Below are 57,007 nucleotides of genomic sequence, written 5' to 3'. Positions count from 1 at the left end.
GAGGGCGAAATCTTTGGCCAGTTCGGATTGATGATGAACAAGAAAGTCCGGTTCCCCGCCAAAGCCATCGAAGATTGCCTGATCTACAAGATTCCGGATACCACCTTTCAGCATCTGTGGGAAACCGACGAAAACTTTGCAGACTTTGTTGAGATTGAAGACCGCAGCCGACTGCGTTCGGCGGTTTCGCGTAGAGAGAAATCCAACGAACTGATGACCGCCAAGGTTACCCGCCTGATATCCCGGGAACCGGTTTCCGCTCCGACCACCGTTCGCCTGCAGGAAGCCGCCAGAATCATGACAGACAATGGCGTATCGGCGCTGCTGTTGATGGATGAAAGCGGCGAACGCCCGAAATTGCAGGGCATCATCACCGACCGGGATCTACGTACCCGTGCGGTTACCCATGCCCTGGCCTCGGAAACCCCGATCAGCGACATCATGTCGGAAGGGCTGATCACCATCAGCGCCCGCTCCTTCATCTTCGAAGCCATGCTCACCATGCTCCACAACAACGTGCACCACCTGCCGGTGATGGAAGGCGACGAAGTGCGCGGCGTGATCGCGCTGTCTGATATCGTCAAATACGAAAGCCAGAGCAGCCTGTACCTGGTGAGTAACATCTACCACCAGAACGACGTCAAAGGCCTGAAGAAAATCAGCCGTGAAGTGCGCGACAGCTTCGTGCGCATGGTCAACGAAGACGCCAACTCCCACATGATCGGCAGTGCCATGGCCGGAATCGGCCGGAGTTTCAGCCAGCGGTTACTCGAACTGGGCGAAGAAAAGCTCGGCCCGCCACCGGTGCCCTACTGCTTCATGGCGCTGGGCTCTATGGCCAGGGACGAGCAGCTGGTGGTCACAGACCAGGACAACGCCATGGTGCTGGACGACAGCTTCGTCCCGGAAGAGCACGACGAATACTTCCTGGCCCTGGCCAAGTTCGTCTCCGACGGCCTGGCCGAGTGCGGCTACACTTACTGCACCGGCGACATCATGGCCACCAACCCGAAATGGCGGCAACCGCTGAGGGTCTGGAAAGACTATTTCACCGACTGGATCGATAACCCCAAGGCCGAAGCCCTGCTCAACAGCAACATCTTCTTCGACCTGGACGGCATCTACGGCGAAACCGACTTTGCCGAGCAGCTGAAAACCCTGATTGTGGAAAAAGCGGGAGGAAGTCAGCGCTTCCTCACGTTCCTGGCCAGAAATGCCCTGAACCGCACGCCGCCCCTGGGTTTCTTCCGCACCTTTGTGCTGGAAGAAGACGGCAAGCACCAGAAAACCTTCAACCTGAAACGCCGGGGCACCGCGCCGCTGTCTGACCTTATCCGGGTGCACGCGCTGGCCAGTGGCAGCCGCTCCCAGAACTCCTTCGAGCGCCTGAAGGACGTGGCCAACACCAAGCTGTTGCTGGACGACGACGCAGGCAACCTGCGCGATGCCCTGGAGTTCATCTCGATTGTCCGCATCCGCCACCAGGCGCTGGCCATTGAAGAGGGCCGGGAACCGGACAACAACGTGCGCCCCGAAGACCTGTCGCCGTTCGAACGCAGCCACCTGAAAGACGCCTTCCAGGTGGTCAGCAATGCCCAGAAATTCCTGCGCTTCCGCTACAACGCCGGAGCCACGCGGAATGTCTAACGCCATCGAAAGCAGCAACAGTAACCGGAACTGGCCAGACACCTACCGCCAGGGGGCTGAACAGGCAAAGGACACGCGGATTCGCGACTTTTACGATGCCGGCTGCCCGGATGCCACCACCCCCGTGCGCGACGTTCCGCTGGTCGCCCTGGACTTCGAAACCACCGGCCTGGACGTCAACAAGCACTCCATTGTCAGCATCGGCCTGGTGCCCTTTACCCTGGGCGGCATACAGCTCGGCGAGGCCTGGCACCAGATCGTCCGCCCGCAGCTGCCGCTGGAGCAGGACACCGTAACCATTCACGGCATCACCCACAGCGAAATTGAACACGCCCCGGACCTTGCCGAGGTGCTCGACCCCCTGTTCCAGCACCTCAAGGGCCGCATACCCGTGGTGCACTACCGCAACATAGAGCGGCCGTTCCTGAACATGGCCCTGCAATGGCGCCTGAAAGAACAGCTGCTCTTCCCGGTCATCGACACCATGGCCATCGAAGCCTACCTGCACCCCAAACGAAACCCCGGCCGGTGGCAGCAACTGATGGGGAAAAAGCCCATCTCTATCCGCCTGCCCGACAGCCGGATCCGCTACGGTCTGCCCCACTACGCCGGCCACAATGCGCTGATCGACGCCATCGCCACCGCCGAACTGTTCCAGGCCCAGGTCCTTAATCACTTCGGCCCGGATACGGCCATTGGCGACCTGTGGGTATAAGGACCCATAGCCCCTGCAGGCGCCAATCGCTAGAATAAAGGGCAAATCAGCCAAAGAGACCACAGTGACCGACACCATCACCAAACCTACGCCTCTGGACGCCTTCAAACGCGCCCGAAGAATGTGGCTGAAAGGGGAAAAGATCAGCCTGGCCGCCCTGGCCGATGACCTGCACATAGGCCGCGCCACCCTGTTCCGCTGGGTGGGCAACCGGGACCTGCTGATTGGTGAGATTCTCTGGTCCCTGTACGAACCTCTCTACAAAGAAGCCCGTGCCATTACCCCCGGCCATGGCGTCGACTATGTAGTTGGCGTGTTTCGTCACATCAACATGACCATCCTGCACTTTTCGCCACTGCGGAAATTCCTGCACCAGGATCCGGAATACGCGCTCAAGATGCTCACGTCATCCCATTCCACCCTGCACGCCCGCACGGTGGAAGTGAATACCCGCTTACTCAAGGATGAAGTACGCGCCGGGCACCTGAGCCCGCCCATGAACATACAGAGCCTGTCCTACTTCATGGTGCGCATCGCCGAATCCTGCCTGTACAGCGACATCATCGGTGGCCGGGAACCCCGGGACGAAGAACTCGAAGATGCCTGTACAGCGGTACGTATCCTGCTGGGCGGCAAGGTGTAGGGCCCAATCAATCCCAGGCATAAAAAAACCGGCACTGTTTCCAGCGCCGGTTTTTTTATGGTGTGACAGCGGCCAGAACGGCCGCGCCGGATCAACCAATCAGGTTGTAGACAAACACAATCGCCACGGCTACCGGAGTCACGTAGCGCAGCAGGTTGTGCCACAGGGCAAAGGCACCACCGTCCATGGCCAGGTCGCTCTTCAGAGACTCTTTCGCCACGAACCAGCCTACAAACACGGCCGTCAGCATACCGGACAGCGGCAGCATGATATTGGCGGTGAAGTAGTCCAGCAGGTCGAAGATGGTCTTGTCTTCAAAGGCTGCGAACATACCCAGCGGGGTCACGCCGGACCACACGTTCAGTGACAGGATCGAGGCAATACCCAGTGCCCAGCAGGCACCGCCGGCGACAATGGCACTGCCGGTACGGCCCAGGCTGGTTTTCTCTTCAACCCACTCAACCACCGGCTCCAGCAGGGAAATACCGGAGGTCCAGGCGGCAAACAACAGCAGGATAAAGAACAGCGCGCCAAACAGGCTGCCCATGGGCATGTTGCCGAACGCCAGCGGCAGGGTCTGGAAGATCAGGCCGGGGCCGGCACCGGCTTCCAGGCCGTTGGCGAATACCACCGGGAAAATGGCCAGGCCCGCCAGCAAGGCAACCACGGTATCCAGGATGGCAACACTGACAGCCGTGCGGCCAATCTTCACATCGTTACCGAGATAGGAGCCGTAGGCCATCATGATGGCCATACCCAGGCTCAGGGTGAAGAACGCATGGCCCAGGGCAACCAGGACGCCGTCAATGGTCAGGGCGCTGAAATCCGGGGTAAACAGGAAGCTGACCGCTTCGCCGAAATGACCGGTGGTGGTGGCATAGCCCACCACTACCAGCAGCAACACCAGCAGTGCCGGCATCAGGATGGTCGCAGCACGCTCCAGGCCACCCTTCAGGCCACGGGCTACCACCAGGATAACCAGCGCCATAAAGACGGTGTGCCAGAACAGCAACAGGCCGGGGTTACTCAGCAAATCACCGAACAAGGCGCCTACCGAGTCAGCCGTACCACCGGTGAAGTCACCCATGGCCGCGTGGCCGATGTAGGAAGCCGCCCAGCCGCCGATGACGGAGTAGAACGACAGAATGATAAAGGCCGCGAACATACCGATGATAGCAGAAATACGCCAACCCGGAGACGCCAGGTTGCGCTCTGCCACCAGCCGGAAACTGGTGATCGGGTTGTGGCGACCATTCCGGCCGATAAACACCTCGGCCATCATGATGGGAATACCGATGATGAAGATACAGAGCAGGTACACGAGAACGAACGCGCCGCCGCCGTTTTCACCGGTTACGTAGGGAAACTTCCACACGTTACCAAGGCCGACAGCAGAACCGGTTGCTGCCAGAATAAACGCGAGTCTGGAAGACCAGAGTCCGCGAGCCCCGGTACCGCTGTCAGCTGCGGAGTTGGACTGAGTCATGAGTTTTCTTCCTGTGCTTTTGGCTTTAGGAAATTACGGATTGTGAGTGCGCCGAGCCTGAGTGCTGGGGCAGTTGGGGCCGGATTCTGCCAGCACTGGCCAAATGATGCCAGTGTTGAAATGTTGTTCAGTTGTTTACGGCCGGCCCCCGGCCGGGAGATCAGGCCAGGGCCTGCCGCCGAAACCGGTTGTTCACCCACAGCGAGAACGCAATCACCAGGCCGCCGAGCGCAAGCCGCCCGAGGTCCGCATCCCGGTTCCAGATCAACAGGTTAACCAGCAAGCCGGCCGGCACCAGGGCATTGTTCATGATCGCCAGGGTGCCGGCATCCACCTGGCAACCGCCCCGGTTCCACAAATACAGCCCCAGACCGGAAGCCGCCAGGCCAAGCCAGGCCAGAATGCCCCACTGCAAGCCGGTAGCCGGCAGCTTGTCCGGATTACCGAACACCAGGAACGACGGCAGGGCGATGACCAGCGCGCCAAAGAAGAAATAACCGAAAGTGCGATAGCCCGGCAGCTCCAGCGGGTAACGCTGCATCACGTGTTTGTAGCCCACCTGGCCGGCGGCAAAGGTGAAATTGGCCACCTGCAACAACAGGAAACCGGTGATGTAGTCTTCGCTCAGGCCGTCGTAGCGGATAATGCCGGCGCCCAGGGTGGCGATGGCCGCAGCCAGCAGGGCCACCGGGGAAAACCGGCGGTACATGGCATCGTCCAGCAGGGTGACATACAGCGGAGTGAAGATGGTGAACAACAGCACTTCCGGCACCGTCAGGTAACTGAACGAGCGGTACAGGCACAGGTAGGTGATACCGAACTGCAGCATACCGGTGGCCATGATGCCCAGCTTCATGCCTCCGGGAACACCGCGCCAGCGGGTCAGGGGCAGGAATACCAGAGCTGCCAGCAACACCCGGCTGAGCACCGCAAAGTCGCTGTCTACCCGGCCAGCCAGGAATTCACCAATCAGGCTGAACGAGAACGCCCAGAGAATCGTAACCAGAACCAACAGTTTCATCGCGCGCCACCTGCAAAAATCCGGGCTGCTACTTTACTGATTTCTTCCGGCAATTGCAGTTTCTGAAGGCGTGCTTGTCCCTATAAGAACCAACACCGGCGATAGGGTATGATCTTCAGCCGGCCCAAGGCCCCCTATACGCTCTGCACAGAAACCCGGAACACCATGGACGAAAACCACCAACCGTTACCAGAAACCCGGCAACCACTGGTCAGCCGCACCCTTACTGAATGGAAAACCCTGGCCATTCTGGGCGGCCCCATCCTAATTGCCCAGCTGGCCCAGATGGCCAATGGTGTCATCGATACCGTGATGGCCGGCCACGCCAGTGCCGAAGACCTGGCCGGTGTCGGCATCGGCAGCAGCCTGTGGATGCCGCTGTTCCTGTTTTTCATGGGCCTGCTCGGCGCGCTGCAACCGATCATTTCCGGCTACAACGGTGCCCGCACCACCGGCAAGATCATGCCGGCTACCTGGCAGGGACTGTACATCGCCCTGGCCGGCACCGTAGTGATGGTGCTCTTGCTGACCAACGTAAAACCGGTGCTGTCGATGCTGAAGATGGAGCCCACCACCGCCGGCATAACCCAGGGCTACCTGGATGCCTTCGCCTGGGGCATTCCCGCCATGCTGCTGATGAACGCTCTGCGAGGCCTGACGGACGGGCTCGGGCACACCCGGGTGATCATGGCATTTTCGGTGCTCAGCACCCTGATCAACCTGCCCCTGAACTACATTTTCATCTACGGAAAGCTCGGCCTGCCGGCCATGGGGGGCGTGGGTTGTGGCTGGGCCACCTCCTTGTCGAACGGAACGGCGGCCATCGCCCTGCTGGTATACCTGAATTACAGCAAGACCTTCCGGGCCTTCCATATACTGGCAGACTGGGTGAAACCGAACTGGCAGGGCATCCGTTACATTCTGCGCATTGGTGTGCCGATCGGCTTTACCATTTTCGTAGAAGCCAGCATGTTTTCGGTTATTGCGTTGTTCCTGGCTCCGCTGGGGCCGGTTGTGGTGGCAGGGCACCAGATTGCCCTGAACGTGGTGTCACTGTTGTTCATGCTGCCGCTGAGTATCGGAATGGCGCTGACCCTGCGAGTCAGTTTTCTGATCGGCGCCCGGGCCCCGGACACTGCCCGGCTGATTTCCCGAAGCTCGCTGATCCTGGCCTCGGCCATCGCCCTGATCTTCGCCAGCGCCCTGTATGTGTTTTCCGGGCCGATTGCAGCGCTGTATTCCAGTGATGCCGAGGTACAGGCGGTCACTGTCCGGTTGCTGACCTTTGCCGCCATGTTCCAGATTGCGGACGTCATCCAGGTCACCTGCATCAGCGCACTCAGGGGTTACAAGGACACCCGCATCCCCATGTTTATCATGCTGTTCTCGTTCTGGGGAATCGGCTTGCCGCTGGGTTACTTTCTGACCTTTACAGACGCATTGCTGCCGGCGCTGGGAGCGGCCGGATTCTGGGTGGGATTAACCGCGGGGCTGACCTCCGCCAGCTTGCTGCTGGGCTGGCGGCTGTTCCGGTACCGGCCGGCACCGGAACCGGCCTGGGCCAGCGCGTCTGCATAGACAATCCGGTCACGGCCGGATTCCTTGGCTTCATACAAGGCGTTGTCGGCACGCCGCAACCAGCTGGCCACACTTTCGCCATGGCCCAGCAGTGCCACACCGAAGGAAGCCGTAACCGCCCCGCCCGGGTGCTTCAGCCGCCGGCGCAACAATTGCTGCAGGTTGGTCATCACCGACTGCAGCCCCACGCCATCCACACCCGGCAGCAGCAGGACGAACTCCTCGCCGCCATAGCGGAACAACTGGTCTGACTTGCGGGTATTGTGTTCGATCAGCGCGACCAGCTCGGTCAGCACACTGTCACCAACACCGTGGCCATAGTCGTCATTGATGGTTTTGAAATGATCCAGGTCCAGCAGCACCAGCGCGTAGGACTGCCCGGTCTGCTCGGCGTTGGCGGCTGCCAGGTCCAGCGCTTCGTCCATCGAACGCCGGTTCTTCACCCCAGTGAGGGGATCAATGGTGGCCAGGTGTTCCAGGCGCACCCGCTGGTTCTTGTTCCGGTAAGCGAACACATAGGCACAGGCACTGACGACCACTGCCGTGGAGGCAAAGGACCACATCTGCACCTGGGAGCTGAAGGCCTCCCCGAACGACATCAGTACCAGCACCGAGGAAATGTTCAGCACAATGGCAATCTTCGGTGCCACCAGGAAGAAGGTGGTCACCAGGCAGGGATACAACCAGAACAGGCCCGGCTCGCCCACCACATAGCCAACCGATACCGCACCGCCGCAGGCCATAAGGGCCAGCACCATGCCGCCCACCCGGGTGTTGCCGGTCAGCCAGCTGTATATCACTCCGAAGGAAATACCCGCAAGGATCACCGTATCGAGCAGGCCGGCCATGGTGTTGCCCTGCAGGAACCGAAGCACGGCAAACGGCGTAATCCCCAGCACGGCACTGGCGCCGAGCAGGGTAATGATGGACAGGCGAAAATCGTTCTTCAAGCGATGCAGCATGCGGAACCGGATCCGACAAAAGTCTTATTTGGGAATCAAGAATAGCGCAAGCTAATTGAGCGGTCGCCGCGCGACAACGATTCTTAACAAATTTCTACCTGAACAACCACGTATCTCACGAAGAATTAATAACTTGGCGTGAACTCCGGAAACCAAACGTTACGCAAAAACCGGGGCAGTGAATCTATACTGGATGCAATCCAGATATTGTTTATCCAACCAACCCGCAGGCAGGCACCCAAATGACCGACAAGGAACCCACCGACACCGGCCAGGACGCACTCAATGCCCGACTGGAGCAGGCCAACAAACAACTGCTGCAATCGGAAAAGCTGGCGGCCATCGGCCAGCTGGCCGCGGGGGTTGCCCACGAGATCAACAACCCGGTGGGCTACGTCTATTCCAACCTGCAAACCCTGGAAAACTACCTGAACGACCTGTTCCGGCTGACCGATGCCATCGACACCGCGGCATCGCTGGAGGATCTGCGCCAGATTCGCCACAACATCGATTACAACTACCTGCGGGAAGACCTGAAAGACCTGCTGAGCGAATCCCGCGAGGGTATCGAACGGGTAAAAACCATCATCTCGGCGATGAAGGACTTCTCCCACATCGAGGAAGAAGAGTTCAAGCAGGCCGACCTGCACCGGGGTATTGAAACCACCCTGAACGTGGTGAACAACGAGCTCAAATACAAAGCCGAGGTTGTCCGGGATTTCGGAGAGCTGCCCCACGTGGAGTGCATTGCCTCCCAGATCAACCAGGTGATCATGAACCTGCTGGTTAACGCGGCCCACGCCATCGAGGATTTTGGCAAGATCACCATCTGTACCCGGCACCAGGGTGATAGCGTTACCCTGGAAGTGGAAGACACCGGAAAGGGTATTGCCAGCGAGCACCTGAACCGCATTTTCGAGCCGTTCTTCACCACCAAGGGCATCGGCAAGGGCACCGGGCTGGGGCTGTCTCTGTCCTTCAACATCATCAAGAAGCACAATGGCGAGATCGAGGTACACAGCGAGCCCGGGCAGGGCACCCGATTCCGGATTACACTACCGGTAACACAACCGGAGCCGCTCCGGCACACACAGCAGAACCAGGATACGGAGAACCCTGCATGATCAGAATCCAGCTGGTCGACGACGAGCCGAACGTCCTCAACAGCTTGCGCCGCTTGTTGCGCCGGCAGGACTGGCAGGTCGACGCCTTCAGCGATGTTGAAGAAGCCCTCGAAGCCCTTCTGCAACACGAGTACGCGGTCATCCTGTCAGACTACAAGATGCCCATGGCCGATGGTGTCACCTACCTGAAATTTGCCAAACAGAAGCAACCGGGCGCCATCCGCCTGGTACTCAGTGGCCATGGCGACAGCGAATCCATGGTCAAGGCCATCAACCAGGCGGAAGTCTTCCGATACCTGACCAAGCCCTGGGACGACCATGAAGTGGTCGCTGCGATCAGTTCCGCGGTAGAACTCTATCGTCTGCAAAAAGAAAACCAGCGCCTGCGCAAGGAAAACGATGCCCAGCGGGCCATGATCAAGGCCCGGGAAGAAGAGCTGCTGCGCCTGGAGGCCGACAACCCCGGCATTACCCGGGTGCGCCGGGATGCCGATGGTTCGGTACTGCTGGATGACGATGCGGGGTCTTCCGACTGAATGGCGGTTTCCTCCGGCTTCAGCCCCTGGCTGATTCTGCTCATTGTCAGCGCGTCGATACTGGTGGTGGCCCTGGCCATTGCCAGCTACCGGTTCTGGAACCAGGCCCGGCAGCGTTCGGCGTCGCTGGAAGAGCTCAATAACACCCTCAACTACCACCTGGAGCAGGAACGGGCGCTGCGCTACATCAACGAGCGCTTCCTGGAGTTCTCCCGGGATATTCTCTGCTCCATCAGTGCCGATGGCACCTTTTTGCAGATCAGCCCGGCCTGTCTCACCATTCTCGGCTACAGCCCCGAAGAGCTTCAGGGCCAGCCCTACCGCCAGCTACTGGTGCCGGAAGACCGGGCCAGTACCGAAGATGAAATGGCCAGGCTGATCTCCGGCGAACACGACAAAGCCATCGAGTTCCGGGCCCGGCTGAACCACCGCAACGGCCAGGTCATCACGATTGCCTGGATTGCCGAGTGGTCTCCGGAAGACCAGATCCTGTTCTGCGTAGGCCGGGACATCAGCAACGAACTGGTGGCAGAAATCCTCACCCAGGAACGGGAACAGTTCTTCTCACTGTCTCCCGACATGTTCTGCATCGTCGACCTGAACAGCTATTTCTTCGAACTGAACGCCCACTTTGTCGACACCCTGGGTTACACCCGGGATGAACTGCTAGGTACCTCCTACCTTGACCTGATCCACGAAGTTGACCGGGAAGCGGTCCAGGAAGCCATGTGGGCCCTGGGCGAAGGCGCGGAAATCAAAGACCTGGAGGTTCGTATCCTCAACCGGCAGGGCGGCATCCACTGGGTCGACATCAACGCCATTCTCAGTGCCGACGACCTGATCTACGTGGTGGCCCGTGACACCACGGCCCTGCGCAAGGCCATGGAACAGCTGGAAGAAACCATGAAGGAACTGGAGCGCAGCAACCGGGAGCTGCAGGACTTCGCCTTCGTGGCCTCCCACGACCTGCAGGAACCCCTGCGCAAGATACAGGCATTCTCGGACCGCCTGATTGCCCGTTCCGAAGACCTGGGCGAGCGGGAAAAAGACTATCTGCGGCGCATGCAGTCGGCTGCCGGGCGCATGCAGGCACTGATTGAAGACCTGCTGTCCTATTCGCGGGTAACCACCCGGGCCAAGCCCATGGTGGCCTGCAACACCAACGAAATCCTCAGCGAAGTGCTGGTGGACATGGAAACCAGCATCGGCCGGGCCCAGGGCAAGGTAGACGCCGAAACACTGCCGGCAACCTGGGGCGACGCCATGCAGTTGCGGCAGGTGTTGCAAAACCTGCTCAGTAACGCCATCAAGTTCCACGCACCGGGCCGACCTCCGGTGGTTCAGGTGCGGGCCGAGGACATCACGAACGATGCCTGGACCCTGGTGGTCAGCGACAACGGCATCGGCTTCGACGAACGCTATGCGGAAAAACTGTTCCACCCGTTCCAGCGGTTGCACCAGAAAGAAGGCTACCCGGGTACCGGAATCGGCATGGCGATTGTGAAGAAAATCCTGGATCGCCACGGAGCATCGGTCAGCCTGAACAGCCAGCCCGGCACCGGCACCACCTTCCGTATCCGCTTGCGCAGCGGTCAGGGAGCGGCCTGATATGACCAGTGACAACCGCCCCCCGGTAATCCTGATAGCCGAAGACGATCCGGACGACCAGCTGATGCTGCAGGATGCCTTCGAGGAAACCTGCGAGCACTGCCAGTTGCGGTTTGTCTCCGACGGCGTGGAGCTGATGGCGCTGTTGCTTGGTGAAGAAAACCCCGGGCCGCTGCCGGACCTGTTGCTGCTCGACCTGAACATGCCCCTGAAAGACGGCCGGCAATCGCTGGTGGAAATCCGCTCGGAACCCGCCCTGCAACAGCTGCCAACGGTCATCCTGACCACATCCAGAAACGATGAAGACCGGGCCTTCTGCCTGGCCCAGGGGGCCAACGACTATCTGGTTAAGCCGTCCAGTTACACCGAACTGATCGAAATCGTAAAAGCCCTGGAAACCTGGTGGGAATCACCATGACCGACCCGATGTTGCGCGTATTGCTGATCGAGGACGACGAAGACGACTACCTGATTACCGAAGACCTGCTGGCTGAAGCCAGCCCGGGCAAAACCCGGCTGACCTGGCACAACTGCCTGGACGATGGCCTGGCCGCCCTGCACCGGGAAAGCTTTGATGTGGCGCTGGTTGACCTGCGCCTTGGGCCGGATTCCGGCCTTGACCTGATCCAGCAGGCGAAGAACGAAGGCATCACCACCCCGTTTATCCTGCTGACCGGCCAGGGCGATGAAGAGCTGGATGCCCGGGCCGTTGAACTGGGGGCCGCCGATTACCTGGTCAAGGGCCGTATCGATGGCCATGCCCTGTTGCGCAGCATTCGCTATGCCATCGACCGTGCTGTCGCCACCGAAGATCTGGCCAGCAGCGAAGCCCAGTACCGGCTGCTGTTCGAGAATAACCCCACGCCCATGTGCCTGGCAGCGCCGGGCAGCGGCCGCATGAATGCCATGAACGAAGCTGCACGCACGCTCTATGGCGTGGTGCTAGAGGAAATCGCAGGCCTGAACATTGCCGACCTGGCCGATAAATCCCTCACCGGCGAGCCGGATGGCGACGGCATAGTGCTGCAAGCGGGGGCCGGGCTGGAACGCCACCGTACCAAGGATGGCCGGAAGCTGATTGTGGAAGTAGCCAGCCAGAACATCACCATTGGCCACCACGAACTGGCCCTGTTCACCCTGACCGACAAAACCGCCCAGATCCAAAACACCCGGCAGCTGAAACTGCTGCAACGCTGCATTGAAACCAGCTCCAACGGCATGGTGGTGGCCGATGCCCGTGCCGACGACATGCCACTGGTGTACGTAAACCCCACCTTCGAGCGCATCACCGGCTACACCGCCGCCGAAGTACTGGGCCGCAACTGCCGGTTCCTGCAGGGCGATCCACCCGATGACAGCAACATGCAGGCGCTGGAGACTATCCACCGGGGCCTGGCCGATGGCGAAGAAGTGTCGGTTATGCTGCGCAACTACCGCAAAGACGGCACTCCGTTCTGGAACGACCTGTACCTGTCGCCGATCCGCAATGAGCGCAATGAAATCACCCATTACGTAGGCGTACAGAACGACATTTCCGAGCGCAAATCCATCGAACACCAGCTGGCCTACAACTCCAGCCACGATGTGCTCACCCAGCTGCCCAACCGCACCCTGCTGGAAGACCGACTGACCCAGGCCTGCCAGTTTGCCCGGCGCTACAACCGCCATGTGGGGGTACTGTTCATTGACCTGGACGGCTTCAAGCTGATCAATGATTCCCTCGGCCACCGCACCGGCGACCAGATCCTGATCGAAGTGGCCCGCCGCCTGAAAGAACTGGTGCGCTCTGGCGACACCGTGGCGCGGGTCAGTGGCGACGAATTTGTGGTGGCGCTGTCGGGGCTGACCCACGGCAGCGATGCCCAGCTGGTGGTGGAACAGGTAATGAGCACCCTGGCCAACCCTTACCGGATTGGCGACGTTACCCTGCACCTGACCGCCAGCATCGGCATGACCGAAACCGACGGCAACATCAGCAGTTCCGCTGAACTGATCCAGCAGGCGGACCTGGCCATGTACCAGGCCAAGCAACTGGGTCGGAACACCTGGCAGTGGTTTGAAGAAGCCATGAACTCCCAGGCCAGCTACCGGGTCAAGCTGCGCAACCAGCTGCAGGACGCCATCGACAACCAGGCCCTGACGCTCTACTACCAACCGATGATCGACTCCCGCACCGGCCAGGCCCGCTCGGTGGAAGCGCTGGTGCGCTGGGAACACCCAGAGCTTGGCCTGGTATCGCCGGCAGACTTCGTACCGCTGGCGGAGGAAACCGGGCAAATTATTGCCCTGGGTGAATGGGTGCTGGACCAGGCTTGCCGGGATATGGTCAAACTCCATGCCGCCGGCTTCCGGGACTGTTCGGTGGGTGTGAATATCTCGCCGGTACAGATCCGGAAAACCGATTTTCTGGCGACGGTCAAACGGGCCCTGGGCGAATCCGGCCTGCCAGCCCAGGCGCTGGACCTGGAGATGGTGGAGTCTGCGGTCATCAATGACACCAGCCAGGTGGTCGACACACTCCACAAACTCCGGGAGCTGGGTGTACAGATCTCGATTGATGATTTCGGCACCGGTTTCTCGAGCCTGACCTACATCAAGCAGATGCCGGCCAACCGGATCAAGATCGACAACTCGTTCATCAAGGAAGTCATCAAGAACCGGAGTGATGCCGCCATCACCCGGGGCGTCATTTCCATGGCCCACCACCTGTCGCTGGAAGTGGTGGCCGAAGGGGTGGAAACCGAGGCCCAGGCCAACTTCCTGCGCCGCAACCAGTGTGACCTGCTGCAGGGCTATGCCTTCTCGCGGCCCATGCCGTTCGAGCAGCTGACCGAATATATGAACCTGCACGGACATCGCGGGGCCGGCGGCGGTGATAATGCAGAGGAAGAGCAGAAAACCGTCCTGCTGCTGGACGATGAGGTGAACATCATCAAGGCCCTGACCCGGACTCTGCGCCGGGATGGCTACCGGATTTTGTCATCCACCAACATCAGCGAAGCCTTCACCCTGCTGGCAGAAAACGAAGTACAGGTGATCATTTCAGACCAGCGCATGCCGGAAATGTCCGGCACCGAGTTTCTCAGCCAGGTGAAAGCCATTCATCCGCACACCGTGCGCATTGTGCTGTCCGGCTACACCGACCTGAAATCCGTGACCGAGGCCATCAACCAGGGCGCAATCTACAAGTTCCTGACCAAGCCCTGGGACGAAAAACAGCTGCGGGAGCATATCCGGCAGGCATTCAAATACCACGCCAATATGCAACCGCAGGCCTGATGCGTCAGGCCACCAGGCCCAATGCCCGGGCGTGGTGGTTCAGGTGGTCATCAATGAACGAGGCAATGAAGAAGTAGCTGTGGTCGTAGCCCCGGTGCATGCGCAGATTGATGTGGTGATGGTGCTTCTCGCAGGCATCCGCCAGCGCTTCCGGGTTCAGCTGCTGCTCCAGGAATTCATCGGCGGTGCCCTGGTCAATCAACAGGGGCAAGCGCTCCTCGGCCCCCGGAATCAACCGGGTGGCATCCCACTCTTCCCAGCGTCCCTGGTCTGACCCCAGGTAACCGGTAAAGGCTTTCTGACCCCAGGGGCAGGCCATCGGATTGGCGATGGGCGCGAACGCCGACACGGATTTGTAGAAACCCGGATTCTTCAGGGCGCAAATCAGCGCACCGTGGCCGCCCATGGAGTGCCCGCTGACAGCCCGCTCACCACTCAACGGCAGTTCGCTTTCCACCAGCTGCGGCAATTCCTTCACCACGTAATCGTACATGCGGTAATGGGGAGCCCAGGGCTGCTCGGTCGCGTTCACATAGAAGCCGGCACCGGAGCCGAAATCGTAGCTGTCGTCTTCACCCGGCAGGTTCAGGCCCCGTGGGCTGGTGTCCGGGCAGACAATCGCCAGGCCCAGCTTCGCCGCCAGCTTCTGGGCGCCGGCTTTCTGCATGAAGTTCTGGTCTGTGCAGGTCAGCCCCGAGAGCCAGTACAGCACCGGTACCGGCTTGCCATTGGTGCCCAGTGCCGCCGGGGGCAGGAAAACCGCAAATTCCATCGCGCACTGCAGCGTGGCCGAGGTATGGCGATAGCGCCGGTGTTCGCCGTCAAAACAGACGTTGGTCGATAACAGTTCCATAGCAGTCCTGATTCTGTTGAATGGGTGCCTCAGTCCTCGGCACTGGCAAAGCGGGATTTCTCCATCGTATAGCCTGCCTTTGCCAGCTGGGACAGGATGGCTGTACGGGTAACAATACCCACCAGTTTCCCATGATCAACCACCGGATACACTTTCGGTTTACCGGCACCCAGGTTCTGGGCCAGGTCTACCACCGACATATCCGGGGATACCGTCAGCGGGTTATGGAACATCACGTCGTCCACCATGGGCTCGCCTTCACCATGGTAGTTACTCACCAGCAGTGCATGAATGCAGTCCTGCTCTGAGACAAAGCCCAGCACATGGCGCTGGTCGTCCACTACAGGTAGCCCGGAAACGTGGTTCTCAAGCAGCGCCTTCACCACCCGTGGCAGCGGTGTGCCACAGCGGATGGGTTCAATATGGTTCCACATCACTTCGGAAATCTTCAGTGAGCGCATCAACTGCTCCCCTCGGTGTCAGATTCAACTGGCCGGAAAGCGATTCCGGTTACCCTAAACATAGGCAATTCGCCCGCAAATAGGAAACCACGGCGGTAAAAACGGTTTACATGAACAAATAGTCGACTAAACTCAATGAGTTATGCCTTAACAAGGCCAAAAAACATAATAGATCCGTGGCAAAAACCGGGAGTCTCCATGGAAGCCATTTCAAATTTTGTTAATGATATCAACGGGCTGGTTTGGGGCCCGCCCATGCTGGTCATGATACTGGGCGTCGGCCTGTTCCTGAGTATCGGCCTGAAACTGATGCCGATCATGAAACTCGGCGCCGGCTTCCGGCTGATGTGGAGCGGCCGGGCCAGGGGCGATGACGACGACGGTGACATTCCGCCGTTCCAGGCCCTGATGACGGCGCTGTCTGCCACTGTGGGCACCGGCAACATTGCCGGCGTGGCCACGGCGGTCTTCCTCGGCGGCCCGGGTGCGCTGTTCTGGATGTGGCTGACCGCCCTGGTGGGTATGGCCACCAAGTATTCCGAAGCCGTACTGGCGGTTCGCTTCCGAGAGGTCGACGAGCGCGGCAATCACGTGGGTGGCCCCATGTACTACATCCGTAACGGCCTGGGCAGCAAGTGGGCCTGGCTGGGTGTCTTGTTTGCCGTCTTTGCCTCGATCGCAGCCTTCGGCATCGGCAACACGGTACAGGCCAACTCGGTGGCTGATGTGCTGGCAACCAACTTCAACCTGCCGCACTGGGTAACCGGCGTTATCCTGATGGTACTGGTGGGCATGGTGCTGATTGGTGGTATCAAGCGCATCGGCCAGGTCGCCAGTGCGCTGGTGCCGTTCATGGCGGTGTCCTACGTGCTGATCGGCCTGATTGTCCTGGCCATCAACGCCAACGCGATTCCGGACGCCATCAGCATGGTCTTCAGCTACGCCTTCAGCCCTGCCGCAGCCGAGGGTGGCTTTGCCGGTGCCGCGGTGTGGGCGGCCATCCGCTTCGGTGTGGCCCGGGGCATCTTCTCTAACGAAGCAGGTCTGGGCTCTGCCCCCATCGCCCACGCGGCAGCGCAAACCAAGAACCCGGTCAAGCAGGGCATGGTGGCCATGCTGGGCACCTTCATCGACACCATCATCGTCTGTTCCATCACCGGCCTGGTGATCATCACCTCCGGTGCCTGGACCTCCGGTGAAACCGGTGCAGCGCTTACCTCACTGGCCTTTGAAACCGGTCTGCCGGGCTTCGGTAACTATGTGGTCGCCATCGCACTGGCCATCTTCGCCTTCACCACCATCATCGGCTGGTCGTTCTACGGCGAGCGCAGCATCGAGTTCCTGTTCGGGGTGAAAGCCATTGTGCCTTACCGGGTGCTGTGGATTATTGCGATTCCGGTGGGCGCCACGGTGAACCTGGGCTTTATCTGGCTGGTAGCAGATACCCTGAACGCCATGATGGCGCTGCCTAACCTGATCGCCCTGTTGCTGCTCAGCCCGGTGGTGTTCAGGCTGACACGGGAATATTTCGAGAAGCAAAAGGCTGCCGGTTACCGTTAACCGCCAGGGATTGTCATAAGGATGTGACCAAAGTGTTGGATGATCCGGGTCAACTACCCCTTGTTATCCGGATCATCCGGTACCAGAGTTACAGGTAGACACTGGCAAAGTGGCCGTACAAAAACCGTGCAAAGGAAAGGAGACTGACTATGACCTTGCGTCTTGGAGATACCGCACCGGATTTCGAACAGGAATCCAGCGAAGGCACCATCCGGTTCTACGACTGGCTCGGCGACAGCTGGGGCGTGCTATTCTCTCACCCGGCGGACTTCACACCGGTTTGCACCACCGAACTTGGCCTGACCGCCAAGCTGAAGGACGAGTTCGGCAAGCGTAACGTCAAGGCAATCGCCCTGAGTGTCGACCCGGTGGACTCCCACCAGGAGTGGATCAAGGACATCAACGAAACCCAGGGTTGCAGCGTTAACTTCCCGATCATTGCCGACCACGACAGCAAAGTGGCCAAGCTGTACGACATGATCCACCCCAACGCTGACAGCACCCTGACTGTTCGCTCGCTGTTCGTGATCGACCCGAACAAGAAGGTGCGCCTGATCATCACCTATCCGGCTTCTACCGGTCGTAACTTCAACGAAGTGCTGCGGGTGATCGACTCGCTGCAGTTGACCGACGAACACAAGGTGGCCACCCCGGGCAACTGGGAAAAAGGTGGCGATGTGGTGATTGTGCCGTCCCTGCAGGACGAAGAGGAAATCAAGAAACGATTCCCGAAAGGCTACAAGGCCGTTAAGTCCTACCTGCGGATGACACCAGACCCGTCCTCCAACTGGAGCGGCGACTGAGCCTCCGGTTCTGTAAAGCAGTCACGAAAAGGGCAGGTTGAACACCTGCCCTTTTCTGTTTCCGGCTTACCAGCTGGCCGGCACCCGGCCTTCACGGATACGCTGGGGATGATCCCCCACATCCACCCGGGCAATCTCGCTGGCACTGTCGATATCAATCACCGACATCTGGTCGGTACCGCTCCAGGAAATATAGCAGCGGTCGCCCTTGGCATTGGTGGTTACCCAATAGGGCTTCTCACCCAGCCCGGTCAGCACCGTGTAGTCGAAGGTTTCCCGGTCCACAATCGCCACGTAATCGCTCATGGTGCCGGCGACACACAGGGTGTCGCCTTTGCCGTTCATGGCAATGCCGTGGTGGGCGGAATCGTTGATGTAGAGCTCCCGTGGCATATCCGGTACCAGGTTTGGCAGCGCCGCCCGGCGGGTGACCACGCCCTGCTCCATGTCGTACTCCACAAAGCCGTGCAGGAACGACAGCTGGAAGTAGAAGAAGCGTTCATCCGGCGTATGGGCCATGGGCCGGATGGCGGGGCTCAGGTCACTGTAGCCGGCCGCGTCCAGTTTTTCGGCAAAGTCGAACTGCTCGATGATTTCCAGGGATTCTGCATCCACCACCTGGAACCGTCGCTCGCCCTTGGTGAAGTCCATCAGGTTCTTGTCCAGCGGGGTGAAAACATGGCCGATGCTGGCGTGGTAAATCTTGCTGCCATCCCTGGAATAGACATTTTCGTGGGGCGAATTGCCGGTCGGGAACTGGCCGATTTCCTTGCCAGTATTCACATCCAGCACATGCACCACGTTACCGGTCGAGGCCGACACCGCCACCTGGGTGCCGTCCGGTGAAATGGCCATGTGGTCAGAACGGTAGCCTTCCACCTGGAAGCGCCAGGCAATCTTGCCGGTAGCCGTTTCAATGGCCACCACATCGGCAAAACTGGGGCGGGAGACAATCAGCAGCCGGCCGTCCTGGGTGCTGTACATGTCGTCCACGTACTGGTCGTGGCCTTCGCCGATCAGGTAGCGAACTGCCTTGAAAAATACCAGCCGCACCGGGTTGAACAGGATTTCGGTCATACGCCGGCGCTTGTCGGGAATACCGTTGATGCGCCCGATATTCTGGTAGGTGTCGGCGTCGATCACATCGATCATGCCTTCCCAGTTGTTACCAACAAAGATCACATCGCGGGTGTCTTTGGCCTGGGCGGTCGTCGCAGTGACGGCCAGCACGCAGGACAGCAAAAAGGCAGCGGCACCTCTGCGCTGGCGAAGGGGTTTCATTCGTTCCATGGTGAGTTCTCCGGATTTTATTGTTGTTACTACTGATTTCGGCGAACACTTGTACCTTTTTCAGGCAATCAGACACATGACGCAACTGACACCCGGCCCGTCATTTCGGCCAACTGCAGGTATAAAAAAAGGACAGGTCTCAGCCTGTCCTTTTGATTTCAGTCGGTTACCAGGTTGGTATCAGAACGCCGGGACTACCGCACCTTCATACTTCTCCATGATGAAGTCTTTTACCGCATCGGACTTCAGGGCGTTGGCCAGCTTCTGCATGGCTTCGCTGTCCTTGTTGTCCGGACGGGCAACCAGGATATTCACATAAGGAGACTCGGCACCTTCAATCACCAGGGCATCTTCAGACGGGTTCAGGCCTGCTTCCAGCGCGTAGTTGGTGTTGATCAGGGCAACGTCTACCTGGTTCAGGATACGCGGCAGCGTGGCGGCTTCCAGTTCCTTGAAGTCCAGGTCTTTGGGGTTGTCGGCAATGTCACGCGGGGTGGCAGTGATCTTGCTCTCGTCTTCCAGGGTGATCAGACCGGCTTTCTGCAGCAGCAACAGGGCACGGCCGCCGTTGGTGGGATCGTTGGGGATAGCCACAACCGCGCCGTCTTTCAGCTCGTCCAGGGACTTGATCTTGCTGGAGTAGGCGCCAAACGGCTCAACGTGGACACCGGTGACAGTCACCAGGTCTGTGCCACGGCCGCTGTTGAACTCGTCCAGATACGGCTGGTGCTGGAAGAAGTTGGCGTCCATACGCTTCTGGTCGACCTGGATGTTCGGCTGTACGTAGTCGGTGAAGACTTTCACGTCCAGCTCAACGCCTTGTTCAGCCAGTGCCGGCTTCACAAATTCCAGCAGTTCCGCATGGGGAACGGGGGTAGCAGCTACCGACAGCTTTTCAGCGAAGGCGGCTGAGGAGAAGGTTGCTACGGCAGCGATGGCTACCAGGGTTTTCTTGAAGTTCATGACCAAATACTCCTGCTTAAAAACTAATATTTCGAAGTTTACTCCCGAAGCTCGGGGCCGGTGAAGGGTAGAGGCTTCCGAAAACGTGGAGCGCCAGGGATGGCGCGACCGAGCCCTACAGGGATGTATTCACGGGCGTTTTTCGGAAGCCTCTACCCTTCACCGGACAACTCCGGATTAGGATTACTTTCTGCTGAAATACAGCACCAGGCGATCACCCGCCATCTGTAACAGCTGTACAAAAATGACCAGCAGGGCCACGGTGATTACCATCACGTCGGTCTGGAAACGCTGGTAACCGAAGCGGATAGCCAGGTCGCCCAGGCCACCGCCACCGATAACGCCAGACATAGCCGCGTAGGACACCAGCGTGATGGCAGTAACCGTAATACCCGCGATGATGCCCGGAAGCGCTTCCGGCAGCAAGGCGCCGAAGATGATCTGTCTTACGTTTGCACCCATGGCCTGGGTGGCTTCGATGATGCCGCGGTCGACTTCCCGCAGGGAAGTTTCCACCAAACGGGCGAAGAAGGGTGCGCCACCGGCCACCAGCGGCGGGATGGCCCCGGCTACGCCAAGGGAGGTGCCGATCAGCATGACGGTGAACGGGATCATGACGATCAGCAGGATGATAAAGGGTACCGAGCGCAGTACGTTGACTACAAACGACAGCACCGCGTAGGCCACCGGTTGTTCCAGCAGCTGGCGTTTGCCGAACAAGAACAGCAGTACGCCGACGGGCAGGCCGATGAGGACGCTGAACAGCAGCGACATGCCTACCATCACCAGGGTGTCCCAGCTGGCCCAGCCGATTTCGGCCCAGTCTACGTTGCCCATCAGGGTTTCCATTAAAGCTTCCATCAGCGCACCACCTCCACGTGAACGTCGGCGGCTTCCAGCGCCTGCATGGCAATGTCGAGATCACCGCCCACCAATGACAGGGTCAGCTGGCCGTAGGGGGTGTCTTTGATGTGGTCGATCCGGCCGGACAGGATGCTGAAATCCACACCGGATTCCCGGGCCACGCTGCCCAGCAGCGGCTTGTAGGTGGATTCACCCTTGAAGGTCAGTCGCAGGATGCGGCCGTTGGCTTTTTGCAGGTCTTCCTGCAGTTCGTCGCGGTCTACGTTCTCGCTTTCGAACACGAAATCCCGGGTGGTGGGGTGCTGCGGGTGCAGGAACACGTCGCTCACCGGGCCCATTTCCACAACACGGCCGGCGTCCATCACGGCTACCCGGTCGCACACCCGGCGCACCACATCCATTTCGTGGGTGATGAGTACGATGGTCAGGCCCAGTTCCTTGTTGATGTCGCCGAGCAGTTTCAGTACCGACTGGGTGGTTTGCGGGTCCAGAGCGCTGGTGGCTTCGTCACACAACAGGATGGTCGGGCGGCAGGCCAGTGCCCGGGCAATGCCCACACGCTGCTTCTGGCCGCCGGACAACTGGGACGGGTATTTGTTGGCATGTTCGCTCAGGCTGACCCGGGCCAGCAGTTCTTCCACCCGTTCCCGGATCTCGGTTTTCGAGTAGATACCCGCCAGTTTCATGGGGAAGGCGATGTTGTCAGCCACGGTTTTGGACGACAACAGGTTGAAGTGCTGGAAGATCATGCCCACTTTGCGGCGGAACGCCCTGAGCTCGGCGGCGCTGTAGCGGGTGATGTCTTCGTTATCGATCAGGATGCGGCCGCCGGTCGCTGGCTCGAGCATGTTGATCAGGCGGACAAGGGTCGACTTGCCCGCACCGGAATGGCCGACGATGCCGAATACTTCGCCGGTTTCTATGGTCATACTGGTGGCATGCAGCGCGGGGATCGCCCGGCCGGCCACCTGATACGACTTCTGTACCTGGTCAAATACAATCACGGTCAGTGCCCTGGTTCAGTGCCTTGAGGGTGCAGGATAAAACCGGCGATTATAGCCTATTCGCTGATCAAACCCGAATCACTGCCGTGTGTACTTGCCCTTATCCGTCAATGCAGGGCGCGCATCTGCCGGGGGTAGAGCGCGGCACTCACTTCCGGCTCTTCCAGCAGGTTTGCCAGCTCCTGGTCGATATCGGTTTGCTCGCCTTCTTCCGGCAGCGGCTCGAACAGGGTACTGAGCCAGGCAGCCACGGAGGGCGCGTTATCCCGTTCGTAGTCGGTGGACAGCGCCTTGATCCGGCGGAAGCCGATGATGCGCTGGTGCCGCGGGTCGCGGATTTGTTCGAAGCCACGCCAGTAAATCCTGTCGCGGGTGTGCAGCTGTACGAACAGGGTGTCGATAGGGCCTTTGTCGTCGTCTGCATTCCCGTCATCGGCTTCTGAAGCCTGCACGTCGGACTTTTCAGACTCTTCGGGTTCTTCGCTTTCAGCCGGCTTGCGGCGGATGGTGGTCCAGGCCGGGTAAAGCACAGCCACCGCGTCGGCTTCTACATGCTCACGGGCGGCACGCAGAATCAGGCCCCAGCGGGCCTTGTCGGCATCGGTTTCCAGGGAGTTGATGGGCAGGTCGTAGCTCTCATCGCTGGAGAGAACAATTGCCATCATCGGGGCATCCAGCTCCCCCATGGCTTCGGCCTGTGCTACGGATACCAGATCGTCGATTGCCATCGATTGGTTCATAAGATGCTCGCCTCCTCGATGCCATCAGGGTGGTCAGGGAGCGGAGTCCCTGCCCTACAGCATAGCCTGTTCCACATGGAAAGATAAACGTGGAGTTTGTTGGCCCGGATCACAACCCCTGACCAACAAATCCGCACAGTTTCTTCAGAATGCCGATTCCAGGCGCTCGTAGTTGGCAAACCAGGGGTTGGCTTCCTCCAGCTGGGCGGCCAGTTGCAGCAAGCCGCCTTCACCGCCGTGGGCCGCGCCGAACTGAACGCCCACCGGCAGCCCGTCGCGGGTCCAGTGCATGGGCACCGACATCGCCGGGGTTCCGGTCAGGTTGGCCAGCTGGGTGAAGGGGGTTCGGGCCAGGCTTTCCAGGGCCATCTGGTCTACCTGTCCTGAACGGTGTACCAGTTTGCCGGCTTTCAGACCCAGCATCAGCCGGGCGACCAGCTTCAGATGCGCCGGGGTATCCATCTGGCCAATCTGTGCCGGCAACTGACCGGTGGTGGGACAGAGGTACAGATCAAAGCGGTCGAAGAACGCCCCCAGGGCCCGGGCAAAGTCATTCCACTGCTGGCGCCTCCGAACGTAGTCCGGCAGCGGCATGGTGCGGCCGAGCATTCCCAGCAGGCGGGTTTCCAGTTCAAAGTCTTTATCCGTGGCACCGAAGCGTTCCCGGGCGCTGTCCATCAGGGCCGAGACTTCCCCGAAATACAGGGACAGGTAGCACCGGGCCAGGGCCATGCCGTCAAAGTCCGGACGGGCGTATTCCACCTCATGCCCGAGGCCCTCCAGCATTCTTGCGGTTTCTTCCACCGCCGCCACGCATTCAGGGGCCACTTCGGTGTCGTAGGGTGAGGAGGTGAACACACCGATTTTCAGCTTGCCGGGGGATTGCTGCATCTGTTCAAGAAACGACGATTCGGGCTCAGGAATCCGGAACGGGTCACCGCTGGCGGGGCCGGACAGCACATCCAGCATGGCGGCGCTGTCTCGCACAGTGCGGGACACCACGTGATCGGTGGAGGCGCCGGTCCAGGCCTCACCCATGTGCGGGCCCACAGAGATGCGGCCCCGGGATGGTTTCAGGCCGAAAAGGCCGTTGTAGGCCGCCGGAATACGGATGGAACCGCCGCCATCATTAGCACCGGCCATGGGCACAATACCGGCTGCCACTGCGGCACCGGAACCACCGCTGGAACCGCCAGGGGTAAGGTCGGTGTTCCAGGGATTGCGGCTGGGGCCCCAAAGCTCGGATTCCGTCACCGCCTTCAGGCCGAATTCCGGCGTGGCCGTGCGCCCCAGAAACACCAGCCCGGCGTTGCGGGCACGGCGCACGAATTCCGAATCCCGGGTTGGCACATTGGTGCTCAGGGCCCTGCTGCCATAGCTGCAGGGATGACCGGCCTGCTCCTGGGCCAGGTCTTTCAGCAGTATCGGCACGCCGGCAAAGGGCCCGTCTTCAGGGAAACCCTGTTCCATGGCTTCGGTGAACTGCGGATGGCATATCGCGTTGAGTTTGCCATTCACCCGGTTGGCCCGGTCGATGGCCGCTTCAGCTACTTCCCGGGCACTGACGTCGCCCCGGCGAATCAGGTCAGCCAGTGCGGTGGCATCAAAGCTCAGATATTCAGACTGTTTCATCGGCAACCCTGCTTGTTGTTTTGTGGTGCAATCCGGCTGGACATTTGGGGTGTAATCCGGAAACTCCGGAGCTTACGACAATCGTTAGGTGAGTGCCATGGATCTGCTGTTCCCGGAGGCCCTGAGCACGGGCGTGGGATTATTCCTGCTGGCGGCCTCCGCCGTTACCTCCATGCTGACTGCCGTGCTGGGCGCCGGTGGTGGTGTATTGCTGCTGGTGCTGATGGCCACCTGGATTCCGCCAGCGGCGATTATTCCTGTCCACGGCATGATCCAGCTGGGCTCCAACACCGGCAGGGCAGTACTGACCTTTCGCCATATAGACTGGCGGGTGATTCTCGCCTTTGCGCCGGGTGTTGTGGCGGGGGCTGCGCTGGGTGCCTGGTTACTGGTCAACCTTCCCGCTCACCTCTGGCAGCTGACCATTGCCGGCTTCGTGCTGTATCTGTGCTGGGGCCCGAAACTGCCCAAGGCCTCTTTCGGGCCGGCCGGTATTTTCCTGGCCTCGGCCATCACCAGTTTTATCAGCCTGTTTGTGGGTGCCACCGGTCCTTTGGTAGCCGCATTCATCAAGCAGATTCACACCGACCGTTTCAAAACCGTATCCACCTTTGCCGCCGCCATGACCCTGCAGCATGCGCCCAAAGCCCTGGTGTTCGGCTTTGCCGGCTTTGTGTTCTCGGAATGGCTACTGTTCATTGTCGCCATGATTGCCTGCGGCTTTGCCGGCACCTGGCTGGGGCTGCGCCTGCTGAACACCATGACCAACCGCTGGTTCAGCCTGGCGTTCAACGTGGTGCTGACCCTGTTGGCACTGCGGCTGTTATGGCAGGCGGCGCAGTCAGCCGGCTGGTTCGGCTGACACACCTCCGCACTGTTTCGAAAAGCAGCCAGCCCGTTGCAACACATTCGCATTCCTACTTGTAATTCCAGTGATAATAGTTATTATTTAGTTCTGTTTTCATTTTTCCGAGTGTTGCTTCATGGAACCCTTCAGCGCCGTAGCCGAGCCCCTTACCGAACTCAGTCCGTTAAACCAGCTGGTCGACATGGGCGGCCCGATCATGGTTGTGCTGATTGCCCTGGCGGTGATCGGTACCGTTACCTTTGTCTACCTGATGCTGTACGGCAGCTTCTACGCCCCACGATACACCCGCAAGCTGCGCACCCTGGTAGACCAGTGGCAATCTGCCCCGTCGGACACCCGCCCGGAACAGGTGCGCCAGCAAGCAGGCTTTTTCGGGCGCGGCAACCCGCTGATGCACCTGCTGGTGAATACCATGAACGCCTGCCAGACCAACCCCAACACCCCGGCCGTGCGCGAGACCGCCGTGCGGGATGCCCAGGGTGCACTGGAACCCTTTGAAGCACCGCTGAAAATCATCGAAGTGATTGCCGCCCTGGCTCCGCTGCTGGGCCTGCTGGGCACCGTCATGGGCATGATGGAAGCCTTCAGCGCCATGGCCGCCACCGAAGGCCGGGCCAACGCCAGCCAGCTCAGTGGCGGTATCTACGAAGCCCTGATGACCACCGCTGCGGGTCTGATTGTCGCCATTCCCTTTGCCGCCCTGGCCGCCTGGATCGAATTCCGCCTGCGCCGCATCCATAAAACCATCAACAGCGCACTGGTCAGCGTGTTCAATGTGGTGCCCTCTGGCGAGGCCGCCGGTGCGCCTCAGGCTGTCGCAGCGGATGAATCCTTAAAAGCCGCTGACAACCGTAATTATTCCGGCAACGACAACCCGCGCTTCGCCCATGCAGCTGGTTGAACCCCGGCCCAACCGGCCACTACCGATCCGGATTACACCGCTGATTGATGTGGTGTTTATTCTACTGGTGTTTTTCATGCTGACCACCCGGTTGCTGCCCGTGGACTACCTGGAGCTGGGCAATAACACTGAAAGCCGCAGCAGCGTGACCGGCGAGCCCCTGCCTGAACTGCAGGTAACCGCCAGCGGTCAGGTAATGTGGCAGGACAACCGCTACAGCCTCGGGGAATTGCTGGAAGCACTGAAGGCAGCCGGCATCCGGGAAGCCAATCTGGGCACCACCGCCGATGCCCGCCTGGCAGATTTCACCCGCACCCTGAGCGCCCTGGACAACGCCGGCGTGGAAGCGCACTGGAATCGCCAAAGCACCAACGACCTATGACAGAACTGGTTCCTCCTCCATCAACCTCCGGAAAAGGCCTGCTGGACCGGGTTGAAGACGCCCTGCTGCCGCTGATCAACCTGGTGTTCCTGCTGCTGATCTTCTTTATCGTGGCCGGCCAGCTGACCAACGAGCCCCTGCCCGAGCTGCCCGGTGCAGCCCGACAGCAACAGAAACGTGCCCCCGAAGCCGACCTGATGGTTGCGGCCGATGGCCAGTGGAAAGTACAGGGCAAGGTGCTGGGCGAAGAACAGCTGCTGGCCGCCCTGCCGCAACCCGATGACAACAATCCCCTGAGAATTGCCGCAGACCAGTCGCTTACCATGTCCGACCTGGAAGCGCTGCTGTCCGTCCTGGAGCAGGGCGGCTACACCGAGGTTCTGCTGCTGACGGAGCCCGGGCAATGATGCCGCAACACAAGGGCCCCAAGTTGTTGTTTCTGGTGCTGGCTATAGCCGCTACCGGCTTCGGACTGACGCTGGCGGCACCGGACAAACCCATGCCACTTGCTACCCTGGGCGACAGCGCTGTGAACACCGCACCGGCTATCAAAATCAGCCTGGCTGGCCGGAAAACGCCTGCGCCGGTGGAAAAACCTGTTGCCCCCGCTGCCAAGCCAGAGCCTACACCGGAACCGAAACCCGAACCCAAGCCGGCCCCCAAGCCAAAGCCCAAACCCGATCCCAAGCCCGAACCGGCTCCGGAACCCGAACCTCAGCCAGAACCTGAACCCGAGCCAACACCGGAGCCTGCTGCGGAACCGGCACCCGCGCCGGCAGAGCCTGCCCCTGCGGCGGATGTTTCAGAAGCGACTGAGACATCCGGGGAAGAGGGCGATGCCTCGGAAAGCCAGGATGCCGTGCCTCTGCAGACCGCCGGCAACTCCGCCGACGTGAACAGCTACCTGAGCAAACTCAGCCGCCACCTGGCCCGCTACTACGACTACCCGCGCCGGGCCCGCCGGCTGGGTCAGCAGGGCACACCGGTGATCGTGTTCGAGTTCACCCGCACCGGCGAGTTGCTGAACCATTCGCTCCGGGACAGCTCCGGCCACCGCCTGCTGGACGATGCCGCCCTGCAAATGCTGGAACAAGCCGCACCGCTGCCCGCCGTGCCGCCGGAAATGCGGGGCCGAACCTTTGCCTACGCCCTTCCGGTTCGGTTCAGTTTGCGCTGAAAATGCACCAGCGCCACGTAGGCTGCACTGCATCGGTGCTGCCGGCCGCGCCAGAAATAACCGGCCAACCTCGGTCACGTCCGCTTTATTATTGAAATCACTACCTTTTCTTAAAACTGCCAGAGCTGGCACGAACCCTGCTGAGAACCCTTCAGCAGACCAGCACTCTGCCACACCGAAAATGAACGACTTCAGACGACGGCGTCTGCTCACCTTCGCTCTCAGCGCGAATCGTGAGCGGCGCCTTTTTTTTGGCGCCGGCAACCGCGTCAGAAAACCAGGAGGAATCCGTTATGTCCTACATTCTGCCTTCCGAGTTCGTCACCAAGATGGTCGACGCCGGAGAATCGAAAATCTATATGGCCACCCGGGATGTCCTGATCCGGGCCTTCATGGCCGGTGCCATCCTGGCCCTGGCCGCCGTCTTTGCCATCACCGTCACCGTCCAGACCGGCAGCCCCCTGGCCGGAGCCATGCTGTTCCCGGTGGGCTTCTGCATGCTCTACCTGATGGGCTTCGACCTGCTCACCGGCGTGTTCATGCTCACGCCGCTGGCGCTTCTGGACCGGCGCCCGGGCGTGGATACCCGGGGCATTCTGCGCAACTGGGGCTGGGTGTTCCTGGGTAACTTCGGCGGCGCCCTCACCGTGGCCGCCATCATGGCCTTCGTCTTCACCTACGGCTTCAACACCGAGCCCGGTGTGGTAGGCGAAAAAATCGCCTCCATTGGCAAAGCCCGCACCCTGGGTTACGCCGAACACGGCGTTGCGGGCTGGTTTACCATCTTTCTGCGGGGCGTGCTGTGTAACTGGATGGTGTCGATGGGCGTGGTCGGTGCGATGATCTCCACCACGGTGCAGGGCAAGGTACTGGCCATGTGGATGCCGATCATGCTGTTCTTCTACATGGGCTTCGAGCATTCCATTGTGAACATGTTCCTGTTCCCGTTTGCCCTGCTGATGGGCGGCGAGTTCGGCATCATGGACTACTTCATCTGGAATGAAATTCCCACCGTGCTGGGCAACCTGGTGGGCGGCTTGTCCTTCACCGGCCTGACCCTCTATGCCACCCATATACGCACTGCGCCCAAGCGCACGCTGGCAGCGGACTACCGCGCACCAGCCAGCACCCGCAGCGCCTGATCACGGCTGAAGCCCCCGGTGCCGCACACACCGGGGGCTTCACTGGTTCATATCCATGTCCAGCACCCAACAGCTCACGATAGAAGCCGGACAGTTCAGCAGCGCCGGCCGGAAACCGGTCAACCAGGATTTCCACGGCCTGTTGATACCAGACAATCATCAGCGCCACAGCAAAGGCATTGCGGCGGTGATCGCCGACGGCATCAGCTCCAGCAATGTCAGCCAGGAGGCCAGTGAAGCGGCGGTGGCAGGCTTCCTGAGCGACTACTACTCGACCCCCGAGAGCTGGTCGGTGAAACAGTCGGCCGAACGGGTAGTTCGGGCCACCAATGCCTGGCTGCACGCCCAGACCCGGCAAAGCCGTTATCGCTACGACCAGGACCGGGGCTACGTCTGCACCTTCAGTGCCCTGGTGCTGAAATCCGCAACGGCGCACCTGTTTCATGTAGGAGACGCCCGGATTTACCGGCTTCAGGGCAACACCCTGGAACAATTCACGACCGACCACCGGGTCTGGCTTTCGGCCGACGAAAGCTGCCTGAACCGGGCTCTGGGGCTGAGCCCGCAACTGGACATCGAATATCGCAGTGTCGCCCTGCACCGGAACGACGTATTTCTGATGATGACCGATGGTGTATACGAACAACTGTCTGCAGGGGATATCACCAGATGCCTTGCAGACTGCGGGGACAATCTGTATCACGCTGCCCGGGCATTGGCCAACCTGGCACTGGAGCGGGGAAGTGAGGATAACCTGACCGTTCAGGTACTGCGCGTACTCCAGTTACCCTCTCGGACACAGGACGTCAGCGCCCAGGAGGCCTATCGCGAACTGCCCTTCGCGCCCGAGCCCGCACCCGGACAGGTGCTGGACGGGTACCGGATCATCCGGGCCCTGCACATCAGTAGCCGAAGCCACGTTTACCTGGCCGTGGATGAAAGTTCCGGGAAGCAAGTCGCAATCAAGTTTCCCGCCATGGAGTTACGACAGTACCCGGACGAACTGGAGCGATTTGCCACCGAACGCTGGATTGCCCAGCGCGTGCAGAGCCCCCATGTGGTCGCCATCTTTGCCCCGGAGCGCCCGCAAAGTTGCCTGTACCTGGCCACTGACTATGTGGAAGGCTGTACCTTGCGGCAATGGATGCTTGACCACCCTCAGCCAGACCTGGAAACCGTGCGACAACTGGCCGAGCAGATTATCCGGGGACTCAGGGCCTTTCACCGGCTGGAAATGGTGCATCAGGACCTGAAACCGGAAAATGTCCTGATCACACCCGATGGCCAGGCCATGCTGGTCGATTTCGGAGCTACCCGGGTCGCCGGTCTTGAAGAAGCCGGCAAACCTGCCACCGACTATCCGGTTGGCGCAGCCCTCTACTCGGCCCCGGAACTGTTTCTCGGCGAGCCGGGCACCTGGCAGTCGGACCAGTACGCCCTTGGCGTGATTGTCTATCAGCTGTTGACCGGGCACCTGCCCTACCACACCGATGTGCCCCGAATCCGCACTCGCAAACAACTGCGGGCCCTGACATACCGGCCAGCCAGGGCCTGGCGCGAAGACCTGCCACCGTGGCTGGACGCCACCCTGGCCCGGGCCACCCACCCGGAACCCCATCGTCGCTACCCGGCGTTATCGGAACTGCTCTATGAACTCCGACACCCCGGGCAGGACTGGCGCGCCCGACACCATCCTCCTCTCATGGAACGGCACCCGGTACGTTTCTGGCAAGGCGTCTCAGCCCTGCTTCTGCTGGCGCTATTAACTTCCCTGGCCGGAGGCTCCTGGATCTGAGCTCCGGGCCATTTCTTGCCCGGCCAGCAAAAGCTCGCCCGTACGCCAGGCAACGTGTTGCCCGAAGGCACTCAGGAAACGCCATAAAAACACATAACTATATGTTTTATATAAGAATTAAAAAACTGGCACGGGGATTGTTATCAGTTACGCCGTCCAGGGAACAACCTTGGGACACTCACTCACACATTGTCATGGAGCAGACTATGCCAACTCCTTGTTATATCAGCATCGAAGGTAAAACTCAGGGCAACATCACCGCCGGCGCATTCACTTCCGATTCCGTAGGCAACATCTACGTTGAAGGCCACGAAGACGAAGTGCTGGTTCAGGAATTCAGCCACGTTGTCACCGTTCCGACTGATCCCCAGTCCGGCCAGCCTTCCGGCCAGCGCGTTCACAAGCCGTTCAAGTTCACTTCCGCCCTGAACAAATCCACCCCGCTGATGTACAACGCCCTGGCTTCCGGCGAAATGCTGCCGAAAGTAGAGCTCAAGTGGTACCGCACTTCCGTAGAAGGCAAGCAGGAGCACTTCTTCTCCACCATCCTGGAAGATGCCACCATCATCGACATCAACTGCAACATGCCCCACTGCCAGGACGCCGCCAACGCGGACTTCACCCAGCTGGTAACCGTTTCCCTGTCCTACCGCAAGGTAACCTGGGAGCATGCCGTTGCCGGTACTTCCGGTGCAGACGACTGGCGCTCGCCAATCGAAGCCTGATTTTTCAGGTTCGATCCTCGGAAAACGGCTGGCCTTCGGGCCGGCCGTTTTTGTTTCCGGGCTTCATTGTCAGGAACAAACCATTGTGTAAACATACACAACAAGGATCTTATCTTGTGAAAAGTGCTGACCTGATTAAACGACTCAAAGCCGAAGGCTGGGTCAAAGTCGGTGGCAAGGGAGATCACGAAAAGTACAAACATCCGGACAAACCGGGTCATGTTGTGGTTCCGCACCCCCGAAAAGATATTCCCATCGGCACCCTGAGAAGCATTTATCGTCAGGCCGGCTGGGACTGGAGGTAAACGTGCTTTATCCCGTATACGTACACAAGGGCGACGACGAGCACGCCCACGGCGCAGAAATTCCGGACTTCCCCGGCTGTTTTTCCGCTGCCGACCAATGGCAGGAGTTGCCGGGAAAAATCCAGGAGGCCATTGAGCTTTACTGCGAAGACGAAGACATGGAGCTTCCCTCGCCGTCCTCCCTGGACGACCTGATGAATAACCGTGACTATCAGGGTGGTCTCTGGATGATGGTGGATATAGACGTTAACCGCTTGAAAACCCGATCTGTCCGCCTTAACGTCAGCCTTCCGGAAGGCCTGTTGCGTCGCATTGACGAGGAGGCCCGGAGCAGACATATGAGCCGGTCAGCCTTTTTGGCAATGACGGCTCGCAAAGAACTGGAAGCCCGTTAACTCGTGACATCTTCACTCCCCGAATTTACAAAGACACTCGGCACTCTCATGTGCCAGGCCACCCGGGACATTCTATGGGCGCCGGCTGCAAGCTGGGTTCGAAAACAGAACCAGTGTGCAGGACTGGTGCTGCGCGTAGGCTCCGGGCAAGCCACTTACCACCGTTATGATCCCCGCAAGAAGCAACATCTGATCACCTACGGGGCCCGGATGATTGCCGCCAAGCATCAACCGGAAACCGCCCAGGGCTGGTTATCCACCCGGGAAATCCGGAGCCGCGGCTATTTTGAGGGGGAAGTGAGTGTGCTGAACCTGCTGGCGCACACCTGCTGCCATGAGTTTGCCCATTTGTTGCAGCACAGCGCCGGGCAGCGGCATTACGGCTCGGTGCATAACCGGCATTTCTATGAAGCGCTGGATGAGTTGCACCACAGCGGTGCCGCAAACGCCACCCGGCTATACCTTGCGGAACAGGCCAGCGGCTGCGGGATCGAGCTATCCACCGCGCCCTTTGAATTTCCGAGTCCCACTGCGGAGCATCGGCACTGGCAGGTGGGGGATTCAGTGGTATTCGGCGACGGCAGACGCGAAATTCAAGGCCAGGTGGTGCGCGTTAACCGCAAGACTTGCACCGTGACTGTCAGCCAGCATGCCCGGATCCTTCGTTACCGGGTGCCGCTGTCGCTGCTTCGGCGGGCTGCTGCGGCCTGACTCAGGCGGGTTCCCGGGCCCCGGTGCGAGCAAGCAGGTCCTGTATCTCCGGAAGGCAGGAGCCACAGTTGGTACCACACTTCAGGTGCTCGCCCAGTGCCTCCGGGCTGGCCATGCCCTGCTCAATGGCTTGGGCAATCTGGTGCTCACCCACGCCAAAACAGCTGCAGATAATCGGCCCCGCCGCCTCGCCTTCCACCGTCCCTGCTGCCAGTAACGACCGGCGTTGTTCCGGCCCCAGCTCACCGCTGCCGAAGCAACTGTCCAGCCAGTCCAGATCCGGCATGGTCTGAGCACAGGGTTCAACCAGTAACACGGCATCCAGTCGATCGCCGCTGAGCCAGGCGGCTCGGTAACGCTGCCTGGCGCGGTCCTCCATCACCATTTCCGGTTCCCGGGAAAAACACCCTTGCCCCCAGTCATCCCAGTTCATGTCATGGCCACCGGCGAACCACCAGCTGTGACTGTGGGGCAAGCGCTGGCGGCTCCAGTAGACAAGGGCAGTGGTGTCCAATGAAACATCGCTGGCGTCATTCAACATCAGCCTCGCCTGCCAGCAAGTCACCAGGGGCCGGATTGTCGCCACCCCGTGCTTGCCTTCTGGCTGGCCGGAGATGGGGTCCACAACCGGCCGGATCAGGCTGGAGGCCAGGGCAGCAGAGGCAAACCGGCCATTCCAGTGAATGGGCACAAACACTTCACCGGTACGCTGCCCGGTGCTGGCCCGCACCCGACCAACGTAACCGGCACCGCCCTGCCCACGCAGCAACGCCAGCGCGCCTTCCGTCAGGCCAAAGTTGGCAAGATCCGCCGGGTGCAGCTCAATAAAGGGCTCGCTGCGATGGGCAAGCAGTCTGGGGGCCACGGCCGTTCGGGTCATGGTGTGCCATTGGTCCCGGATTCGCCCGGTATTCACCACCAGTGGATACCGGGGGCTCGGTTGCTGCCCGGGCGGCAAACTGGACACAGGCACCAACCGGGCCCGGCCATCCGGCGTAGGGAACCTGCCGTGCGAAAACAGCCGGCGGGTTTGCATCCAGGCTCCTGGATTACCATCCGTAACCGGCCACTGCACCGGCGCCAGTTCGTCGTACTCCTTGTCACTGAGCTGAGACAACGCCGAAATATTGAACACACGCTCGCCCCCGTTTCCATAACCGGACAACGCAGCATGTTCACGAAAAATATCGGCCGGGGAACGGTAGTCGAAGGCTTGGGCATGGCCAAGGGCCCAGGCAACATCCCGCATAATCTGCCAATCCGGCCGGACCTTCTCCGGCAGGGATAGAAACCGCCGTTGGCGCGAAATGCGACGCTCCGAATTAGTCACCGTTCCATCTTTCTCGCCCCAGCCGGCAGCCGGCAAGAGGATATCGGCAAACTGCGTGGTATCGGTCTGAGCCACACAGTCCGAAACGATCAACGTCTGGCAACGGGACAGTGCCTGGTGAATCCGGTCAGTGTCCGGCAGGCTGACTGCGGGGTTGGTTCCCATTACCCAGAGCACACGGATCTCACCCCGGTGAACCGCCTCGAACAACTCCACGGCTTTATGGCCAGGCCCCTTGGCCATCTGCTCGCTGTGCCAGAAATCCGAGACCCGGAGCATGGCGCCCGGGGTGTCATAATCCATATGGGCTGCCAGGGTATTGGCGAGCCCGCCGACCTCACGACCACCCATGGCATTGGGCTGCCCGGTTAACGAAAACGGGCTCGCACCCGGTAGGCCCACCCGCCCGGTAGCCAGATGGCAGTTAATGATGGCATTGGCTTTGTCGGTACCGGCGACCGACTGATTAATACCCTGGGAAAAAGCGGTCACAGTGCGCCCGGTGTCTGCAAACCACTCATAGAAGCACCGTACATCTTCTGCTGCCAGATCGCAGCCGCTGGCCACCGCTTGCACAGAAGGGGCACAGGACCGGGCGATCGCCAGGGTTTCCTCGAAACCGTTACAGTGCTTTGCAATATAGTCATCCGCCAGCGCTTCATGATCCTGCAGCCAGACCAGCAAGCCGTTGAACAACAGGGTGTCTGTTCCGGGGCGAAGCTGAAGGTGCAGGTCCGCCAGGTCGGTCGTTGCTGTCTTTCTGGGATCGATGACCACCACTCTCCGTCCCTGACGACCTGCCGCACTCATCCGCTGGTACAGCACCGGGTGGGCCCAGGCGGCGTTGCTGCCCGCAAGCACCAGCAAGTCCGCCAGCTCAAGATCCTCGTAGCAGCCCGGGACACAGTCCTCGCCAAAGGCACGCTTGTGGGCCGCAACGGCCGAGGACATGCACAGTCTGGAATTGGTATCCACATGCGGAGTGCCGATAAAGCCCTTGGCCAGCTTGTTGGCAACGTAATAATCCTCCGTGAGCAACTGCCCGGAGAGATAGAAAGCCACCGACTCCGGACCATGCTCCCGCACCGATTCAGAAATGGCCCCGGCTATCCGGTCAATGGCCTCAGCCCACGTCACCTCACGCCCCCCGACCTTTGGCTCCAACAACCGGTTCGGATCCTCCAGCGTCTCGTGCAAGGCAGAGCCCTTGACGCAAAGCCGGCCGCCATTAGCCGGATGCAGGCGATCGCCCCCGACATAGCCGGAGGTGGCCAGCACACCGCAGCCAACACCACAGTAGGGGCAGGTGGTGGCAATAGAGTCCGTTGGAGTGTCGTGGTGTTTCATGCTGTTCCTCGCTTTTAACCAAAAAAACCCGCCTCCCGGGTTCTGTTTCCAGAGCCGGGGGCGGGCTTCGTTGCCTGAGTTGTCTGTCTTTAAAGAAAGCAATTAGGAGGCCAGTGCACGCTTTGATGCCTGTAAGGGCCTTGAATGCCGCATGGTGCGCAGGTTGAAGCCAGGCTGCACCGTTAAAAAGATCCCGTGGAAAGCCTCTCGATTGGTGTTCACCTTGGTGCAATTGTCCATTTTCTGCACCAAAACCACCCCGGCACAGAACCGGGCGCCCCTGCCTGAACGACCAGGGATCCCGCAACCTACTGAAATACATGAATAGTTCCAAATGGCACGGCTTGTGCTGAGTAATTAGTGAACCATCACGACATCACAGCTCTCATTTACAGGCATCGGCGCCTGCTCTCCGGCAACGGAGGCAGGCGCTTTTTTTTGCGCGTCTGGAATGAAAGAACCGAGAGGCATCCCGATGAAGACAGTGAACCATTATGTTCGACCTTTACTGACCGCCACCCTGATCGGTCTGAGTTCCCTGGCCCAGGCCGAGATTGGCCCGGCGGAGAAACCCGACCTGAAGCTTGGCTTCATCAAGCTCACGGATATGGCCCCGCTGGCGGTTGCCTGGGAACAGGGCTACTTCATGGACGAGGGCCTGTTCGTGGAGCTCGAAGCCCAGGCGAACTGGAAGGTGTTGCTGGACCGGGTGATCACCGGCGAACTGGACGGTGCGCATATGCTGGCCGGCCAGCCGCTGGGCGCCTCCATAGGCTATGGCACCCAAGCCGACATCATCACCGCCTTCAGCATGGACCTCAACGGCAACGGCATTACCGTGTCCAACGATGTCTGGGAAGCGATGAAACCGAACCTGGAGATGGAAGGCGAGCGTCTGGCCCACCCGATTTCAGCCAGCGCCCTTAAGCCCGTGGTGGAGCAGACCCGTGCCAATGGCGAGCGCTTCCGCATGGGCATGGTGTTTCCGGTGTCCACCCACAATTACGAACTGCGTTACTGGCTGGCCGCCGGTGGCCTGAATCCCGGCTTCTACGCGCCCCAGCGCGGTGACACCAGCGGCACCCTCGAGGCCGACGTGCACCTTTCCGTAACGCCACCGCCGCAAATGCCGGCCACCATGGAAGCGGGCACCATCCAGGGCTACTGCGTGGGTGAACCCTGGAACCAGCAGGCGGTGTTCAAGGGCATCGGTGTGCCGGTGATTACCGACTACGAAATCTGGCCCAACAACCCGGAAAAGGTATTCGGGGTGACCGAATCCTGGGCGGAGCAATACCCCAACACTCACCTGCGTTTACTGCGGGCGCTGATCCGCGCCGCTTACTGGCTGGACGAAAACCAGAACGCCAACCGGGAAGCCGCCGTGGACATTCTGGCGCGTCCCAGCTACGTGGGGGCCGACAGGGAAGTCATTGCCAACTCCATGACCGGCACCTTCGAGTATGAAAAGGGCGATGTCCGGGAAGTACCGGATTTCAACGTCTTCTTCCGCTACCACGCCACCTACCCCTATCCGTCTGATGCGATCTGGTACCTGAGCCAGATGCGTCGCTGGGGACAGATTCCCGAGGCGAAATCCGACGACTGGTACATGAAGACCGCAGCCCGGGTGTATCGGGGCGATCTTTACGCCGAAGCCGCCCAGTCACTGATCGAGGACGGCCTGATGACCGCCAGTGACTTCCCGGACTTTGCCCAGGAGAACTTTGAACGTCCAATGCAGGGTGAGCTGATTGACGGTGTACCGTTCACTCCGCGCCAACCCAACGCCTACATCGATCGTTTCAGTATCGGCCTGAAAGGGTCAGAGACACCGTGAGGGAGGGCTAAAAATGACTACGTTAAGTGCAAGAATCGGTCAGTCCATGGCCAGTGGCAGCCGCCAGCTGCTTTCCGGTATGCATCCGCGCGAATGGCTCACGCGGGGCAAAGAGCTGCTGTTGCCGCTGGTTGGTATTCTGCTCTTCCTCGGCTTCTGGCACCTGGCCGCACCGCAGGTGGAAACCTCCCTGGGGGCTTTCCCCGGCCCGGTGCAGGTGTGGGAGCAATCCGGACAACTGTGGCAGGAGCACGCCAGCCAGCGGGAGCGGGCCGATAAGTTCATCACCATGCAGGAGGAGCGTAATGCCCGCATTCTGGCCGACAATCCGCAGGCAGACGTCCGCATCCGGGATTACCCGGGCGCGCCCACCTTTCTCGACCAGGTGGTCACCAGCCTGCTGACCGTACTGGCCGGTTTCGCCCTGGCGTCATTGATTGCAGTGCCGTTGGGCATTGTCTTTGGCCTGAACCGGTACTTCCAGGCTGCGGTGAATCCCCTGATACAGATCTTCAAACCGGTCTCTCCGCTGGCCTGGCTGCCGCTGGTGACCATGGTGGTATCGGCTACCTATGTCAGTGACGATCCAATGTTCGAGAAGTCGTTCCTGACCTCGATGATTACGGTCACTCTGTGCAGTCTCTGGCCAACACTGATCAACACCAGCGTTGGAGTGGCAGCGGTAAACCCCGACCTGCTGAACGTCTCCCGGGTACTTCGGCTGTCGTTCTGGACCCATGTTCGCAAGGTGGTTTTGCCTTCGTCGGTGCCGATGATATTTACCGGCTTGAGGGTGTCGTTGGGCATTGCCTGGATGGTGCTGATCGCCGCTGAGATGCTGGCGCAGAGCCCGGGGCTGGGTAAGTTCGTCTGGGATGAGTTCCAGAATGGCAGTAGCCAGTCTTTGAGTCGGATTATGGTGGCGGTGCTGGCCATCGGGTTTATCGGGTTTTTGCTGGATCGGGTAATGCTGTTAATTCAGAAAAAGGTGGCATGGAATGAATAAGACACATCTGGAACTAACCGGAGTCGAGATGGCGTTTGATACGCCGAAAGGACCCTTCGTTGCCCTGGACAATGTGAACCTGAAGATCCAGAAAGGGGAGTTTGTTTCGCTGATCGGCCATTCCGGCTGCGGAAAATCGACGGTGCTGAACATTGTTGCCGGGTTACTGCAGGCCTCCAGGGGTGGCTGTGTGCTGGATGGGCATGAGGTGAATTCGCCCGGCCCCGAGCGGGCGGTGGTGTTTCAGAATCATGCCCTGATGCCCTGGTTAACGGTGTATGAAAACGTGGAACTGGCGGTGCGGCAGGTGTTTCGCAAGTCGATGACCCGGCAGGAGCGCAAGGACTGGATTACCCACAACCTGGAACTGGTGAATATGGCCCACGCCGCCAACAAGCGGCCAGGCGAGATTTCCGGGGGGATGGCGCAGCGGGTGGGCATCGCCCGGGCATTGGCCATGAAACCCAGTGTGTTGCTGATGGATGAGCCGTTCGGGGCACTGGATGCCCTGACACGGGCCCATCTGCAGGATTCGCTGATGGAAATTCAGCAGGAGCTGAACAATACCGTGATCATGATTACCCACGATGTGGACGAGGCGGTGCTGTTGTCCGACCGCATTATCATGATGACCAACGGGCCTGCCGCCACGGTGGGGGAGGATCTGCACATTGATCTGCCAAGGCCTCGCAATCGTGTGGCCCTGGCGGATGATGCCAAATATGTGCATTACCGGCAGGAGGTGTTGTCCTTCCTGTACGAGAAGCAGCGCAAGCTGGAGTCTCTGAACAGTCGCCGCGGCAGCAGTGCAAAACCCGAGGCGCCGGCAGCCAGGCATTCAGCTTCGGCCTGACTTTATGCCGGGGCGGGGCGCCCCGTCCCGGCCTGGTTCAAGTATCAGCTTAAGACCCCTGCCATGGATACCAGGGCCCGGGCGACTTCGGGCAGTCGTTTGCCCTGGTCCATGGCCAGTTTTCGCAGCAGGCGGTGGGCTTCGTCATTGCTGATGTTGCGGTGTTCCATCAACAGCAAGACGGCCTTTTCCTGGGTACGACGATCTTCCAGAGCTTCTTTGGCGCTCTGCAATTCTTCGGACATCTGGCGCAGGCGGCGGGTCTGTTCCTGAACCAGGTCAAAGATGGATCGGCCTGCCTGCTGCCCGACACCTTCCCCGGCCCATGCGTCGGCGGTTCCGGCATCTACACCGTTATCGCAGACCACCAGCACAGGCGTTGGTGAGGCATGCCGTTGTTCCAGCGAGGCCAGCAGGGTTTCCTGGTGAGCCAGGGAATGGCGGGCTTCGGTGTAGCGTTGAACGCAGCGATGGTGAAAGGCGCTCTCCACCGAATCCTCAATCTTCTTCAAATCGTCCATACGGTCGGTCATCAGGTTAAACCAGCGGTCGGCCATCTCGTTATCCAGGGACTTGTAACGCCCGACCGAGACGGCCGTCTGTCGCATCCGCTCGATTTCCAGTTCCCGCGGGTGAGCGCGCAGGGCTTGCCAGAGCGACAGGCTGTCTTCGTTAGCAAAGCCGATAAACACCTCAAAGCACCGTTCCTGTGCTTCAACCAGGTGCATCATGCGCCGGGACAGTGCGTTATCGAAGTGCCCGCTGGAGAATCCCGCCGAGCCTGCGGCCCTCTCCTGACCGCAGTATTCCTTGCCATTCATCACATGCACCATGGCTACCAGCAGGCCGGCGATAGAAGGCTCGGCCACGGTTTCAGCCGCCTCGAAAACCACGGTAATCAGTTGATGAATACTGTCGCAAAACCACTCCGTGGCCTCCGAGACACTGGCCACCTGTTCATTCACTCTCTGCCGTAACCCCGGCAGTTGATCGAGGCTGTGCAAGGCGCTGGCGATGTGCCCGAGCAGAGGGCTGCTGACCGGATGGGTGGTGAGATCCTCCTGAATGTCTGCCAGTGCCTGCCGGAAGGTGGCGGCCAGTTGGTCGTTCTCGCCGGCCATGAAGGTCCGTTCCCGGGCAAAGCGCTGGCAACCGGACCCCAGATAAAGGTTGGTGGCACCACGCTCCCTTTGCAGGCCATGGACCAGGTTGCCAACGCTCTGCACCAACCGCCCCATCTGCAGAAAGTACTCCAGATTACGGATCTCACACTGGCGGGAGGCCATCAGAAATTCCGCAGCAGTCGCTGTCGCGGTCATACGGGGATGGCGTTTGGTGTTCATGGTGCAGCTCCTGGTGTCATTACACAATTTGTTCCTGTCTGCCCGGTATGCAGCAATTTACAGGCCACCCCTTCCGGCCCAATCATCGTGCACCTCGCCCCATCCCGGGGCACCCTTTTCACTCTAACCAGCCCGTCTCCTCCATCGATTTACTGTAACTCATTGAATAATAATGGTATGGAAAGTTGGCACGAAGATCGCTAATCCTTAATCAAGGACGACTGTCCCGGCCATGGAATCAGGCCGGACCATCAGATCATTGTTGTTGGCATTGGTGCCGGACCATCTGTTCTCTTCGGAGAGCATGATGCTCCGGCTTTTTTCGTTGCTGGAGGAGTTCAATTCCATGGAACACACACAGGACAACCCGCTGGTGATCTGCGGCCACGGCATGGTCGCGCAGCGGCTGCTGGAGCAACTGGTAGCCCAGGGGCATCCGTTCAGCCGGATTGTGGTGTTTAACGGTGAGCCCTTCGCTGCCTACAACCGGATCCAGTTGTCGTCATTACTGGCTGATCAGATTCAGGAAACCGATCTGGAACTGAAACCCTGGCAGTGGTTCCGGAAACACAGCATTGAGGTGCACCAGCACGAGCCTGTCACCCATATCGATCCGGGCCAGCGCCAGGTAACAACCGCCTGTGGCCGCATTCAGCCCTACCACACGCTGGTGCTGGCCACCGGAGCGCGCCCCTCCCGCCCTGGCCTCCCAGGTGAAGACCTTGACGGCGTGATGAACTTCCGGGATCTGGCCGACACCCGCACGCTGATCCGGCAGGCTCAGGCACACCGGCGGGCCGTGGTAATCGGCGGAGGGTTTCTGGGACTGGAGGCGGCCGAAGGGCTGCGGGCCCGAGGCATGAAGGTTACGGTTCTGCACCGCAGCGGCCATCTGCTCAACCGCCAGCTGAACCCCATCGCCGGCGACATCCTGAAGCAGAAGTTACAGCAGCGGGGGCTGAGTATCCGAACCGGCACCTCGCCGGTCTCCCTGCTCGGCCGGAATCAGGTCCGCGCCGTGGAACTGAGTGACGGCACGGTACTGGCCACTGACCTGGTAGTTATTGCCACCGGCATTGAACCCAACAAGGGATTGGCAGCTGACGCCGGCCTCAACTGTGACCGGGGTATTCGAGTCAATCCAAACCTGATGACGTCCAACCCGCATATCTACGCACTGGGTGAGTGCTGTCAGTTTCAGGAGCACACCTTTGGCCTGGTCGAACCCGGTTACGAGCAGGCCCGAATCCTGGCACAGCATCTTTGCCAGGTACCGGGAGCCAGAGCGTTTGAGCCCGGAGAAGTGGCCACCCGCCTGAAGATCAGTGATCTGGCCATTTTTTCCTGCGGCCGCATAGCCCCGGGCGAGCATACCGAAATCATTGAATGGCAGGACCGAACCCACGCGGTCTACGGCCAACTGCTGCTGGATGGCAGCCGGCTGGCCGGCGCCATCCTGCTGGGCGATACCGCCAACGGGCCCTGGTACAGCGAACTGATTCGTTCCGGCGCCGATGTCTCCCGCTACCGGGACACCATCGCTTTCGGCAAAACCTATTGCGACGCAGCGGCCTGATAGGCTGCCAAGAGAGAGGACAACACCATGAGCAAACAAACCCTGATTGTGATCGGCAACGGCATGGTTGGCCATCACTTCCTGGAGCAATTCACCCAGTCGCCGGCTGCCGGGAGTTTTAACATTCTGGTGTTCGGGGAAGAGAAGCAACTGGCCTACGACCGGGTGCACCTGTCGGAGTACTTCAGTGGCTCCACCCATGCCGACCTGGCCATGGGCACGGCAGACTGGTATAGGGAACAGGGCATTGACCTTCGCCTGAATGAGCCGGTTACCGCCATCGACCGTGACGCCCGGGTGATAACCACCGCCAAGGGCGTATATCCCTATGACGAACTGGTACTGGCCACCGGCTCCTATCCGTTTGTACCGCCGATTGAAGGCAACGACCGGGACGGATGCTTTGTGTACCGCACCCTGGACGACCTGGACGCCATTCAGGCCAGCGCCCAGTCTGCAAAAACCGGCGTGGTGGTGGGCGGCGGTCTGCTGGGGCTGGAAGCGGCGAATGCCCTGAAAAGCCTCGGCCTGCAGGCCCATGTGGTGGAATTCGCCCCGCGCCTGATGCCGGTGCAGCTGGACGATCAGGGCGGCGCCCTGTTGCGTCAGAAGATCGAGGACCTCGGCGTACAGGTGCACACCGAGAAAGCCACCACCGCCATCGTGCCGGGAAGCGGTGCGCGGCTACGGATGAATTTCTCGGATGAGAGCCACCTGGAAACCGACCTGATTGTATTCTCCGCCGGCATCCGCCCCCAGGATACCCTGGCCCGGGCCTGTGGCCTGGAAGTGGGCGAGCGCGGCGGGATTGTGGTCAACAATCAATGCACCACCTCAGACCCGAACATTCACGCCATCGGTGAATGCGCGCTCTGGAACAACTTTGTCTTCGGCCTGGTGGCTCCGGGTTACACCATGGCGCGCACCCTGTCGGCCGCTTTGAACAAAGACACCAGCGCGGCCTTTACCGGTGCCGATATGAGCACCAAGCTCAAGCTGCTGGGGGTGGATGTGGGCTCCATTGGCGATGCCCACGCCCAGACCCCGGGTGCACGCAATATCCGTTTTCACGATGAGCAGGCCGGCCACTACCGGCGCATGGTGGTGAGCCAGGACGGCAAGACTCTGCTGGGCGCCATTCTGGTGGGCGACAACGGCCCCTACGACACCCTGCTGCAATACGCCCTCAACGGCATCGAGCTACCGGCGAACCCGGAAGCGCTGATTCTGCCGGAAAGCGAAGGCGGCGCCCCGGCCCTGGGGGCCGATGCCCTGCCGGATACCGCGTCCATCTGTTCCTGCCACAACGTCACCAAGGGCGATATCTGCGGCGCCATTGACGCCGGTTGCACCGACCTGGGCGGCGTGAAGGCCGAAACGAAAGCCAGCACCGGCTGCGGCGGCTGTGCCGCTTTGCTCAAAAAGGTGGTGGACAGCGAGCTGGAAAAGCGCGGCGTGGAGGTATGCACGGATCTGTGCGAGCACTTCGCCTACACTCGCCAGGAGCTGTTCCACCTGGTGAAGGTGAACGGTATCCGCACCTTCCGGGGCCTGCTCAAACAATACGGCAAGGGCCAGGGCTGTGACATCTGCAAGCCAACGGTGGGCTCCATTCTGGCCACCTGCTGGAACGAGCACATCCTGGCCACGGACCACGTACCGCTGCAGGACACCAACGATACCTTCATGGCCAACATGCAGAAGAACGGCACTTACTCCATCGTGCCACGCATTCCGGGCGGCGAGATTACCCCTGAAAAGCTGATTGTGCTGGGCGAAGTGGCCAGGGAGTACGATCTGTACACCAAGATCACCGGCGGGCAGAGGGTGGATCTGTTCGGCGCCACCCTGAGCGAACTACCGGAGATCTGGGAAAAGCTGATTGCCGCCGGCTTCGAAACCGGCCACGCCTACGGTAAATCCCTGCGCACGGTGAAGTCCTGCGTCGGCAGCACCTGGTGCCGCTACGGCGTGCAGGACAGTGTTGGCATGGCGATCACCCTGGAGAATCGCTACAAGGGCCTGCGGGCGCCTCACAAGGTGAAGATGGCGGTGTCTGGCTGTACCCGGGAGTGTGCCGAGGCCCAGAGCAAGGACTTCGGGGTGATTGCCACGGAGAAGGGCTGGAATCTGTATGTCTGTGGCAATGGAGGCATGCGGCCACGGCATGGGGATCTGTTCGCCACGGATCTGTCGGATGAGGAGCTGATCCGCACGATTGACCGGGTGGTGATGTTCTATGTGCGCACGGCGGACCGGCTGCAGCGGACATCGGTGTGGATGGAGAATCTGGAGGGTGGTCTGGCGTATCTGAAGCAGGTGGTGCTGGAGGACAGCCTGGGTATTGGTGAGGAGCTGGAGCAACATATGGCGGATCTGGTGGATACCTATCAGTGCGAGTGGAAGACCGCCGTTGAGGATCCTGAGAAGCGCAAGCGGTTCCGGGAGTTTGTGAATGCGCCGTTGCAGAGGGATCCGGTGCAGCGTTGGACTTCGGAGCGGGGGCAGCGTCGGCCTGTTTTGGAGGTGGTTTCTTCCTAGCCTTCTGATCCGGTGCAGGAGCCAGGCGGCATGGGGGTGCTTTCCTTTCGGAAAAAACAACTCGCTTCGCTCAGACATCTTTTTTCCTGCAGGAAAGCACCCCCATACCACCTTGCTCTTTGGGCTTGGTGGGAGAGGCACTCAGTATTGGTGAACAAACAGGAGAGATTTATGAAAGCTCGGACTTGTTGGGAAGCGGTTTGTACGGTGGACGATCTGGTGGCGGATTCCGGGATTGCCGTCTGGACGGAGGACGGGCCGGTCGCGGTGTTTTATCTGCCGCATCGGTTGCCGGCGTTGTTTGCCATCAGCCATAGCGATCCGTTCAGTGGTTCGAACGTTTTGGCCCGGGGGATTACCGGGGATTTGAACGGGGAGCCGGTGGTGGCTTCGCCGCTGTACAAGCAGCATTTCAGTTTGCGGACCGGGCGGTGTCTGGAGGATGCGGGTGTGCAGGTGAAGACGTATCCGGTGCTGTTGGATGGCAACCGGATACGGCTGGAGGTGCCGGTGGCTCAGGCGGCGTCGGTGGCGGCCTGAGCCCCTGGGGTCGCTGAACGGGCGTCAGCCGGGTTTGTTTGGGTCAATCCGGTGTCGGGCAAGTTGCGGTAGTATCATCTCTATCCTCAACAACACGAGATGCACCGTGACACCTCTCAGCCCCACCGACCAATTGTTCCTCTGGCTGGAAAAGCGCCAGCAACCCATGCACGTGGGTGGGCTTCAGCTGTTTTCCTTTCCCGAAAACGCCCCGGACGATTACGTTGCCCGGCTGGCGGAGCAGTTGCGGCAGCAGCATCAGGTAACCGCGCCGTTCAACCGCCGGCTGAGCTACCGGCTGGGCCAGCCGGTGTGGGTGGAAGACGATCAGCTGGACCTGGAGCACCACTTCCGCTTTGAAGCCCTGCCAACGCCGGGTCGCATCCGGGAGCTGTTGTCGTTTGTGTCGGCCGAGCACTCGCACCTGATGGACCGGGAGCGACCGATGTGGGAGGTGCACCTGATTGAAGGGCTGAAAGACCGCCAGTTTGCCCTGTACACCAAGGTGCATCACTCGTTGATTGACGGGGTTTCCGCGATGCGCCTGGCCACCCGGATGCTGAGCGAGAATCCGCAAGAAACCGGCATGCCGCCGATCTGGGATATGACACCAAGGGCGCGTTCCGGTGGCGATGATGGCAGCCTGTCACTCTGGCGCAGCGTTACCCACCTGCTGGGCAGCTCCGGCAAGCAGCTGGGCACCATTCCTACAGTGGCGAAGGAGCTGCTGAAAACCATCAACCAGGCCCGCAAAGACCCGGCCTACCACTCCATCTTCCACGCCCCGCGCAGCGTTCTGAACCAGAAAATTACCGGTTCCCGCCGCTTCGCCGCCCAGTCTTACTGCCTGAAACGCATCAAGGCGGTGTGTGAAGCCTATGGCACCACGGTGAACGACGTGGTCACCGCCATGTGTGCCTCAGCCCTGCGCACCTATCTGATGAACCAGGATGCCCTGCCGGCGAAACCGCTGATCGCCTTCGTACCCGTCTCCCTGCGCCGGGACGACAGCTCCGAAGGCAATCAGGTCGGCGTGATCCTGGCCAACCTGCACACCGATGAAAACGACCCCGGCCAGCGCCTGATGAAAATCCATCAGAGCATGCAGGAAGCCAAGGACCGCTACCGGCACATGTCGTCTGAAGAAATCGTCAACTACACCGCCCTGACCCTGGCCCCAGCGGCCTTCCACCTGCTCACCGGCATGGCGCCAAACTGGCAGACCTTCAACGTGGTGATCTCCAACGTACCGGGCCCCTCCGAGCCCCGCTACTGGAACGGCGCCAGGCTCGAAGGCATGTACCCGGTATCCATCGCCATGGACCGCCTGGCCCTGAACATGACCCTGACCAGCTACAACGACCAGGTAGAATTCGGCCTCATCGGCTGCCGCCGGACATTGCCCAGCATGCAGCGAATGCTCGACCACCTGGAAGAAGGCCTGGCCGAACTGGAAACCGCCGCCGGCCTGTAATCAGCCGAAACGGACTTCGTGGTTACGCTCGGAAACCTGGGTATTCAGGGTCCAGAAGTCGTACAGCACGCCGATAAAGAACAAGCCGCCGGTCAGCAGGTAGATCAGGCCGGTAATCCACTTGCCCATGTACATGCGATGGATGCCGAACACCCCCAGGAAGGTGAGCAGGATCCAGCTGATGTTGTAGCTGACCTCGCCTTCCTGAAAACGCCGGTCGGCCTGCCGGTCCATACTCGGGATCAGGAACAGGTCGATGATCCAGCCGATGAAGAACAGCCCTAGCGTGAAGAACCAGATGGTGCCGGTGATCGGTTTGCCATAATAAAACCGGTGCGAGCCCAGGAATCCGAAGATCCAGAGTAGGTAGCCTATGACTTTGCTGTGGGTGTCTGGTTGTCCGTTCATCCTGGTTCCTTTTTTTGAGTTTGGGTTCGGCTTGGGCCCTAGCCTGTTGGTTTTGGGGGCGGGACTGGGGAGGTTGGATTATTTTTCCCTTGGAAAAAACAACTCGCTTCGCTCAGACATATTTTTTCTGGCGGGAAAAATAATCCAACCTCCCCGTCCGTCACAATATCGGGGCATAGGCGGGGAAGACAAGGCGCAACAATCAAACTATCAGGGGCCGACATCAGGCGCCGGATCCACCCCACCTTCCCGAAATTCAGAGGCAGACTTCCCGGTCCACTTTCGAAACGCCCGACTGAAGTTGGACAGGTCGGCGTAGCCCAGTTCATAGGCGATCTCGCTGACGGACTGGGTGGTATAACGCAACAGCTGGATGGCCCGGTCTTTCAGGACGGCTTCTACGATTTCCCGGTAACTGGTGTCCCGGTCCGCCAGGCGGCGCTTGAGGGTTCGGGATGAGACGTGGAATCGCTCAGCCATGGCTTCCAGGGACGGTAGCGGCCCCGGGGTCATTCTAAGCATGTTGCGGATGGCAAGTACGATATCGCCTTGTTCTTTCAGGGCCTTCTGCAGCTCGAATTCGCATTGGTCCCGGGCCATTTGGGAGGCTTCGGCGTCGGCCAGGCGCATTCTTACATCCAGCATCTGGCGCGGGAAGATCAGCATTTCTTCCGGCTGGCCGTAGTCGAACCGCACCGGCAGCTGGCTGGCAAAGGCGGCGTAATAGCCGGGTTCCGGGGCGCTGAGGCGTACTGAGACGCCGGGCAGCTTGCCATCGGACAGGGCAAAGCCCCTGGCCTCGGCGTCGCTGCGGTCCAGTAGCTGCTCGGTCAGCAGAATCAGGGTGGCGCTGACGGTTTCGGCCAGGAAGTTGTACAGCCCCGGCACATCGAATTCGGTGCACAGCTGCACCAGTACCTGATCGCCAGCAAGGGACTGTTTCATGCTCAGGAACGGCGCCCGCAGTTGCAGGTAGCGGCGCACGGAATCCAGGGCGCCTTCAAAGGTGGGGCTGGTGAGGGCGGCAAAGCCGAGGGTACCGTGAATGGTTACCCGCAGCTCCCGCGCCAGCTGGAAGCTCAGGCCATCGTTGCCGGCCAGTTCCAGTGCCCGCTGGGCCATGAGGATCGCGTCGGTGACAAACACGCGGCTGTCGTTGGCTTTCAGGTCTTCAGCGGTGAAGGCCAGCCCCTGATACAGGGAGCGGTCATTATGGCCCAGCTTGCGTACGGTTTCTGCCAGTACCCGCAGGTAAACGCCCGGCACCAGAAACAGCCCTAACATCTGCTTCTCGGTGTCCGCTCCCGTTGCTGCCATAGTCTGTTCCTGAATTGATAAATGTCTGGTTACTGACTGTACCAGAACCCCATCAAAGCAACAGTGGGGCTGCGGGCCGCATGTTTGCCGTCATACCGGTCAATGCGGGGCTCCGGTGGCCCATTGTGAACGATGGCCGGCCCGTTTGCGCATTCAGCTTGTTGGTTGACTGGCCCACACTGGAGCCATGACATCAGCCAAAGCGTTCAAACGCACAGGAGTAACAACATGCTGACCACCGCACACGCCAACGGCCAGGCCAAGGCCTCACATACCCCGGACAACGTCGCCATCAAGCCCCAGCGCATGGGCTTCGAGTTCGATGAGAAGGTGCCCCGCTACTGGCTGGACAATAACTATCTGATCAGCCACACCATGAACGCACTTTCTGTGCTGTTTCCGGAAGGCGAGCAGTTTTTTGTAGATTCTGTGCGGGCGTTCCGCGATCAGATCAACGATTCGAAGCTGAAGGCGGAGGTTCGGGGCTTTATTGGCCAGGAGGCCATGCATTCCCTGGAGCATATTGCCATGAACCAGCATGTTCGCGATCAGGGCATGCCGGTGGAGGAGATGGAAAAGGATCTGAAGGTGATTCTGGACCTGGCCCGCAAGTTGCCCAAGCGGCATCAGCTGGCGGTGACCTGTGCCCTGGAGCATATCACGGCGATGATGGCGGATATGCTGCTGGAGCGGGACGATGTGCGTGAGGATATGCACGAGTCCATGCGGCCGTTGTGGGTATGGCATGCCATTGAGGAAACCGAGCACAAGGCGGTGGCCTATGATGTGTTCCAGCAGGTGGGCGGCACCTATGCCGAGCGGGCTTTCTACCAGTTGTTCGCGACGGCTGCATTGGGCGTGGTGGCGACCTGGTTTACCGGGCGGATGGTGATGAAGGATCGCAAGAACTTTTCGGTGAAGGGGGCAGCCAAGGGCATGTGGCGCATGTGGGGCAAGGACGGCGCTTTCTCTAGCCTGATTCCGGCCTGGGCGGAGTATTTCAAGCCGGATTTCCATCCCTGGGATAAGGACAATAGCGAGCTGATCGGGCGGTTTAAGGCGCAGATTCAGCAGTATATTGCGCCGCAGTATAAGAGTGGGAATCGGCGGACTCTTCAGTAAGCTCTGGTTTTGGGTATGTTTGGAGTTACGCGGGCGATCGGGTGGGGATGCCTTTCCTCCGGAAAAAACAACTCGCTTCGCTCAGACATCTTTTTTCCTGCAGAAAGGCATCCCCACCCGCTCACCTGCTTGATCTGACTGACGAACTGTCTCCGACTGACTGTTCTGCGTTCTCTGGGCTCTTTGGAGCCCGTTTATTCTTTTTTGCCTGACATCACGACTTCTCCCTTCTTCCACAGCCTCCATTCGCCGGGCTGGTAGACATCCCATTTTTCATCGGTGGTCAGGGGTTCTGTCACGATCACGCTGACGATGTCGTTGGGGGTGGTTTCGGATTCGAAATCGACGGTGACGTCGGCGTCTTTCAGCCGGGCCGGGCCGAACGGGGCCCGGCGGGTGATGCTGGCCATTTTGGTGGTGCAGTAGGTGAACAGCCAGTCGCCGTTGCTGAGCAGCAGGTTGAAGACGCCTTCGCTGGCGTAGGTCCGGGACAGGTCGACGAGTCTGGTGACGACGTCTTCCAGCGGGGTGTCGCGGCTGCAGTCGCTGCGCAGGTGGTTGAGGATGTCGCAGAACAGGGCTTCGCTGTCGGTGTCGCCGACCGGCTCGTAGAAGCCGGGTTCGGGGCGGAAGCCGGTGAGTTGGCCGTTGTGGGCGAAGACCCAGTATCTGCCCCAGAGTTCACGGATAAACGGGTGGGTGTTGGCCAGGCAGATTTCGCCGACGTTGGCCTGGCGGATGTGGCAGATGGCGACTTCGCTTTTGATGGGGTGGGTCTGGACCACTTCGGCGATGCGGGAGTTGGCGCTGGCGTCGGCGTCGTGGAAGCTACGCACGCCCTTGCCTTCGTAGAAGGCCACGCCCCAGCCATCTTTGTGGGGGCCGGTGTCGCCGCCGCGGCGGGTCAGGCCGGTGAAGCTGAAGCACAGGTCGGTGGGGGTGTTGGCGCTCATGGCCAGCAGTTCGCACATGGCAAAGCGATCCTTGGCTGATGGTGATTCAGCCAAGGATACCGCAATTTGACGGCAGCTCCAGTGCTGCCGGGGGCTTGTCAGGTCAGATGTACAGGTTCTTGCGGGAGAAGCGTTCGACCAGTGGCTGGTAGGCGGAGCCGAGCAGGCGGTTGATGGCATCGATGCCCCAGGCATCCGGGCCCACCAGGATGCGGGATTCGTTTTTCAGGATGCCTTTGACGATGATTTCGGCAGCCTTGTCCGGGGTGGTCATGGCAATCTTGTCGAAGCCTTTGCGCTGGGCTTCGCCGTTTTCGGATTTACCCATGCGGGCGGAGTTGGCGATGTTGGTGCGGATTCCGCCGGGGTGCACACAACTGACCTGCACCGGCTGGTTTTCCAGTTTCATTTCCTGGCGCAGGGATTCGGTGAAGCCCCGAACGGCAAACTTGGCCGCGTTGTAGGCGCTCTGCTTGGGCACGCCGATCAGGCCAAATACGCTGGAGACGTTCACCACATGGCCCTCACCGGATTCGATCAGGTGGGGCAGGAAGGCGCGGGTACCGTGGGCCACGCCCCAGAAGTCGATATCCATCACCCATTTGAAGTCTTCGTCGGTCATCTCGCGAACGGAGGCCGACAGCGCCACACCGGCGTTGTTGATGACCAGGTTAACCTTGCCGAAGTCCGCCCGTACCTGTTCGGCGTGGGCGTAGATGGCTTCGCGGTCAGAGACATCGAGAAGGTACGAACGCACGTCGGCACCACCGCAGGCGGCCACGGTTTCCGCCAGCCCGGCTTCGTTAACGTCAGACAGCGCCAGCCGGCAGCCTTTGGCGGCCAACACACTGGCAAGGGCCCGGCCGATTCCGGAACCGGCTCCGGTTACCACAGCCACTTTGTTCTTGAGATCCTTCATGATTACGACCCTCTGTCTTGTTTTTGCTACTGATGCAGGTACTTTAATACTCCGGTACTGTAACAGCTGGGCCGCCATGCAAAATGGCATCACACGCCCCCAGAAACGGGCGCTCCGGCCACTTGATTCGACGACGGGATAAAACTGACTATGGAATGGAGTCTTACCCACTTCTGGCTGATTCTGGCCCTGGCCCTCAGCCTGGCCGAACTCACCTCCGGCGTACTGCTGTTGCTCGCCCTCGGCGTGGCGGCCGCACTGACCGCACTGGTGGCGTCTCTCGGCGCACCGTTTGAATGGCAACTGGTAGCGATGGGGGTTCTGTCCGGCATTCTGGTTCCGGTGGCCATTCTCTGGATACGCCCCAGGTTCTCCCCCAAAGGGGTCGCCTATGGCACTACAGGCACCGGCGTGATGGAGCTGGACAAGCTGTTCGAATCCCGCAGTGAGGTCAACAATGCCATCCAGGCGGAAATGGAAGATGCCGCTTCGAATCTTCGTACCTTACGAATCCTCCGCCCTACTGGGCTCCATGGGCATGTTCCGGGAGCTGGCCGGCAGTCCTGAAGATGCCGTTCGGGACGCTCTGAGCCGGGACGGCCTGCGTGGTGGCATGGTGGCCTCAGCCGGCAACAGCTAAGCCATAAACCCGGTTACGGCACTCGCTAGCCCAGCAAATGGTCCAGCGGGCGCTCGTAACTGGGTGCAAACACCTCCAGAAAGTACAGCACTTCCGGCAGGGCCTGCTGTTGCAGGCCATGGAGTATCTGCTCAGCCGCCGGCTCGAATTCCTTGTTGCCGGTCTGGATCTCGGCCCGGCATTTCAGCAGGGCTGACAGCCGGTCTGCTGCCTTGATCAGCTCTTTCTCCACCTGGCCCAGCTGCGACTCCCGCACGTAGGGAGCGAAATCCTCCCGCAAGTCATCGGGTAGCAGTGCCAGCAGTTCCGCTTCGGCCTTGTGTTCAATATCCCCGAAGGCTTCCCGCATCACTTTCGAGTGGTACTTCACCGGGGTCGGCATATCACCGGTAATTACCTCGGTAGCATCGTGGTACAGCGCGGCAGCGGCGATGCGGTCGGCATTCACCGCCCCGTCAAAGTGCCGGTTGCGGATCAACGCCAGGGCGTGGGCGATGGTGGCCACTTCCCAGGAATGGGTGGCCACGTTTTCTTCGATGGCATTGCGCATCAGGCCCCAGCGCTTGATCCAGCGCAGGCGCGACACATAAGCAAAGAAATGACTGGCAGCACGTGCCTTTAGACTGGCCATAAGCCTTCCTGATCCGGTGGTTGTTCAGCGTACATCCAGGTTGAACGGTACGGTCACCTGGCCCTGATCATCCACGGCCGCCTGCCGGGACGGCTCCAGGGTGAACAGCTGGTCAGAGGGCACACCATGGGTGTCCTGCAGCAGGCGGCGCACCGCCACCCCCCGGTCTGTGGCCAGTTTGCCCAGTGTCTCCGGTGGCAACGACAGTTCACCATTGCGATAAGCCTGCTGGGCCTGCTCCCAGGCTTCACCGGTTACCGGTTCACCCCGGGCTTCACGCTCGGCCTTGAGCAGTGCCAGGCCATCGGCTTCAGCGGCTACGGCGCCACGGATATTCAGCAGCAGGTCCGGCCGGTCATTGAGGGCGCCTGCCAGGGCAGACAGCTTTTCCGCTTCGCCACCGGCCAGCTGCACACTGCCCGGCACAAAGCTCACCTGCCCCAGCTCTTCGCTGCTGAAACCGGCCAGGTCCGCCAGGGAGCCGAGCATGCTGAACGGCGAGGCCGCCGCTTTCACCAAGAGGTTCACAAAGGCCCGCATGACAATCTGGCCCACACTGAATTGCGGGTCAGACAGATCACCCTCGATGGGCAGGTCTACGTCAATCACGCCCTGGCGATCGGTCAGCAGGGCGAGCCCGAGCTTTATCGGCGCATTGACGGCCTCTTCACTGGCCACCGCCTGGCCCAGTTCCATTCGGTCCAGCACCACCTGGTTCGAAGCTTTCAGCCGGGTTCCGGTGAATTCGTAGTCCAGGTCCAGTTTCAGTTTGCCGCTGTCCACGCCGTAACCCAGAAAGCGGCCGAAGTAGGGGGACAGCACCGGCAGGGCCAGGTCGTCCATATTCAGTTGCAGCTCACTGGGGTCTTCCGTACCCAGGGCGCCCAGGGTGCCTTTGAAGGTGACCGGCGCCACGCCCGCCAGCCGGCCCTGCAAGTTCACCGAGCCCTGCTGGGGTGGCACGTTGCTGATGCCGGTTACGCTGCCGCTCAGGGTATCGAAGGTGGTGTTAAACACCGGCTCCATGGTGCGGTCGGTATAGGCTACGGAGCCTTCCTCCACCAGCAGCTCGCCAATGCGGAAGATAAAGTCTGGCTCGCCGGATCGTTCGGCTGCGCTGTCATCTTGCGCCGCGTCGGCTTGTTCCGTGCCGGCATCGGCGCCGGTTTTGACAATGCGCTCCACGTTATGGGCACCGCCGGTATCCCACACCAGGTTAAAGGCCGGTTGTGCCAGGGTTACTGTGCCGATTTCCAGCCGGGCCGGGTTGACGTTGAATTCCACCGGCGCCAGTCGCAGCAACTGCCAGGACACCAGTTGCCCGTCCTGGTCTGCCAGCCGCAGGTCCAGGTCGGCAATTTGTGCGGTGCCGCTGAAGGTACCGGTCATGGGGTCATCCTGGCTGTCCAGGTCCAGGTTGCCGTCAAAGCCCAAGCGGCCTTCGTTTATCGCCAGGTTAGCGCCCAGCTGCAGATAGGGTTCTACCGCAGCCAGCGCGATGTCTGTGCCGGCCAGGGCCCCTTCAAAATTGAACGGTGCGGGTGTCACCTGGCCGTCTGCCCGCAGGCTGCCACCGCTGGCCAGTCCCGCCGACAGGCTGTAGGGCACAGGCTCATCCATCTGCTGGGACAGCCCGCCCAGAGTGACCGCCAGGTCAGTCAGGGCCAGTTCCGCCGGGGTTTCCGGAACCCGGTCACGCCACCGGACGCCACCTTCGGTCAGTTCCACGCCCTCAACAGACCAGCGGAAAGCCGGAGCGGAGCTTGCGGGTTCTTCCCCGGCGGCCTCCGCCGCTTGCTCACCGGCCGGCAGCGAGGTTACCCAGTCGACCATACCTTCGGCATCACGGCTGGCGGCCACGAACGGTGCTTCGATGGTCACCATGCCCACAGAAGCTTCCCGGGCGGTGAGGTCAAAGCCAATGTCATTCACGGTCAGGGCCCGGGCTGTGAGCGCCGGCTCTTCGTCACCTTCGTTCAGGGCCAGGGCCAGGTCACGGATCGACAGCTTGCCACCGGAGGTAATCAGTTCAAACTGGTCACCACCGGCCAGCTGGTAGCGGGATTCCACGGTGACGGCGCCATCCCGCAGTTGCCAGGGCAAATAGGGGGCCAGGAAGTGGGCCAGGGTGTCGTGGCGAACATCGGCAATACGCAACCGGCCTTCGGAATACAGCGGCGTTACGCTCAGGTCGCCCTGCCAGTCGATGTGCTGGTCCCCGATGGCGGCGGTGACAGAGTACTGGCTGTCAGACTCTTCCCTCTGCCAGGTGGCCAGGTCGTTCAGGGCAAGATCCAGCGGTTCGATGAGGAATTCGGCCGCTTCCGGCTGGGAGAAATCCCGGAACAGCAGCTGGCCACCTTCAATGGCGATCTGCCGGAAAAACAGCCTGGGTGGTTCCGACGGCTCCGACGGCTCCTGAACCGGCTCAGGTTCGCTGGCAGGCGGGTTGGCGTTTTGCCAGTCCCGGGCGTAGTTCACCGAGTAGTCTTCCAGCAGATCCAGGCGGATATCCGGTTCGGTCAGGCGGATTTCCTCGAAGCCGATAATGCCCCGCACCAGCTGGAGGAAACTCACATCCACACGCAGTTTTTCAAAGGCCGTGACCGGTTCGTCTGCCTGGTCACGGGCGGCAAAGCCTTCGGCTTCCATGCTCAGGGCAAACGGATTAACCCGAATGCTTTCCACCTGCGCCTGCCAGCCCATACGCTGTTCCAGCTGTTCGGGCAGGGCTTTTTCCAGCCACCAGGGCAGCAACAGGAACCCCGCCAGTGCGTACAACCCCACCAATACCGCCAGCACGATGGCACTATTTCGCGCCAGATGACGTTCTGCCTTTTGCTCGGCCACAGACCACTCCCTCTGAAACAGCACTGAAATTCCGGATACTCCTTCAAGCATACCGCCGGGCGCCAGTCTTTGTCAGCCAGACCTGACAGCCGGCACTGAACCCGATATCCTCGCAAGACGTAACACTCCCTGTGCAACCCAACGGAGAGAGCAGTATGGACATCGGCGATATGCGTCGGGATTTTGAAAGTGAAGGGCTGGATCGCGAACACCTGAGCGACGACCCGGTTTTGCAGTTCCAGGCCTGGTTTGAAGATGCCCGCACCGCAGGCATTCTTGAGCCCAACGCCATGTCGCTGGCCACCGCCGGTACCGACCAGATGCCGGACCTGCGCACCGTGCTGCTAAAATACTTCGATAACCGGGGCTTTGTGTTCTACACCAATTACGGCAGCCGCAAGGCGCTGGAACTGGAGCAGAACCCCAAGGCAGCGCTGCTGTTTCCCTGGATCGGCCTGAACCGTCAGGTACGTGTTCAGGGGCCGGTGGAAAAGGTCAGCAAGTCGGAATCCCTGAAATACTTCGCCTCCCGGCCACGGGGCAGCCAGATTGGCGCCTGGGTATCGGAGCAGAGCAAGGCAATTACTTCCCGGGGCCTGCTGGAACAGAAAGTGGCGGAGATGAAACGCAAGTTCAGCTCCGGCGAGATTCCCCTGCCCAGTTTCTGGGGCGGTTACCGGGTGGTTCCGGAGCGGATTGAATTCTGGCAGGGGCGGCCAAGCCGGCTGCACGATCGCTTCGAATACGTGAGAGAGGGTGATGGCTGGACCATCCAACGCCTGCAGCCCTGACCGGCCCCAGATCTGGCTGTGTCACCAGATCCAGCGGGACCTGCCCGCACCGCCGGAGTGGATGACCCGTTTTGAGGCCGACACCATGGCCCGGCTAGAGGGTGTCCGAAGGCGGGAATTCCTGGCCAGCCGCTGGCTGATGCGGCAGGGTATCAGCCAGGCCAGCGGCACGGCTCCCGAGCACTGCCAGCCCGTGGACGGACGCCCGGTGGCGACCGTTTCTCCCCCGCACTGGTGCCTCAGCCTCAGCCACAGCCGGGAGCTGGCGGCCGTGGCCACGGCTGGCCGGCCACTGGGCATTGATATTGAACCGGGCCAGCGCAAGCCGGACTGGACCGGCGTGGCCAGGCGCTGGT

51 protein-coding genes and 1 pseudogene (2 of these 52 cut by a window edge) are annotated in these 57,007 nt (G+C 60.4%); 33 read left to right on the top strand and 19 right to left on the bottom strand.

All coding sequences use genetic code 11. The features are described from left to right. The 3 genes from H3Z84_RS13300 to H3Z84_RS13290 all read left to right on the top strand — a co-directional run. Positions 1-1,647: the 3' portion of a putative nucleotidyltransferase substrate binding domain-containing protein gene (locus H3Z84_RS13300; protein WP_199457769.1), read on the top strand. The gene continues 228 nt to the left of window position 1, outside the view; the window shows 1,647 of its 1,875 coding nt (coding positions 229-1,875); its start codon lies beyond the left edge, outside the window; its stop codon occupies positions 1,645-1,647. After that, positions 1,640-2,362, top strand: coding sequence for a 3'-5' exonuclease (locus H3Z84_RS13295; protein WP_199457768.1), 723 nt, complete (start codon positions 1,640-1,642; stop codon positions 2,360-2,362). Before H3Z84_RS13300 ends, H3Z84_RS13295 begins: the two co-directional genes overlap by 8 nt. 64 nt (positions 2,363-2,426) lie before the next feature. Continuing rightward, the gene (locus H3Z84_RS13290) at positions 2,427-3,005 is read left to right on the top strand and encodes a QsdR family transcriptional regulator (RefSeq protein WP_227508376.1); all 579 of its coding nucleotides are present in this window, start codon (positions 2,427-2,429) and stop codon (positions 3,003-3,005) included. Between the two features lie 91 nt (positions 3,006-3,096). Here the strand turns inward: H3Z84_RS13290 and H3Z84_RS13285 are convergent, their stop codons facing one another. Further along, positions 3,097-4,491 (bottom strand): sodium-dependent transporter, encoded by a 1,395-nt coding sequence (locus H3Z84_RS13285; RefSeq protein ID WP_199457767.1) that lies wholly within the window; start codon positions 4,489-4,491, stop codon positions 3,097-3,099. Between the two features lie 160 nt (positions 4,492-4,651). Then, the gene (locus tag H3Z84_RS13280) at positions 4,652-5,512 is read right to left on the bottom strand and encodes a carboxylate/amino acid/amine transporter (RefSeq protein ID WP_094624411.1); all 861 of its coding nucleotides are present in this window, start codon (positions 5,510-5,512) and stop codon (positions 4,652-4,654) included. Between the two features lie 165 nt (positions 5,513-5,677). Between H3Z84_RS13280 and H3Z84_RS13275 the strand changes: the two genes are divergently transcribed. After that, positions 5,678-7,090: an MATE family efflux transporter gene (locus H3Z84_RS13275; RefSeq protein ID WP_199457910.1), complete on the top strand. Its 1,413-nt coding sequence runs from the start codon at positions 5,678-5,680 to the stop codon at positions 7,088-7,090. A gap of 53 nt (positions 7,091-7,143) precedes the next feature. On the opposite strand, the pseudogene H3Z84_RS17105 reads toward H3Z84_RS13275, so the two are convergent. Further along, positions 7,144-7,515 (bottom strand): annotated as a pseudogene (locus H3Z84_RS17105) (GGDEF domain-containing protein); the annotation flags it as partial. A gap of 779 nt (positions 7,516-8,294) precedes the next feature. On the opposite strand from H3Z84_RS17105, the gene H3Z84_RS13265 reads away from it, so the two are divergent. The 5 genes from H3Z84_RS13265 to H3Z84_RS13245 are packed head-to-tail and all read left to right on the top strand — an operon-like array spanning position 8,295 to position 14,599. Then, positions 8,295-9,176 (top strand): ATP-binding protein, encoded by an 882-nt coding sequence (locus H3Z84_RS13265; RefSeq protein WP_199457766.1) that lies wholly within the window; start codon positions 8,295-8,297, stop codon positions 9,174-9,176. After that, positions 9,173-9,712, top strand: coding sequence for a response regulator (locus H3Z84_RS13260; protein WP_199457765.1), 540 nt, complete (start codon positions 9,173-9,175; stop codon positions 9,710-9,712). The genes H3Z84_RS13265 and H3Z84_RS13260 overlap by 4 nt, the downstream gene beginning before the upstream one ends. Continuing rightward, entirely contained in the window at positions 9,713-11,320 is a 1,608-nt protein-coding gene (locus tag H3Z84_RS13255; protein WP_199457764.1) for a sensor histidine kinase, read from the top strand. A gap of 1 nt (position 11,321) precedes the next feature. Beyond that, positions 11,322-11,738, top strand: a complete 417-nt coding sequence (locus tag H3Z84_RS13250) for a response regulator (RefSeq protein ID WP_199457763.1) — start codon at positions 11,322-11,324, stop codon at positions 11,736-11,738. Next, a complete protein-coding gene (locus H3Z84_RS13245) occupies positions 11,735-14,599 on the top strand; it encodes an EAL domain-containing protein (RefSeq protein WP_199457762.1) in 2,865 nt (954 codons plus the stop codon). Before H3Z84_RS13250 ends, H3Z84_RS13245 begins: the two co-directional genes overlap by 4 nt. A gap of 4 nt (positions 14,600-14,603) precedes the next feature. Here the strand turns inward: H3Z84_RS13245 and fghA are convergent, their stop codons facing one another. Both fghA and H3Z84_RS13235 read right to left on the bottom strand, forming a co-directional pair. Beyond that, complete coding sequence (gene fghA / locus H3Z84_RS13240) at positions 14,604-15,452, bottom strand: S-formylglutathione hydrolase (protein ID WP_199457761.1); 849 nt, start codon at positions 15,450-15,452, stop codon at positions 14,604-14,606. Positions 15,453-15,481: 29 nt separating this feature from the next. After that, positions 15,482-15,913 (bottom strand): CBS domain-containing protein, encoded by a 432-nt coding sequence (locus H3Z84_RS13235; protein WP_022990545.1) that lies wholly within the window; start codon positions 15,911-15,913, stop codon positions 15,482-15,484. Between the two features lie 198 nt (positions 15,914-16,111). Between H3Z84_RS13235 and H3Z84_RS13230 the strand changes: the two genes are divergently transcribed. Both H3Z84_RS13230 and H3Z84_RS13225 read left to right on the top strand, forming a co-directional pair. After that, complete coding sequence (locus H3Z84_RS13230) at positions 16,112-17,473, top strand: alanine/glycine:cation symporter family protein (protein ID WP_058342285.1); 1,362 nt, start codon at positions 16,112-16,114, stop codon at positions 17,471-17,473. A gap of 149 nt (positions 17,474-17,622) precedes the next feature. Then, positions 17,623-18,276, top strand: a complete 654-nt coding sequence (locus H3Z84_RS13225; protein ID WP_022990543.1) for a peroxiredoxin — start codon at positions 17,623-17,625, stop codon at positions 18,274-18,276. A gap of 66 nt (positions 18,277-18,342) precedes the next feature. Here H3Z84_RS13225 and H3Z84_RS13220 read toward each other — a convergent pair whose 3' ends face one another. The 6 genes from H3Z84_RS13220 to H3Z84_RS13195 all read right to left on the bottom strand — a co-directional run bounded on the left by H3Z84_RS13220 (position 18,343) and on the right by H3Z84_RS13195 (position 24,769). Continuing rightward, on the bottom strand, positions 18,343-19,566 hold the full coding sequence (locus H3Z84_RS13220) for a YncE family protein (RefSeq protein WP_199457760.1): 1,224 nt from the start codon (positions 19,564-19,566) through the stop codon (positions 18,343-18,345). A gap of 180 nt (positions 19,567-19,746) precedes the next feature. After that, positions 19,747-20,529, bottom strand: a complete 783-nt coding sequence (locus H3Z84_RS13215) for a MetQ/NlpA family ABC transporter substrate-binding protein (RefSeq protein ID WP_199457759.1) — start codon at positions 20,527-20,529, stop codon at positions 19,747-19,749. A 183-nt stretch (positions 20,530-20,712) separates the two neighbouring features. Continuing rightward, on the bottom strand, positions 20,713-21,390 hold the full coding sequence (locus tag H3Z84_RS13210; protein ID WP_036220240.1) for a methionine ABC transporter permease: 678 nt from the start codon (positions 21,388-21,390) through the stop codon (positions 20,713-20,715). After that, positions 21,390-22,397 (bottom strand): methionine ABC transporter ATP-binding protein, encoded by a 1,008-nt coding sequence (locus H3Z84_RS13205; RefSeq protein WP_022990539.1) that lies wholly within the window; start codon positions 22,395-22,397, stop codon positions 21,390-21,392. Before H3Z84_RS13205 ends, H3Z84_RS13210 begins: the two co-directional genes overlap by 1 nt. Before the next feature lie 107 nt (positions 22,398-22,504). Then, positions 22,505-23,137: a hypothetical protein gene (locus H3Z84_RS13200; RefSeq protein WP_022990538.1), complete on the bottom strand. Its 633-nt coding sequence runs from the start codon at positions 23,135-23,137 to the stop codon at positions 22,505-22,507. A 144-nt stretch (positions 23,138-23,281) separates the two neighbouring features. After that, positions 23,282-24,769 (bottom strand): amidase, encoded by a 1,488-nt coding sequence (locus tag H3Z84_RS13195; protein ID WP_199457758.1) that lies wholly within the window; start codon positions 24,767-24,769, stop codon positions 23,282-23,284. 97 nt (positions 24,770-24,866) lie between these two features. On the opposite strand from H3Z84_RS13195, the gene H3Z84_RS13190 reads away from it, so the two are divergent. The 11 genes from H3Z84_RS13190 to H3Z84_RS13140 all read left to right on the top strand — a co-directional run bounded on the left by H3Z84_RS13190 (position 24,867) and on the right by H3Z84_RS13140 (position 33,170). After that, complete coding sequence (locus H3Z84_RS13190) at positions 24,867-25,631, top strand: sulfite exporter TauE/SafE family protein (protein WP_022990536.1); 765 nt, start codon at positions 24,867-24,869, stop codon at positions 25,629-25,631. A 121-nt stretch (positions 25,632-25,752) separates the two neighbouring features. Then, positions 25,753-26,538, top strand: a complete 786-nt coding sequence (locus H3Z84_RS13185) for a MotA/TolQ/ExbB proton channel family protein (protein WP_199457757.1) — start codon at positions 25,753-25,755, stop codon at positions 26,536-26,538. Then, positions 26,525-26,920 (top strand): ExbD/TolR family protein, encoded by a 396-nt coding sequence (locus H3Z84_RS13180; protein WP_199457756.1) that lies wholly within the window; start codon positions 26,525-26,527, stop codon positions 26,918-26,920. Before H3Z84_RS13185 ends, H3Z84_RS13180 begins: the two co-directional genes overlap by 14 nt. After that, positions 26,917-27,327: an ExbD/TolR family protein gene (locus H3Z84_RS13175; RefSeq protein ID WP_199457755.1), complete on the top strand. Its 411-nt coding sequence runs from the start codon at positions 26,917-26,919 to the stop codon at positions 27,325-27,327. Before H3Z84_RS13180 ends, H3Z84_RS13175 begins: the two co-directional genes overlap by 4 nt. Then, positions 27,324-28,097: an energy transducer TonB gene (locus tag H3Z84_RS13170; protein ID WP_228285851.1), complete on the top strand. Its 774-nt coding sequence runs from the start codon at positions 27,324-27,326 to the stop codon at positions 28,095-28,097. The genes H3Z84_RS13175 and H3Z84_RS13170 overlap by 4 nt, the downstream gene beginning before the upstream one ends. Positions 28,098-28,390: 293 nt before the next feature. Next, complete coding sequence (locus H3Z84_RS13165; RefSeq protein ID WP_199457754.1) at positions 28,391-29,239, top strand: formate/nitrite transporter family protein; 849 nt, start codon at positions 28,391-28,393, stop codon at positions 29,237-29,239. Positions 29,240-29,294: 55 nt separating this feature from the next. Further along, complete coding sequence (locus H3Z84_RS13160; RefSeq protein WP_199457753.1) at positions 29,295-31,034, top strand: bifunctional protein-serine/threonine kinase/phosphatase; 1,740 nt, start codon at positions 29,295-29,297, stop codon at positions 31,032-31,034. A 206-nt stretch (positions 31,035-31,240) separates the two neighbouring features. Beyond that, on the top strand, positions 31,241-31,759 hold the full coding sequence (locus H3Z84_RS13155; protein ID WP_100687468.1) for an Hcp family type VI secretion system effector: 519 nt from the start codon (positions 31,241-31,243) through the stop codon (positions 31,757-31,759). 116 nt (positions 31,760-31,875) lie between these two features. Next, positions 31,876-32,064: a type II toxin-antitoxin system HicA family toxin gene (locus H3Z84_RS13150; protein ID WP_058342274.1), complete on the top strand. Its 189-nt coding sequence runs from the start codon at positions 31,876-31,878 to the stop codon at positions 32,062-32,064. Positions 32,065-32,066: 2 nt separating this feature from the next. Then, the gene (locus H3Z84_RS13145; RefSeq protein WP_094624551.1) at positions 32,067-32,459 is read left to right on the top strand and encodes a type II toxin-antitoxin system HicB family antitoxin; all 393 of its coding nucleotides are present in this window, start codon (positions 32,067-32,069) and stop codon (positions 32,457-32,459) included. Positions 32,460-32,507: 48 nt separating this feature from the next. Continuing rightward, positions 32,508-33,170, top strand: a complete 663-nt coding sequence (locus H3Z84_RS13140; protein WP_022990529.1) for a hypothetical protein — start codon at positions 32,508-32,510, stop codon at positions 33,168-33,170. 1 nt (position 33,171) lies between these two features. Here the strand turns inward: H3Z84_RS13140 and H3Z84_RS13135 are convergent, their stop codons facing one another. Continuing rightward, positions 33,172-35,847: a nitrate reductase gene (locus tag H3Z84_RS13135; RefSeq protein WP_199457752.1), complete on the bottom strand. Its 2,676-nt coding sequence runs from the start codon at positions 35,845-35,847 to the stop codon at positions 33,172-33,174. A 475-nt stretch (positions 35,848-36,322) separates the two neighbouring features. Here H3Z84_RS13135 and H3Z84_RS13130 point away from each other — a divergent pair, with 475 nt between their 5' ends. The 3 genes from H3Z84_RS13130 to H3Z84_RS13120 are packed head-to-tail and all read left to right on the top strand — an operon-like array spanning position 36,323 to position 39,546. Next, complete coding sequence (locus H3Z84_RS13130; RefSeq protein ID WP_199457751.1) at positions 36,323-37,687, top strand: CmpA/NrtA family ABC transporter substrate-binding protein; 1,365 nt, start codon at positions 36,323-36,325, stop codon at positions 37,685-37,687. 13 nt (positions 37,688-37,700) lie between these two features. Then, positions 37,701-38,693: an ABC transporter permease gene (locus tag H3Z84_RS13125; RefSeq protein WP_199457750.1), complete on the top strand. Its 993-nt coding sequence runs from the start codon at positions 37,701-37,703 to the stop codon at positions 38,691-38,693. After that, on the top strand, positions 38,686-39,546 hold the full coding sequence (locus H3Z84_RS13120) for an ABC transporter ATP-binding protein (protein ID WP_199457749.1): 861 nt from the start codon (positions 38,686-38,688) through the stop codon (positions 39,544-39,546). The genes H3Z84_RS13125 and H3Z84_RS13120 overlap by 8 nt, the downstream gene beginning before the upstream one ends. A 44-nt stretch (positions 39,547-39,590) precedes the next feature. Here H3Z84_RS13120 and H3Z84_RS13115 read toward each other — a convergent pair whose 3' ends face one another. Further along, entirely contained in the window at positions 39,591-40,889 is a 1,299-nt protein-coding gene (locus tag H3Z84_RS13115) for a nitrate regulatory protein (RefSeq protein WP_199457748.1), read from the bottom strand. Positions 40,890-41,235: 346 nt separating this feature from the next. On the opposite strand from H3Z84_RS13115, the gene H3Z84_RS13110 reads away from it, so the two are divergent. The 4 genes from H3Z84_RS13110 (at position 41,236) to H3Z84_RS13095 (ending at position 47,020) form a co-directional block, all read left to right on the top strand. Further along, on the top strand, positions 41,236-42,465 hold the full coding sequence (locus H3Z84_RS13110) for an NAD(P)/FAD-dependent oxidoreductase (RefSeq protein WP_228285850.1): 1,230 nt from the start codon (positions 41,236-41,238) through the stop codon (positions 42,463-42,465). Positions 42,466-42,492: 27 nt separating this feature from the next. After that, complete coding sequence (gene nirB / locus H3Z84_RS13105) at positions 42,493-45,006, top strand: nitrite reductase large subunit NirB (protein WP_199457747.1); 2,514 nt, start codon at positions 42,493-42,495, stop codon at positions 45,004-45,006. Between the two features lie 171 nt (positions 45,007-45,177). After that, positions 45,178-45,546, top strand: a complete 369-nt coding sequence (nirD, locus tag H3Z84_RS13100; protein WP_199457746.1) for a nitrite reductase small subunit NirD — start codon at positions 45,178-45,180, stop codon at positions 45,544-45,546. 106 nt (positions 45,547-45,652) lie between these two features. Next, the gene (locus H3Z84_RS13095) at positions 45,653-47,020 is read left to right on the top strand and encodes a WS/DGAT/MGAT family O-acyltransferase (RefSeq protein ID WP_199457745.1); all 1,368 of its coding nucleotides are present in this window, start codon (positions 45,653-45,655) and stop codon (positions 47,018-47,020) included. On the opposite strand, the gene H3Z84_RS13090 is transcribed toward H3Z84_RS13095, so the two are convergent. Further along, a complete protein-coding gene (locus tag H3Z84_RS13090; protein ID WP_058342267.1) occupies positions 47,021-47,428 on the bottom strand; it encodes an NINE protein in 408 nt (135 codons plus the stop codon). A gap of 210 nt (positions 47,429-47,638) precedes the next feature. After that, positions 47,639-48,745 carry an AraC family transcriptional regulator gene (locus tag H3Z84_RS13085; RefSeq protein ID WP_199457744.1) on the bottom strand — a complete coding sequence of 369 codons (1,107 nt, stop codon included), beginning with the start codon at positions 48,743-48,745 and terminating at the stop codon, positions 47,639-47,641. Between the two features lie 228 nt (positions 48,746-48,973). Here H3Z84_RS13085 and H3Z84_RS13080 point away from each other — a divergent pair, with 228 nt between their 5' ends. Beyond that, the gene (locus H3Z84_RS13080) at positions 48,974-49,867 is read left to right on the top strand and encodes a metal-dependent hydrolase (protein ID WP_199457743.1); all 894 of its coding nucleotides are present in this window, start codon (positions 48,974-48,976) and stop codon (positions 49,865-49,867) included. A gap of 194 nt (positions 49,868-50,061) precedes the next feature. Here the strand turns inward: H3Z84_RS13080 and H3Z84_RS13075 are convergent, their stop codons facing one another. Beyond that, the gene (locus H3Z84_RS13075; RefSeq protein ID WP_199457742.1) at positions 50,062-50,838 is read right to left on the bottom strand and encodes a class II glutamine amidotransferase; all 777 of its coding nucleotides are present in this window, start codon (positions 50,836-50,838) and stop codon (positions 50,062-50,064) included. A gap of 85 nt (positions 50,839-50,923) precedes the next feature. Next, complete coding sequence (locus H3Z84_RS13070; RefSeq protein WP_058342263.1) at positions 50,924-51,739, bottom strand: SDR family NAD(P)-dependent oxidoreductase; 816 nt, start codon at positions 51,737-51,739, stop codon at positions 50,924-50,926. 150 nt (positions 51,740-51,889) lie between these two features. On the opposite strand from H3Z84_RS13070, the gene H3Z84_RS17100 reads away from it, so the two are divergent. After that, positions 51,890-52,306: a hypothetical protein gene (locus tag H3Z84_RS17100; RefSeq protein ID WP_228285849.1), complete on the top strand. Its 417-nt coding sequence runs from the start codon at positions 51,890-51,892 to the stop codon at positions 52,304-52,306. A gap of 98 nt (positions 52,307-52,404) precedes the next feature. Here H3Z84_RS17100 and yfbR read toward each other — a convergent pair whose 3' ends face one another. Both yfbR and H3Z84_RS13055 read right to left on the bottom strand, forming a co-directional pair. After that, positions 52,405-53,010, bottom strand: coding sequence for a 5'-deoxynucleotidase (gene yfbR, locus H3Z84_RS13060; RefSeq protein ID WP_094624385.1), 606 nt, complete (start codon positions 53,008-53,010; stop codon positions 52,405-52,407). Between the two features lie 24 nt (positions 53,011-53,034). Then, a complete protein-coding gene (locus tag H3Z84_RS13055) occupies positions 53,035-55,860 on the bottom strand; it encodes a DUF748 domain-containing protein (protein WP_323127000.1) in 2,826 nt (941 codons plus the stop codon). Between the two features lie 155 nt (positions 55,861-56,015). On the opposite strand from H3Z84_RS13055, the gene pdxH reads away from it, so the two are divergent. Both pdxH and H3Z84_RS13045 read left to right on the top strand, forming a co-directional pair. Then, entirely contained in the window at positions 56,016-56,651 is a 636-nt protein-coding gene (pdxH, locus tag H3Z84_RS13050; RefSeq protein ID WP_094624383.1) for a pyridoxamine 5'-phosphate oxidase, read from the top strand. After that, positions 56,620-57,007, top strand: the 5' portion of a protein-coding gene (locus H3Z84_RS13045; protein ID WP_199457740.1) for a 4'-phosphopantetheinyl transferase family protein. 374 nt of this gene lie beyond the right edge of the window; only the first 388 of its 762 coding nucleotides appear in the window; the start codon lies at positions 56,620-56,622; its stop codon lies beyond the right edge, outside the window. Before pdxH ends, H3Z84_RS13045 begins: the two co-directional genes overlap by 32 nt.

It is taken from the genome of Marinobacter sp. bablab_jr003, from assembly GCF_016464245.1.
Lineage (GTDB): Bacteria > Pseudomonadota > Gammaproteobacteria > Pseudomonadales > Oleiphilaceae > Marinobacter > Marinobacter vinifirmus.
The sequence above is the reverse complement of the archived record's forward strand: the minus strand, read 5'-3'. Positions and strand labels throughout refer to the sequence as shown.

What these genes read in the sequence shown, in the direction of transcription:
- H3Z84_RS13070 (WP_058342263.1), bottom strand. Translation starts at nt 51,739, where the DNA reads ATGAAGGATCTCAAGAACAAAGTGGCTGTGGTAACCGGAGCCGGTTCC.
- H3Z84_RS13140 (WP_022990529.1), top strand. Translation starts at nt 32,508, where the DNA reads ATGTGCCAGGCCACCCGGGACATTCTATGGGCGCCGGCTGCAAGCTGG.
- H3Z84_RS13200 (WP_022990538.1), bottom strand. Translation starts at nt 23,137, where the DNA reads ATGAACCAATCGATGGCAATCGACGATCTGGTATCCGTAGCACAGGCC.
- H3Z84_RS13185 (WP_199457757.1), top strand. Translation starts at nt 25,753, where the DNA reads ATGGAACCCTTCAGCGCCGTAGCCGAGCCCCTTACCGAACTCAGTCCG.
- H3Z84_RS13280 (WP_094624411.1), bottom strand. Translation starts at nt 5,512, where the DNA reads ATGAAACTGTTGGTTCTGGTTACGATTCTCTGGGCGTTCTCGTTCAGC.
- H3Z84_RS13295 (WP_199457768.1), top strand. Translation starts at nt 1,640, where the DNA reads ATGTCTAACGCCATCGAAAGCAGCAACAGTAACCGGAACTGGCCAGAC.
- H3Z84_RS13190 (WP_022990536.1), top strand. Translation starts at nt 24,867, where the DNA reads ATGGATCTGCTGTTCCCGGAGGCCCTGAGCACGGGCGTGGGATTATTC.
- yfbR (WP_094624385.1), bottom strand. Translation starts at nt 53,010, where the DNA reads ATGGCCAGTCTAAAGGCACGTGCTGCCAGTCATTTCTTTGCTTATGTG.
- H3Z84_RS13085 (WP_199457744.1), bottom strand. Translation starts at nt 48,745, where the DNA reads ATGGCAGCAACGGGAGCGGACACCGAGAAGCAGATGTTAGGGCTGTTT.
- H3Z84_RS13220 (WP_199457760.1), bottom strand. Translation starts at nt 19,566, where the DNA reads ATGGAACGAATGAAACCCCTTCGCCAGCGCAGAGGTGCCGCTGCCTTT.
- H3Z84_RS13265 (WP_199457766.1), top strand. Translation starts at nt 8,295, where the DNA reads ATGACCGACAAGGAACCCACCGACACCGGCCAGGACGCACTCAATGCC.
- H3Z84_RS13210 (WP_036220240.1), bottom strand. Translation starts at nt 21,390, where the DNA reads ATGGAAGCTTTAATGGAAACCCTGATGGGCAACGTAGACTGGGCCGAA.
- H3Z84_RS13135 (WP_199457752.1), bottom strand. Translation starts at nt 35,847, where the DNA reads ATGAAACACCACGACACTCCAACGGACTCTATTGCCACCACCTGCCCC.
- H3Z84_RS13180 (WP_199457756.1), top strand. Translation starts at nt 26,525, where the DNA reads ATGCAGCTGGTTGAACCCCGGCCCAACCGGCCACTACCGATCCGGATT.
- H3Z84_RS13165 (WP_199457754.1), top strand. Translation starts at nt 28,391, where the DNA reads ATGTCCTACATTCTGCCTTCCGAGTTCGTCACCAAGATGGTCGACGCC.
- H3Z84_RS13170 (WP_228285851.1), top strand. Translation starts at nt 27,324, where the DNA reads ATGATGCCGCAACACAAGGGCCCCAAGTTGTTGTTTCTGGTGCTGGCT.
- H3Z84_RS13250 (WP_199457763.1), top strand. Translation starts at nt 11,322, where the DNA reads ATGACCAGTGACAACCGCCCCCCGGTAATCCTGATAGCCGAAGACGAT.
- H3Z84_RS13195 (WP_199457758.1), bottom strand. Translation starts at nt 24,769, where the DNA reads ATGAAACAGTCTGAATATCTGAGCTTTGATGCCACCGCACTGGCTGAC.
- H3Z84_RS17100 (WP_228285849.1), top strand. Translation starts at nt 51,890, where the DNA reads ATGGAATGGAGTCTTACCCACTTCTGGCTGATTCTGGCCCTGGCCCTC.
- H3Z84_RS13110 (WP_228285850.1), top strand. Translation starts at nt 41,236, where the DNA reads ATGGAACACACACAGGACAACCCGCTGGTGATCTGCGGCCACGGCATG.
- H3Z84_RS13080 (WP_199457743.1), top strand. Translation starts at nt 48,974, where the DNA reads ATGCTGACCACCGCACACGCCAACGGCCAGGCCAAGGCCTCACATACC.
- nirD (WP_199457746.1), top strand. Translation starts at nt 45,178, where the DNA reads ATGAAAGCTCGGACTTGTTGGGAAGCGGTTTGTACGGTGGACGATCTG.
- pdxH (WP_094624383.1), top strand. Translation starts at nt 56,016, where the DNA reads ATGGACATCGGCGATATGCGTCGGGATTTTGAAAGTGAAGGGCTGGAT.
- H3Z84_RS13245 (WP_199457762.1), top strand. Translation starts at nt 11,735, where the DNA reads ATGACCGACCCGATGTTGCGCGTATTGCTGATCGAGGACGACGAAGAC.
- fghA (WP_199457761.1), bottom strand. Translation starts at nt 15,452, where the DNA reads ATGGAACTGTTATCGACCAACGTCTGTTTTGACGGCGAACACCGGCGC.
- H3Z84_RS13255 (WP_199457764.1), top strand. Translation starts at nt 9,713, where the DNA reads ATGGCGGTTTCCTCCGGCTTCAGCCCCTGGCTGATTCTGCTCATTGTC.
- nirB (WP_199457747.1), top strand. Translation starts at nt 42,493, where the DNA reads ATGAGCAAACAAACCCTGATTGTGATCGGCAACGGCATGGTTGGCCAT.
- H3Z84_RS13260 (WP_199457765.1), top strand. Translation starts at nt 9,173, where the DNA reads ATGATCAGAATCCAGCTGGTCGACGACGAGCCGAACGTCCTCAACAGC.
- H3Z84_RS13120 (WP_199457749.1), top strand. Translation starts at nt 38,686, where the DNA reads ATGAATAAGACACATCTGGAACTAACCGGAGTCGAGATGGCGTTTGAT.
- H3Z84_RS13235 (WP_022990545.1), bottom strand. Translation starts at nt 15,913, where the DNA reads ATGCGCTCACTGAAGATTTCCGAAGTGATGTGGAACCATATTGAACCC.
- H3Z84_RS13115 (WP_199457748.1), bottom strand. Translation starts at nt 40,889, where the DNA reads ATGAACACCAAACGCCATCCCCGTATGACCGCGACAGCGACTGCTGCG.
- H3Z84_RS13130 (WP_199457751.1), top strand. Translation starts at nt 36,323, where the DNA reads ATGAAGACAGTGAACCATTATGTTCGACCTTTACTGACCGCCACCCTG.
- H3Z84_RS13225 (WP_022990543.1), top strand. Translation starts at nt 17,623, where the DNA reads ATGACCTTGCGTCTTGGAGATACCGCACCGGATTTCGAACAGGAATCC.
- H3Z84_RS13155 (WP_100687468.1), top strand. Translation starts at nt 31,241, where the DNA reads ATGCCAACTCCTTGTTATATCAGCATCGAAGGTAAAACTCAGGGCAAC.
- H3Z84_RS13175 (WP_199457755.1), top strand. Translation starts at nt 26,917, where the DNA reads ATGACAGAACTGGTTCCTCCTCCATCAACCTCCGGAAAAGGCCTGCTG.
- H3Z84_RS13215 (WP_199457759.1), bottom strand. Translation starts at nt 20,529, where the DNA reads ATGAACTTCAAGAAAACCCTGGTAGCCATCGCTGCCGTAGCAACCTTC.
- H3Z84_RS13090 (WP_058342267.1), bottom strand. Translation starts at nt 47,428, where the DNA reads ATGAACGGACAACCAGACACCCACAGCAAAGTCATAGGCTACCTACTC.
- H3Z84_RS13125 (WP_199457750.1), top strand. Translation starts at nt 37,701, where the DNA reads ATGACTACGTTAAGTGCAAGAATCGGTCAGTCCATGGCCAGTGGCAGC.
- H3Z84_RS13285 (WP_199457767.1), bottom strand. Translation starts at nt 4,491, where the DNA reads ATGACTCAGTCCAACTCCGCAGCTGACAGCGGTACCGGGGCTCGCGGA.
- H3Z84_RS13075 (WP_199457742.1), bottom strand. Translation starts at nt 50,838, where the DNA reads ATGTGCGAACTGCTGGCCATGAGCGCCAACACCCCCACCGACCTGTGC.
- H3Z84_RS13230 (WP_058342285.1), top strand. Translation starts at nt 16,112, where the DNA reads ATGGAAGCCATTTCAAATTTTGTTAATGATATCAACGGGCTGGTTTGG.
- H3Z84_RS13275 (WP_199457910.1), top strand. Translation starts at nt 5,678, where the DNA reads ATGGACGAAAACCACCAACCGTTACCAGAAACCCGGCAACCACTGGTC.
- H3Z84_RS13160 (WP_199457753.1), top strand. Translation starts at nt 29,295, where the DNA reads ATGTCCAGCACCCAACAGCTCACGATAGAAGCCGGACAGTTCAGCAGC.